Origin of the sequence: Parasaccharibacter sp. TMW 2.1888 (assembly GCF_023167265.1) — a bacterium.
In the GTDB taxonomy this organism is placed as follows: Bacteria; Pseudomonadota; Alphaproteobacteria; order Acetobacterales; family Acetobacteraceae; genus Bombella; species Bombella apis.
Genome location: NZ_CP030979.1, coordinates 1,768,217 through 1,825,887, shown reverse-complemented (window position 1 = coordinate 1,825,887; position 57,671 = coordinate 1,768,217). Strand labels below are relative to the sequence as shown.

At 60.2% G+C, this 57,671-nt stretch carries 45 protein-coding genes and 4 tRNA genes (2 of these 49 running past the window's edge); 17 read left to right on the top strand and 32 right to left on the bottom strand.

Going from position 1 to position 57,671, the window contains the following annotated elements:
* From DTQ13_RS08250 to DTQ13_RS08225, 6 genes are all read right to left on the bottom strand, one after another.
* A protein-coding gene (locus DTQ13_RS08250; RefSeq protein ID WP_248460543.1) for an RsmB/NOP family class I SAM-dependent RNA methyltransferase crosses the window boundary here: on the bottom strand, window positions 1-1,006 show its 5' portion. It extends 308 nt beyond the left edge of the window; 1,006 of the gene's 1,314 nt are visible here — the first part of the coding sequence; the start codon lies at window positions 1,004-1,006; the stop codon falls past the left edge of the window.
* Window positions 1,007-1,066: 60 nt separating this feature from the next.
* A complete protein-coding gene (gene guaB / locus DTQ13_RS08245) occupies window positions 1,067-2,551 on the bottom strand; it encodes an IMP dehydrogenase (protein ID WP_192848089.1) in 1,485 nt (494 codons plus the stop codon).
* A gap of 144 nt (window positions 2,552-2,695) precedes the next feature.
* On the bottom strand, window positions 2,696-4,084 hold the full coding sequence (hemN, locus tag DTQ13_RS08240; RefSeq protein WP_086431037.1) for an oxygen-independent coproporphyrinogen III oxidase: 1,389 nt from the start codon (window positions 4,082-4,084) through the stop codon (window positions 2,696-2,698).
* Between the two features lie 115 nt (window positions 4,085-4,199).
* A tRNA-Gln gene (locus DTQ13_RS08235) sits at window positions 4,200-4,273 on the bottom strand.
* A gap of 41 nt (window positions 4,274-4,314) precedes the next feature.
* Window positions 4,315-4,388 (bottom strand) — tRNA-Gln (locus DTQ13_RS08230).
* 69 nt (window positions 4,389-4,457) lie between these two features.
* Window positions 4,458-5,480 (bottom strand): DUF475 domain-containing protein, encoded by a 1,023-nt coding sequence (locus DTQ13_RS08225; RefSeq protein WP_248460542.1) that lies wholly within the window; start codon window positions 5,478-5,480, stop codon window positions 4,458-4,460.
* 127 nt (window positions 5,481-5,607) lie between these two features.
* On the opposite strand from DTQ13_RS08225, the gene DTQ13_RS08220 reads away from it, so the two are divergent.
* Window positions 5,608-6,399, top strand: coding sequence for an RlmE family RNA methyltransferase (locus DTQ13_RS08220; RefSeq protein ID WP_248460541.1), 792 nt, complete (start codon window positions 5,608-5,610; stop codon window positions 6,397-6,399).
* Window positions 6,389-7,252 (top strand): glycosyltransferase family 32 protein, encoded by an 864-nt coding sequence (locus DTQ13_RS08215; protein WP_248460540.1) that lies wholly within the window; start codon window positions 6,389-6,391, stop codon window positions 7,250-7,252. The genes DTQ13_RS08220 and DTQ13_RS08215 overlap by 11 nt, the downstream gene beginning before the upstream one ends.
* 18 nt (window positions 7,253-7,270) lie before the next feature.
* Here the strand turns inward: DTQ13_RS08215 and DTQ13_RS08210 are convergent, their stop codons facing one another.
* Window positions 7,271-7,735, bottom strand: coding sequence for an Rrf2 family transcriptional regulator (locus DTQ13_RS08210; RefSeq protein WP_081563464.1), 465 nt, complete (start codon window positions 7,733-7,735; stop codon window positions 7,271-7,273).
* 220 nt (window positions 7,736-7,955) lie between these two features.
* Between DTQ13_RS08210 and hmpA the strand changes: the two genes are divergently transcribed.
* Complete coding sequence (hmpA, locus tag DTQ13_RS08205; RefSeq protein ID WP_248460539.1) at window positions 7,956-9,170, top strand: NO-inducible flavohemoprotein; 1,215 nt, start codon at window positions 7,956-7,958, stop codon at window positions 9,168-9,170.
* Between the two features lie 85 nt (window positions 9,171-9,255).
* Here hmpA and mfd read toward each other — a convergent pair whose 3' ends face one another.
* On the bottom strand, window positions 9,256-12,750 hold the full coding sequence (gene mfd, locus DTQ13_RS08200; protein WP_248460538.1) for a transcription-repair coupling factor: 3,495 nt from the start codon (window positions 12,748-12,750) through the stop codon (window positions 9,256-9,258).
* A gap of 106 nt (window positions 12,751-12,856) precedes the next feature.
* Between mfd and recG the strand changes: the two genes are divergently transcribed.
* Window positions 12,857-14,959: an ATP-dependent DNA helicase RecG gene (gene recG, locus DTQ13_RS08195; RefSeq protein ID WP_248460537.1), complete on the top strand. Its 2,103-nt coding sequence runs from the start codon at window positions 12,857-12,859 to the stop codon at window positions 14,957-14,959.
* 279 nt (window positions 14,960-15,238) lie between these two features.
* Window positions 15,239-15,925, top strand: coding sequence for a cold-shock protein (locus tag DTQ13_RS09235; protein WP_081563082.1), 687 nt, complete (start codon window positions 15,239-15,241; stop codon window positions 15,923-15,925).
* 144 nt (window positions 15,926-16,069) lie between these two features.
* On the opposite strand, the gene smpB is transcribed toward DTQ13_RS09235, so the two are convergent.
* From smpB to DTQ13_RS08165, 4 genes are all read right to left on the bottom strand, one after another.
* Complete coding sequence (gene smpB, locus DTQ13_RS08180; protein ID WP_081563081.1) at window positions 16,070-16,573, bottom strand: SsrA-binding protein SmpB; 504 nt, start codon at window positions 16,571-16,573, stop codon at window positions 16,070-16,072.
* 8 nt (window positions 16,574-16,581) lie between these two features.
* Window positions 16,582-17,481, bottom strand: a complete 900-nt coding sequence (dapA, locus tag DTQ13_RS08175; protein WP_043560424.1) for a 4-hydroxy-tetrahydrodipicolinate synthase — start codon at window positions 17,479-17,481, stop codon at window positions 16,582-16,584.
* Window positions 17,482-17,585: 104 nt separating this feature from the next.
* Window positions 17,586-18,425: a prephenate dehydratase gene (locus DTQ13_RS08170; protein WP_103765469.1), complete on the bottom strand. Its 840-nt coding sequence runs from the start codon at window positions 18,423-18,425 to the stop codon at window positions 17,586-17,588.
* Window positions 18,416-19,165 (bottom strand): 3-deoxy-manno-octulosonate cytidylyltransferase, encoded by a 750-nt coding sequence (locus tag DTQ13_RS08165; protein WP_103765468.1) that lies wholly within the window; start codon window positions 19,163-19,165, stop codon window positions 18,416-18,418. Before DTQ13_RS08165 ends, DTQ13_RS08170 begins: the two co-directional genes overlap by 10 nt.
* Before the next feature lie 65 nt (window positions 19,166-19,230).
* Here DTQ13_RS08165 and DTQ13_RS08160 point away from each other — a divergent pair, with 65 nt between their 5' ends.
* The 3 genes from DTQ13_RS08160 to DTQ13_RS08150 all read left to right on the top strand — a co-directional run bounded on the left by DTQ13_RS08160 (window position 19,231) and on the right by DTQ13_RS08150 (window position 22,964).
* Window positions 19,231-20,025 (top strand): inositol monophosphatase family protein, encoded by a 795-nt coding sequence (locus tag DTQ13_RS08160; protein WP_086431044.1) that lies wholly within the window; start codon window positions 19,231-19,233, stop codon window positions 20,023-20,025.
* Window positions 20,026-20,107: 82 nt separating this feature from the next.
* A complete protein-coding gene (serA, locus tag DTQ13_RS08155; protein ID WP_248460536.1) occupies window positions 20,108-21,373 on the top strand; it encodes a phosphoglycerate dehydrogenase in 1,266 nt (421 codons plus the stop codon).
* 94 nt (window positions 21,374-21,467) lie between these two features.
* Window positions 21,468-22,964, top strand: a complete 1,497-nt coding sequence (locus DTQ13_RS08150) for a YifB family Mg chelatase-like AAA ATPase (protein WP_248460535.1) — start codon at window positions 21,468-21,470, stop codon at window positions 22,962-22,964.
* A gap of 3 nt (window positions 22,965-22,967) precedes the next feature.
* Here the strand turns inward: DTQ13_RS08150 and metC are convergent, their stop codons facing one another.
* Entirely contained in the window at window positions 22,968-24,194 is a 1,227-nt protein-coding gene (gene metC / locus DTQ13_RS08145; RefSeq protein WP_086431046.1) for a cystathionine beta-lyase, read from the bottom strand.
* Between the two features lie 196 nt (window positions 24,195-24,390).
* Here metC and DTQ13_RS08140 point away from each other — a divergent pair, with 196 nt between their 5' ends.
* Complete coding sequence (locus DTQ13_RS08140; protein ID WP_248460534.1) at window positions 24,391-25,110, top strand: endonuclease/exonuclease/phosphatase family protein; 720 nt, start codon at window positions 24,391-24,393, stop codon at window positions 25,108-25,110.
* On the opposite strand, the gene DTQ13_RS08135 is transcribed toward DTQ13_RS08140, so the two are convergent.
* The 12 genes from DTQ13_RS08135 to hpnA form a co-directional block, all read right to left on the bottom strand.
* Window positions 25,101-26,522: a phospholipase D-like domain-containing protein gene (locus DTQ13_RS08135; RefSeq protein WP_086431047.1), complete on the bottom strand. Its 1,422-nt coding sequence runs from the start codon at window positions 26,520-26,522 to the stop codon at window positions 25,101-25,103. The genes DTQ13_RS08140 and DTQ13_RS08135 overlap by 10 nt on opposite strands.
* 85 nt (window positions 26,523-26,607) lie before the next feature.
* Window positions 26,608-28,818: a DNA topoisomerase IV subunit A gene (gene parC / locus DTQ13_RS08130; protein WP_103765464.1), complete on the bottom strand. Its 2,211-nt coding sequence runs from the start codon at window positions 28,816-28,818 to the stop codon at window positions 26,608-26,610.
* A gap of 41 nt (window positions 28,819-28,859) precedes the next feature.
* On the bottom strand, window positions 28,860-29,630 hold the full coding sequence (gene recO / locus DTQ13_RS08125; RefSeq protein ID WP_248460532.1) for a DNA repair protein RecO: 771 nt from the start codon (window positions 29,628-29,630) through the stop codon (window positions 28,860-28,862).
* Window positions 29,631-29,709: 79 nt separating this feature from the next.
* Window positions 29,710-30,621 (bottom strand): translation elongation factor Ts, encoded by a 912-nt coding sequence (tsf, locus tag DTQ13_RS08120; protein WP_043560447.1) that lies wholly within the window; start codon window positions 30,619-30,621, stop codon window positions 29,710-29,712.
* A 148-nt stretch (window positions 30,622-30,769) separates the two neighbouring features.
* On the bottom strand, window positions 30,770-31,537 hold the full coding sequence (gene rpsB, locus DTQ13_RS08115; RefSeq protein WP_043560449.1) for a 30S ribosomal protein S2: 768 nt from the start codon (window positions 31,535-31,537) through the stop codon (window positions 30,770-30,772).
* A gap of 179 nt (window positions 31,538-31,716) precedes the next feature.
* Complete coding sequence (locus DTQ13_RS08110) at window positions 31,717-32,355, bottom strand: hypothetical protein (RefSeq protein WP_043560452.1); 639 nt, start codon at window positions 32,353-32,355, stop codon at window positions 31,717-31,719.
* Window positions 32,355-34,283 carry a squalene--hopene cyclase gene (gene shc / locus DTQ13_RS08105; protein ID WP_248461248.1) on the bottom strand — a complete coding sequence of 643 codons (1,929 nt, stop codon included), beginning with the start codon at window positions 34,281-34,283 and terminating at the stop codon, window positions 32,355-32,357. Before shc ends, DTQ13_RS08110 begins: the two co-directional genes overlap by 1 nt.
* Window positions 34,284-34,384: 101 nt before the next feature.
* Entirely contained in the window at window positions 34,385-35,689 is a 1,305-nt protein-coding gene (gene hpnE, locus DTQ13_RS08100; protein WP_043560457.1) for a hydroxysqualene dehydroxylase HpnE, read from the bottom strand.
* Window positions 35,686-36,570 (bottom strand): presqualene diphosphate synthase HpnD, encoded by an 885-nt coding sequence (gene hpnD, locus DTQ13_RS08095; RefSeq protein WP_081563073.1) that lies wholly within the window; start codon window positions 36,568-36,570, stop codon window positions 35,686-35,688. Before hpnD ends, hpnE begins: the two co-directional genes overlap by 4 nt.
* 117 nt (window positions 36,571-36,687) lie before the next feature.
* On the bottom strand, window positions 36,688-37,578 hold the full coding sequence (gene hpnC, locus DTQ13_RS08090; protein WP_248460530.1) for a squalene synthase HpnC: 891 nt from the start codon (window positions 37,576-37,578) through the stop codon (window positions 36,688-36,690).
* Entirely contained in the window at window positions 37,575-38,729 is a 1,155-nt protein-coding gene (locus DTQ13_RS08085; protein WP_248461247.1) for a glycosyltransferase, read from the bottom strand. Before DTQ13_RS08085 ends, hpnC begins: the two co-directional genes overlap by 4 nt.
* Before the next feature lie 25 nt (window positions 38,730-38,754).
* Window positions 38,755-39,762, bottom strand: a complete 1,008-nt coding sequence (gene hpnA, locus DTQ13_RS08080) for a hopanoid-associated sugar epimerase (RefSeq protein WP_248460529.1) — start codon at window positions 39,760-39,762, stop codon at window positions 38,755-38,757.
* 130 nt (window positions 39,763-39,892) lie between these two features.
* Here hpnA and DTQ13_RS08075 point away from each other — a divergent pair, with 130 nt between their 5' ends.
* Together DTQ13_RS08075 and DTQ13_RS08070 are read left to right on the top strand one after the other, a co-directional pair.
* The gene (locus tag DTQ13_RS08075; protein WP_086431051.1) at window positions 39,893-40,903 is read left to right on the top strand and encodes a lysylphosphatidylglycerol synthase domain-containing protein; all 1,011 of its coding nucleotides are present in this window, start codon (window positions 39,893-39,895) and stop codon (window positions 40,901-40,903) included.
* Window positions 40,904-40,951: 48 nt separating this feature from the next.
* Window positions 40,952-41,842 carry a prephenate dehydrogenase/arogenate dehydrogenase family protein gene (locus DTQ13_RS08070; protein ID WP_248460528.1) on the top strand — a complete coding sequence of 297 codons (891 nt, stop codon included), beginning with the start codon at window positions 40,952-40,954 and terminating at the stop codon, window positions 41,840-41,842.
* Window positions 41,843-41,968: 126 nt separating this feature from the next.
* On the opposite strand, the gene pyk is transcribed toward DTQ13_RS08070, so the two are convergent.
* Both pyk and DTQ13_RS08060 read right to left on the bottom strand, forming a co-directional pair.
* Entirely contained in the window at window positions 41,969-43,333 is a 1,365-nt protein-coding gene (gene pyk / locus DTQ13_RS08065) for a pyruvate kinase (protein WP_154981558.1), read from the bottom strand.
* 24 nt (window positions 43,334-43,357) lie between these two features.
* Window positions 43,358-44,077, bottom strand: a complete 720-nt coding sequence (locus DTQ13_RS08060) for an SH3 domain-containing protein (RefSeq protein WP_248460526.1) — start codon at window positions 44,075-44,077, stop codon at window positions 43,358-43,360.
* Between the two features lie 315 nt (window positions 44,078-44,392).
* On the opposite strand from DTQ13_RS08060, the gene DTQ13_RS08055 reads away from it, so the two are divergent.
* Window positions 44,393-44,674 carry a hypothetical protein gene (locus tag DTQ13_RS08055; protein WP_248460524.1) on the top strand — a complete coding sequence of 94 codons (282 nt, stop codon included), beginning with the start codon at window positions 44,393-44,395 and terminating at the stop codon, window positions 44,672-44,674.
* 231 nt (window positions 44,675-44,905) lie between these two features.
* Here the strand turns inward: DTQ13_RS08055 and guaA are convergent, their stop codons facing one another.
* Window positions 44,906-46,501 (bottom strand): glutamine-hydrolyzing GMP synthase, encoded by a 1,596-nt coding sequence (gene guaA, locus DTQ13_RS08050; RefSeq protein WP_086441507.1) that lies wholly within the window; start codon window positions 46,499-46,501, stop codon window positions 44,906-44,908.
* Window positions 46,502-46,666: 165 nt separating this feature from the next.
* Here guaA and DTQ13_RS08045 point away from each other — a divergent pair, with 165 nt between their 5' ends.
* From DTQ13_RS08045 to DTQ13_RS08025, 5 genes are all read left to right on the top strand, one after another.
* Window positions 46,667-47,044: a hypothetical protein gene (locus tag DTQ13_RS08045; protein WP_043560483.1), complete on the top strand. Its 378-nt coding sequence runs from the start codon at window positions 46,667-46,669 to the stop codon at window positions 47,042-47,044.
* Window positions 47,045-47,142: 98 nt separating this feature from the next.
* Window positions 47,143-47,219 (top strand) — tRNA-Arg (locus DTQ13_RS08040).
* Window positions 47,220-47,250: 31 nt separating this feature from the next.
* Window positions 47,251-47,327, top strand: a tRNA-Arg gene (locus tag DTQ13_RS08035).
* Window positions 47,328-47,476: 149 nt separating this feature from the next.
* Complete coding sequence (gene lysA / locus DTQ13_RS08030; protein WP_248460523.1) at window positions 47,477-48,799, top strand: diaminopimelate decarboxylase; 1,323 nt, start codon at window positions 47,477-47,479, stop codon at window positions 48,797-48,799.
* 5 nt (window positions 48,800-48,804) lie between these two features.
* On the top strand, window positions 48,805-51,477 hold the full coding sequence (locus tag DTQ13_RS08025) for a DUF4175 family protein (RefSeq protein WP_248460521.1): 2,673 nt from the start codon (window positions 48,805-48,807) through the stop codon (window positions 51,475-51,477).
* Window positions 51,478-51,993: 516 nt separating this feature from the next.
* On the opposite strand, the gene DTQ13_RS08020 is transcribed toward DTQ13_RS08025, so the two are convergent.
* The 4 genes from DTQ13_RS08020 to DTQ13_RS08005 form a co-directional block, all read right to left on the bottom strand.
* Window positions 51,994-52,587, bottom strand: a complete 594-nt coding sequence (locus tag DTQ13_RS08020; protein WP_154981563.1) for a hypothetical protein — start codon at window positions 52,585-52,587, stop codon at window positions 51,994-51,996.
* 743 nt (window positions 52,588-53,330) lie between these two features.
* Window positions 53,331-54,842: a Ppx/GppA family phosphatase gene (locus DTQ13_RS08015; RefSeq protein ID WP_248460519.1), complete on the bottom strand. Its 1,512-nt coding sequence runs from the start codon at window positions 54,840-54,842 to the stop codon at window positions 53,331-53,333.
* 2 nt (window positions 54,843-54,844) lie between these two features.
* Window positions 54,845-56,962 (bottom strand): RNA degradosome polyphosphate kinase, encoded by a 2,118-nt coding sequence (locus DTQ13_RS08010; protein ID WP_248460517.1) that lies wholly within the window; start codon window positions 56,960-56,962, stop codon window positions 54,845-54,847.
* Window positions 56,963-57,214: 252 nt separating this feature from the next.
* A protein-coding gene (locus DTQ13_RS08005; protein WP_086431070.1) for a DnaA ATPase domain-containing protein crosses the window boundary here: on the bottom strand, window positions 57,215-57,671 show its 3' portion. 254 nt of this gene lie beyond the right edge of the window; 457 of the gene's 711 nt are visible here — the last part of the coding sequence; its start codon lies off the right edge, out of view; it ends in the stop codon at window positions 57,215-57,217.

Genomic DNA, 57,671 nt, shown 5'->3' with positions numbered 1-57,671 from the left:
GCAGGCGGGCATCAGGATTGCGCCGCCATGTCCCGGTACCGGAACAGGGGGCATCCACCAGTACCGTGTCAAACTGGCCTTCCCGCCGTTTCGCCCATTTGTCGCCTTCACTCAGCAGATGCCGTGTCACGTTATGGACATCCGCCCGGCGCAGACGCTTCGTGGCACCATCCAACCGGACCCGGGAGACATCACAGGCCACGATCTGCCCTTTATTCTCCATCGTCATGGCCAGAGCCAGCGTCTTTCCGGCAGCACCGGCGCAGTAATCCAGCAGCCTCTGCCCCGGTCTGGCATCCACGGCTGCTGCGATCAGCTGGCTGCCTTCATCCTGTATCTCTACCAGCCCTTCCCGGAAAAGAGCCGCCGCCGTAACGGGCTGACGCCCTTCAAGCCGGATGCCCCACGGAGAGAGAGCCGTCGGCTCCCCCTGAAAACCTTCCCGCCGGAGACGGCGCAGGGCCTCCTCCCGTGTTCCCTTCAGAAGATTGACCCGCAGGTCCAGGGAGGGTGCCCCCATGAGGGCCCGCATTTCCTCCTCCAGCCTGTCACCAAAATCTTCCACCAGATAAGGGTGCAGCCAGTCGGGATATTCCAGCCGGACCGGCAGTGGCTGCTTCTCGCTGCTGATGTCCTGTCCTTCCAGAGCCTCCAGCATGACCATTTCACGCTCGTTCAGCGGGGCTGGAGCGTAACGCTCCCCGCTGAAAAGGGACTGGATGGATGAAAGGGGTTGCCCGACAAAATGCAGCATGGCCGCACAGAGCAGCCTCGGGGAAACATCCTCATGCCGGTAGCGCAGGTCCGCCCGCAGATGCCAGTGCAGCCGACGCCATGCCCGCAGCACGTCCCACGCAAGGGTGGAAATGGCCCGGCGGTCACCACCACCGATATAGCGGCGTTCACGGAAGAAATTGTTGGCAACGGCATCAGCCGGACGGTGCGGTGCGTTCTGGATCGCACAAAGCAGATCAATCGCACCAGAAAGACGAGCAGCGGGGGTCATGGCCCCCGCCTACTCCGTTTCCTTTCATCAGGAAAGGAAAAAATGACCTTTCAAAGCCAATTAAAGCCGATAGTTGGGAGCTTCCCGGGTAATGGTCACATCATGCACATGGCTTTCCCGCAGACCCGCATTGGTGATCTTGCGGAAGCGGGCACGGGCCTGAAGATCGGCAATCGTGGCGGAGCCGGTATAGCCCATGCCAGCCCGCAGGCCACCGATCAGCTGGTGTACGACAGCCGCCATCGGCCCCTTGTACGGCACCTGCCCTTCAATCCCTTCCGGCACCAGCTTCAGCGTGTCCCTCACCTCACCCTGGAAGTAACGGTCTGCCGAACCACGAGCCATGGCCCCCATGGACCCCATGCCACGATAAGCCTTGTAGGTCCGCCCCTGATACAGGAAGCTCTCGCCGGGGCTTTCCTCACATCCGGCCAGCATGGAGCCGACCATCACGACATCAGCACCGGCCCCGATGGCCTTGACGATGTCACCGGACGTGCGGATGCCACCATCGGCGATGGCAGGAATGTCCAGCTCATGACAGGCGGCTGCCGTTTCCAGCACGGCGGAGAACTGCGGCACACCCACACCGGCCACGACACGGGTCGTGCAGATGGACCCCGGACCGATGCCGACCTTCACACAGTCTGCACCGGATTCGATCAGCGCCCTGGCAGCTTCTGGCGTGGCCACGTTGCCGGCGATCAGCTGCACGTCGGCATATCTGTCACGCAGGCGGGCCACGGTCTCCAGCACGCCACGGGAATGACCGTGGGCCGTGTCGACCACCAGCACATCCACGCCCGCCTCGACAAGAGCCGCCCCACGGCGGAGACCATCCTCCCCAACGCCGATGGCCGCAGCGCAGAGCAGACGCCCCTCCGCATCCTTCACGGCCAGCGGATGGGTCATGGCCTTGTCCATGTCCTTGACGGTGATCAGACCGATGCAGCGTTCCGCATCGTCCACGACCAGCAGTTTCTCGATCCGATGATCATGCAGCAGCTGGCGGGCCTGATCCGGGGATGCCCCGTGCCGGACCGTGACCAGCCCCTCATGCGTCATCAGGTCCCGCACACGGGTATTTTTATCTTCGGTAAAGCGCATGTCACGGTTGGTCAGAATACCAACCAGCCTGCCATCCGTCTCCACGACCGGGAGGCCGGAAATGCCATGGTGGGCCATGATCTCATGAACATCGCTCAGCGTCTGGTCCGGCCCCACCGTAACGGGATTGACCACCATGCCAGCCTCAAAACGCTTCACACGACGGACCTGCTCGGCCTGTCCTTCCAGCGTCAGATTCTTGTGGATGACACCCATGCCGCCCTGCTGCGCCATGGAGATGGCCATTTCCTCTTCCGTCACCGTATCCATGGCGGAAGAAAGCAGCGGAATGTTCAGCTCCAGCTTGCGGGTAAGACGTGTCTTCGTGCTGACCTGACCGGGAAGAACCGATGATTCAACCGGCTCGATCAGCACGTCATCAAAGGCCAGGGCATCACGCACACGGCTGTAAAGTTTGTCATTCTGGAAATTGGTCATGATGCCTACGCCCTCGCTCGTGCGTCCTGTTCAATACAACTAGGTCAGCCTACCACCACTGAAAGGGTAATTAAGCTGTTGGCAGGGTCTCATAACGCACTCTGTAACCATAGGCAAAGGAAAACAGACTGCAGCCTGCTCTCCTCACAGGGAGGAAGAAAAACGGGGGACTGGTTTCCCCTCGCCTGCTGCGGCCAGTTCCTTGCGCCGTGTATCGAATACGGCCGCCAGATGCCGCAGGAAGGGGCCGCCCTTTTCTGTCAGGCTCACCCGGTTGCCCTCCCAGCGGATCAGCCCGTCCTCCTCGAAAGGACGCAGGGCTTCCAGCTCTTCTGCAAAAGCCTGTTCCAGACCCTGTCCTGACGGGATGTAGGGTGTCAGGTCCACGCCCGAAAGGCACATGACGGTCTCGATCACCTTCCCCCGCCAGCGGTCCTCCTCCGTACGGAACACCCCCCGGGCAACGGGAAGGCCATCATGCTCCTTCAATGCCCGGATATAAGCCGCCGTAGACGGAATGTTCTGGTAGAATCCGTCAGGTGTCATGGAAATGGCCGATGCTCCCATCCCCAGCAGGACGGGTGATGAATCGATCGTATAGCCCTGAAAATTGCGATGCAGCGTACCGGCCTCATAGGCATGGGCCATGGCATCTTCAGGATGGGCATAATGGTCCAGCCCGATGGGCTTGTAGCCTTCCTCAACCAGAACACGGTCGATCCTGTCCGCCTGCTGCAACCGCTCTTCCGAAGATGGGAGAGAGTCTTGCGGGATGAGCTGCTGGCGTTTCTGTTTCCACGGGACATGGGCATAGCCGAAAACAGCCAGACGGTCTGGCCTCATTCCAGCAACACGCCGGGCCGTGTCCTGTACGCTCTCGACTGTCTGATAGGGCAGGCCATAGATCAGGTCGATATTCACCCCATTCACCCCTGCCGCACGGGCCTGCTCCACACAGGCCAGCGTCTGCTCGTAAGACTGCACACGCCCACAGGTCTCCTGCACAATACGATCAAGGTCCTGCACACCGAAACTGATGCGGTTGAAGCCCAGCTCGGCCAACAGGGGCAGCATGCCCTCCGGTACATGACGGGGATCCATCTCCATGGCGATTTCAGCATCATCAGCCAGCCGGAACTGTTCCCGCACTGCGGACATTACGTTACGCAGGGCCGTTTCTGGCAGGGTTGTCGGTGTGCCGCCACCAAAATGGAGATGCCGGACCACACGCCCTTGCCCAACCAGTGCAACGATACGGTGCATCTCCTCCAAGAGAAGGTCACCATAGGCTGCCCGTGCCTCTTCCTGCCGCATCACTGCCGTGTTGCAGGCACAGAAGCGGCACAGCTCGTCACAAAACGGGACGTGGAAATACAGGGAGACGGACTGCTCTGGCGGCAGGGCCTTCAGCCAGTCTGCCACCTCCTGCGGCCCGATGGCATCAGAAAAACTGACCGCCGTAGGATAGCTGGTATAGCGTGGCAGGTTGCCGCCATAACGGGCGATCAGGTCAGGAGAAATATTTGCAGCCACAGTCTCACCATAATCCAGTCTCGGTCAGGGAGCTTCTGCTTACAGCGGCGCACCCTGTTACGCAAACCACCCCATGGGCAGAATGTAACGGAACGATTAACCTGTCTGAGAAAAATGGCTGGGAGACCTGGATTCGAACCAGGGCTGACCGGGTCAGAGCCGGTAGTTCTACCGCTAAACTATCTCCCAAGCGGTCGGGGCTTCCCCCTGGAGCAAACACACCACATGACTGGCTGGGAGACCTGGATTCGAACCAGGGCTGACCGGGTCAGAGCCGGTAGTTCTACCGCTAAACTATCTCCCAAGCGGCGTTTGCTGGAGGGGTTCTAGCCCCATTCCCCCCACGACGCAAGGGGGATGGGAAAGTTTTTCCTTATTTTACCGGACGCCGGAGTGCGCTGGCCAGAAATGCTCCACCAATCAGGACAAGCCCGACAAGCCCCGTCACCCACTCCGGCACCTCCACCAGCACGCTGACCAGCATCAGGAGGGAAAGGATGAAAATGGTGTAAAACGCCCCATGCTCCACATAGACATACTCGGCCAGAGCATTCGTTTTCAGCATGGAGAGTGTCATGGAACGGACAAACATCGCCCCCACGCCCAGCCCCAGCGCAATGACAACTGGGTCCGTCGTGATCGCAAAGGCCGAGATGACACCATCAAAGGAAAAACTGGCATCAATGAATTCCAGATACAGAAAGGTCAGCAGCCCCCCGCCAGCCGCCATGCGGGACGCCCCCGGCTCGCCTATCAGCCAGACCAGCGTTTCCTTGCCCAGAATATAGGCCGCAATCCCCCCGCAGCCCCAGAACAGGAAGGCCATCGGGTCATGCCCCTGCCCCATCAGGCGGGTGATGAGCATGAGAACTGCCAGTGTCAGCCCGACCGGCAGGGCTGACACCCCGCCCAGACGGGCTGCCGGACGCTCCAGCCATGAGAGCCAGTGATGCGTCTTGTCATCATCCAGAAAATAGTTCAGCGCAATCAACAGAAGGAACGACCCACCAAAAGCGGAAATCATGTCCTTTGCCCCCAGCATGATGGCGGCATAACGCTGCGGCTCCATGATGGCGAGACGGGCCGCCTGCCATGGTGACAGCCCGGCCACCAGAGCGACCAGAAGCACGGGGAACAGGAACCGCATCCCCAGTACGGAAAGAGGCATCCCCCAGCTGATGTACCGCTTCTGCCAGCGTGGCGACATGGTTTTGAGGATGCCATAATCCACGATGGCATTATCCATGGATTCAGCCGTTTCCATCAGGGCAAGAATGGCCACGCCCTCCACACCCATGAGAGCACCGTACAGGCTGGGCGCATGTCCGTACCCCAGAGCGGCACCAGCACACAGGGCCAGAGCGGCCAGAACAAAAGCGGCGTAAAACTGTCTCAAGAGCTGTACCTGTTTCTCAAGATGATGAGCCTTTCTGCTCATGATCCCTCATCCCTTACAGGCAAAAAGGGGCAGGCAGCAACGGACAGGCTTTGCAGGGCGACAGTAAGAGCCTATCTTTCCCTCCATGAGTCCGAAACACACGCCTCCTTCCTCCCGCCGGCCAAAGGGCGGTGCCACGCCACCCCGCATCCCCGGCAAACCCCTGCGCCACTCCCGCACGCCCGGCACCCGGGATACGGCGGATGACGCCGCCACCTCCCAGACACTGCGAACCCAGACCGTAAAACTCCGCAAGGCACGGGGCCGCACGCCAGCGCAGCAGCGCTGGCTGAACCGCCAGCTGAACGACCCCTACGTGACAGCGGCACGACAGCAGGGCTGGCGCTCCCGTGCCGCCTTCAAGCTGCTGGAAATGGATGACCGCTTCCACTTCATCAGGCCCGGAAGCCGGGTGGTGGACCTCGGAGCTGCCCCGGGAGGCTGGGCACAGATTGCCGTCAAGCGTGGAGCTGCCAAGGTGATCGGCGTGGACCTGCTGCCGGTGGACCCGGTGCCGGGGGCCGAGATCATCGAGGGTGACTTCATGGAGGCCGACATGCCGGAGCGGCTCCAGGCCATGCTGGGCGGGCGGGCTGATCTCGTCATGTCCGACATGGCACCGAACACGACCGGCCATGCCGCAACCGATCATATCCGCATCATGGCCCTGGCCGAAAACGCCCTGGATTTCGCCCTGAAGATATTGGCCGAGGACGGAGCCTTCATCGCCAAGGTCTTTCAGGGAGGGTCCGAGAAAGACATGCTGGACCTGATGAAACGCAATTTTACCGTCGTCAGGCACGTCAAACCCCCTGCCTCCCGCAAGGAATCGAGCGAGCTTTACGTCATTGCCACGGGTTTCCGTGGTGAGCCGTGAGTTCAACGACTATCCGGAACCGATTCGGAACCTCTTCATAGGGGCGCTCTGCGGCCATCAGGACGCCTGCTTTGCCCTTCTGCCGATCGGTCTGGAACAGTCCCTGTTTCCGGTCCTGTCCCGCTGCGTTCCACAGGAATTCCCCCGGAACATTCCGAAGCACATTGCCCAGTTCTGGGACAGCCCTGAACCGCCGGAAGACGTCCAGGCTGCCATGAAAGGCATCCGGAATGACAACCCGGCTTTCTCCTACCATCTGGAATGTGATGCCTCCGCCCGGGCGTTCATCCATGACCACTATGGCGCCAGCATCACCGCCCTCTATGACGTCTGCCTTCACCCGGCCATGCGGTCGGACTTCTGGCGGCTCTGCTACCTGCATGTAAAAGGCGGCGTCTATATTGATGCGGATGTAACAAGCCGTGCCCCTCTGACAGACATAACCAGAGGCACACATTTCAGGACGCTGTTACCTTATTCCGTCGGCGAACCATGGTGCCTCGACAATGACATGCTCATTCAGGAGGCTGGCAACCCTCTCATGCAGCATATCATGGAAACCATGTTCCAACGGGTCCGGCACATTCTGGAAACCGGCTATTTTGAAAATGTCTGGGTCTCGACCGGCCCCGGCGCCATGGTTGTCGGCACGATGAGCTGGATCGCCCACACCCTGAAAAACCAGAAAATTCCATTCCATGAGATCAGCCAGTTCCTGATGGCAGCAGGAATCGCCTTTGTTGCCCATCGTCAGGTCGAGCAGACACTCGATACCTGCTCACACTTTGCCTACCAGAGCACCAATGCCAACTGGCGAAAATTCATGAAGTGGCCTGACAGCAACACCCCCTGATCCTGACAGCAACATCCATCACCGTTCCGCTCCAGTCATCATTTCCTGCACGGCCTGCATCAGGACACTTCGCTCATGAGGGGCCGTGACATCGGCCAGCGTGACTTCATCCAGCACATCCATGAAAGCGAATCGGGCTTTCAGCAGCGTCTGTTTCAGACGGCAGCCACCAACCAGAATGCAGCCAGAGGCTCCCTCCTCCTTGCCCATGCAGCCGACAAGGGCGAGATCATCCTCCGTGCAGCGGACAATGTCTCCCAGATAGATCTCCTCAGCATTCCTGCCCAAACGCAGCCCACCATTGCGGCCACGCAGCGTCTTGATGAAGCCGTGCCGCCCCAGCCTGTGCACGACCTTGACCAGATGATTCTCTGATATGCCGTACACGCGGGCAATCTCGCCAATGGAGACGAGACGCTCCTTCTGTGTCTCCAGATAGATCAGGGACCTGAAGGCATAGTCGGTATAGAGGGTCAGACGCATTCCGGGAGCTTCCTTCCGGTCGTGTTTCAGATGATCCGGCGTCACTCCAAGCCTGCATGCAAAAGAGGAGACGTGGTGGCAGTGGCTCCTTCTCCGAAACTAACAGAAAGATGACATCTGCCAACCTGTTTCCTTGCCTCGTCTCTTCCGGCTTGACAACGGCTGGTATCGACCTATTTTAAAGATGTATTTTATATGCATCTTTTGGAGAGTGTGATCCTTGTCCATTTCCCTCACCCCACAGACCCGTACCATCGTCAAAGCCTGTATTCCTGCCCTGGAGGCTCATGGCGTTGACATCACCAGAGAGATGTATCGCCGCCTTCTGAGTGATGAAAACATCCGAGACCTCTTCAACATCTCCCATCAGAAAAATGGCGACCAACCCAGGGCCCTGGCCTATGCCGTCCTCGCTTATGCCCGCCATATTGACGATCCCACGGCCCTGAAAGACATGATTGAGCGTATTGCCGAGAAACATGTCGGGCTGAACATCCTGCCAGAACATTACCCCCATGTTGGCACAGCGCTGCTTGGGGCCATTGCCCATGTTCTGGGAGAGCAGGCCACACCTGAAATCATGGAGGCATGGAAAGAGGCTTATGGGTTTCTGGCTGACGTATTGATCAACCGGGAACGGCAGATATATGAGGACCACGCCGCCAGAAAAGGCGGCTGGACAGGATGGCGTGCCTTCCGCATCGCCAATAGGCATGAGGAAACGGCTGACACCGTCTCCTTCATTCTTCAGCCGGTGGATGGCCAGCCCGTCATGCAGCACCAGCCGGGCCAGTATCTCAGCTTCCGGCTGGACATCCCTGGCCATGGCCCGGAACGCCGCAATTACAGCATCTCATCAGCCCCGGCAGATGACCATTACCGCATCACTGTCAGGAAACAGGAAGACGGCGTCGTGTCCCGCTGGTTCCATGACGATGTCCGGACAGGTGATACTCTGGATGTCTCTGCTCCAGCCGGTGATTTCTTCCTGCAATCTTCCTCCGAAAGGCCGCTGTGCTTCATCTCTGCCGGTGCAGGCATCACGCCTGTCATGTCCATGATGGAAGCACTGACCACCCGCACTTCACATCCGGCCATCCATTTCATTCATGGCACCCAGACAGCAGACAACGAAATTTTTGCCCGCAAAACCCATGGCCTGGCTGCCTGCGGAGCCATTACGGCAGACCTGTTCTACAGCCAGATGAACAGCCTTCCACAACGGACAGATGGCCTGAACTGCCATACTGGACGCCTCACACCCTCATGGCTGAAAGCGCATAAGGACAGACAGGCTGATTTCTATATCTGTGGCCCGACAGAGTTCATGGTCAGCATGATCCACACCCTGCGGGAGCAGGATATTCCCATGGATCGCATCCATTATGAAATGTTCGGCTCTGCATCCACCCCCTATCTCGTCACACAGGCCTGAACCTGTCCGACACCGCAACAACATGAAAAATGGGGCGGCACCATTATTGCCGCCCCATTCCTGCCTTGCGGGTTGAAAGCAACCTTCAGCCTGCCTCGGCCGGGCGAACCTTCTCCAGCAGCTTGGTCAGAGAAGCCAGAATCTTCCGGGCCATGCTGATACGCACGGCATTGGTCATTTCCCGCACCATGGCCAGCTTGTGGTCAGGCCGTATCTTCACACCGGCCTTCTCATTACGGGCAACCCAGCGGATCAAACCATCAGGGTTGCCGAACCTGTTCCTGCGGAACTGGAGGACCATACCTTTCGGGCCTGCCTCCAGCCGCTCCACGCCCGTCTCACGGCAGAGCTTCTTGATCATCACGACATCCAGAAGGTTCTCCACCTCCTGCGGCAGAGGACCGAAACGGTCCACCAGTTCAACCCGCATGGCGTCCACATCCGCCTCATCCTTCAGGGCGGCAATGCGGCGGTACAGGCCAAGACGGACAGGCAGGTCCTTCACATAGTCCTCCGGCAGCAGCACCGGCAGGCCGAGGATGATGTTCGGCGTCCAGCCCGTATCTTCCTCCTCGCCTTCGTTCCTCATCCGGCGCAGGTCCGTCACGGCGTCCTGAAGCATCTGCTGGTACAGCTCGATTCCCACCTCCTTGATATGGCCGGACTGCTCATCCCCCAACAGATTTCCTGCCCCTCGCAGGTCAAGGTCATGAGATGCCAGCGTGAAGCCCGCCCCAAGGGAATCAAGCGTCTGCATGATCTCCAGCCGCTTGACGGATGAAGCCGACAGGACATGCGTCTGCGGCCAGGTCAGATAGGCATAGCCCCGCTGCTTGGCCCGCCCCACACGGCCCCGCAGCTGGTAAAGCTGCCCAAGGCCGAACATGTCCGCCCGATGAATGATGATCGTGTTGACCCGGGGCATGTCCAGCCCACTCTCCACGATGTTGGTGGAAAGCAGGATGTCGTATTTCCCCTCCGAGAACTCCGTCATCACCGTTTCCAGCTCGGTGGGAGTGAGTCGGCCATGAGCCTCCGTGATGCGGGCATCGGGCACGATCTCCCGCAGCCGGTCGGCCATGTGCCGCATGTCCGTCAGACGGGGCACCACGCAGAAGACCTGCCCTCCCCGGAAGCGTTCCCGCTGGATGGCCTCATGAATCATCACCCTGTCAAAAGGCGTGATGAAGGTGCGTACGGACAGACGGTCCGTCGGCGGGGTGGCGATCAGGCTCATTTCCCGCACGCCGGAAAGGGACAGCTGAAGCGTCCGTGGCAGGGGCGTGGCGGACAGCGTCAGCACATGCACGTCTTCCCGCAGGGCCTTCAGCTTCTCCTTGTGGGACACGCCGAAATGCTGTTCCTCGTCAATGATGAGCATTCCCAGCCGTTCGAACGACACGGCTTTCGAGAGCAGCGCATGGGTGCCGATGACAATGTCCACCGTTCCATCGGCCAGCCCTTCCCGCACCTTCGTGGCTTCCTTGGCCGTGACCATGCGGGAAAGCTGCTCCACCTTCACGGGCAGCCCCTCGAACCGCTTCCTGAAGCCGATGTAATGCTGCCGGGCCAGAAGGGTCGTGGGTACGACCACCGCCACCTGCATCCCGGACATGGCCGCCACGAAAGCTGCCCGCAGGGCCACCTCTGTCTTGCCGAAGCCCACATCACCGCAGACGAGCCGGTCCATCGGCTTGCCACTGCTCAGGTCCTCCAGAACGTCCGCAATGGCCCGTGACTGGTCTTCCGTCTCCATGAAGGGGAAACGGGCGCAGAATTCATCCCACATCCCTTCAGCCGGGGCCATGATGGGAGCTTCCTTCATGGCACGGGCCGCCGCCGTGCGGATCAGCTCTCCGGCCATTTCCCTCAGGCGGGTCTTCATCTTCGCCTTGCGGGCCTGCCACGAGCTGCCGCCCAGACGGTCGAGCTGCACCACCCCCTGCTCGGAGCCGAAACGGCTCAGCAGATCAATATTTTCCACGGGCAGAAGAAGCCGCTGCTCACCATCATACAGGATGGAGAGATAATCATGGGCCACACGCCCTTCCCGCACCGTCTCCAACCCGACATAACGGCCAATGCCGTATTCCTCATGCACGACGAGATCGCCCTCTGAAATCTCGCCGATCTGCGTGATGAAGTCATTGCCCTTGCGCCTGCGCCGGGGCGGACGGGCCAGACGTTCCCCCAGCAGGTCCTGTTCGGACACGAAGGCCAGACGCTCCCCGGTGAAGCCCCGTTCCATGCCCAGCACGACAAGCCCGACAGCCCCACGGGCCATGCCCGCCGCCTGCGCCCAGTCATCGAAACTCTCGCAGGGAATATCATGGTCCCGCAGCAGGCTGCTGATCCGCTCCCGGGAGCCGTTGCTCCAGGCCGTCAGATAGGTCCGCCGTCCCTGCTTCGCCCAGTCCTGCACATGGGTGGAGAACTGGTGGAAGACCCCTTCCCGTCCGGCACCGCCCATGCTGGCAAAGACCGGACCCGGCCTGTACCCGGCATCCACGCCTTCTGCGCCATCGGGCTGGGCGAAAGGTGACAGCAGGACGGTGGGGTGACCCTTCAGCATCCCGTCCCAGCCATGACGGTTCAGATAGAGCCGGTGCGGTGGCAGGGGCCGATAGGGCAGCTCCCCCTCATGCCCGGCGGCACAGCGGGCCTGATAATGGTCGGCGATCATGTCCAGCCGTGCCGTCAGGATTTCCGGCGTGTCCCGTTCGAAACTCAGGGCGGCATCCGGCAGATAATCCAGCAGGGTTTCCATATGCTGGCCGTCGCCGTCATGGAACAGTGGCAGATAATGCTCTGCTCCACTGGCCCTGCGTCCTTCCAGAAGCTGGCGGTAGAGAACATCCTCCATCGCTCCCACGCCGAACACATCCCGCCAGCCCGTCTGGAAGCGGCTCAGGCTGGGCTTGTCCAGCGCATATTCCGAAACCGGCGTCAGGCTGAACTCCGTCCGCTGGTCCGTGGACCGCTGGGTGGCGGCATCAAAACTGCGGATATTGTCCACCTCATCCCCGAAGAGGTCCATCCGGACAGGCTCCCCGGAATCAGCGGGGTAAAGATCGAAAATGCTGCCCCTCATGGCGAACTCGCCACGTTCCATCACCGTATCCACACGGCTGTAGCCGTTGCCCACGAGCCGTTCCGCCAGACTGGTCGCATCCAGCGTATCACCGACCTTCACATGGATGGTCTGCCCCGCAAAGGCCTCACGGGGCGGCACACGCTGGAGCATGGCATGGATGGTCGTCAGCACGATGCGGCCCGTCTTGGGCCGTGGCTCCAGAAGGTGGCTCAGCGTGGCGGCACGCTCGGCCACGATGGAAGGATTGGGGGAAATCCGGTCATAAGGCAGACAGTCCCATGCCGGAAAGCGCAGGACGGTGACTTCCGGCATCAGCCAGCCCAGCATGTCCGCCAGAGACGCCAGGGCAGCGTCATCATGTGCCACATGAACAAGCGTCCCCTCATGTTCCGCCAGACGCTGACGGAGCAGGAATGCCACCGCCCCATCAGGCACCCCCCAGACTGTCGGACCAAAGGACGCAACGGCAGAACGATCAACAGGCATCAGGGCGGGCTCTCCACTAAGGACATTTTTATTATCGGCCGGTTCTGCTACCCTATAGCCCTCCACAGCCCCCCTGTCAGCCCGGAAGCCACCCGCCCCCGATGCCATGCCCCTAGCTCCCCCTTCCGCACGGATTGCGCCACTTCTGGCTCCCATCAGCAGCCTGCCGGGCACAGGCTCCCGCCACGCCACGATGCTGGGCCGGATCAGCGGCGGCAGGCGGATCATCGACCTGCTCTTCACCCTGCCAGAAAAGCTGATCGACCGGCGCAGGCTCATGAGCGTCGCCGAGGGGCGGAAACTGCCAGCGGGCGACATCCTGACAAGCCGTGTCCGTGTGACAGGCATCCGCCGCCCCGTCCGCTCCTCCCAGCCCACCATCCTGACCACCAGAGACAGCACCGGCACGCTGGAGATCACCTTCTTCCAGAAGGGGCGGCTCTTCCTCCCCCCAGAGGGGACAGAAATCCTCGTTTCCGGCAAGGTCGGGCATTACCATGACCGGCTGACCCTCTCCCGCCCGGACCACATCATGGCCTGGGAAAAGAGGGACAGATTCCCGTGGCTGGAACCGGTCTGGCCCCTCACGGCCGGGCTGTTTCCCTCCACCGTGCGGAAAGCCATGCAGGCCGCCCTGGCCCTGATCCCGCCCGACCTCCCGGAATGGCTGGACCCGCCCCTGGTGAAAAAACGGAACTGGCCCAGCTTCGCCACGGCTCTTGGGCTGATGCACTTCCCCGAGACGCTGCCTTCCGACGACGACCCCACCCCCATTCTGGAGCGTGCCCGTGCCCGGCTGGCAGCCGATGAAGTTCTGGCGGACCAGCTCTGCCTGGGGCTGGCCCGGATGCAGGCCCGGACACGCACGGGCCGCCCGCTGGTGGGCGATGGCTCCCTGCGCCGTACCCTGCTTGAGCGTTTCGGCCATGAACCCACACCGGCGCAGCGACGTGTCATGGCCGAAATCGCAGCTGACATGGAGCGTCCCGCCCCCATGATGCGCCTGCTCCAGGGGGATGTCGGCGCCGGAAAAACGCTTGTCGCCCTGACGGCCATGCTCCAGGCCGTCGAGGCCGGAACACAGGCCGCCTTCATGGCCCCGACGGAGATCCTTGCCCAGCAGCATGCCAGCACGTGCGAGGCCCTGTGCCCGGTGCCGTTCGTGTTTCTCAGCGGCTCCGTCAAGGGGAAGGCACGGCGGGTCGCACTGGCGAAACTGGCCGATGGCCATGCGAAGATCGCTATCGGCACCCATGCACTCTTTCAGGATGGCGTCACCTTTGCCGACCTCGGCCTGGCCGTCATCGACGAGCAGCACCGCTTCGGCGTGGAGCAGCGCATGAGGCTGGCCAGCAAGGGGGCAGCCACCGACCTGCTCGTCATGACCGCCACCCCCATCCCCCGCACCCTGCAACTGACGGAATGGGGCGAAATGGGCGTGAGCCGGCTGGACAGCAAGCCAGCCGGCCGCCAGCCCATCCATACGACCGTGCACAACATGGGCAAGCTGGACGACATCTTTGCCGGCATGAAACGGGCCCTGGACCAGGGGAAGCAGATCTTCTGGGTCTGCCCCCTCATCGAGGAGAGTGAAACGCAGAGTGCCGCAGCGGCAGAAGAACGCTGGGCGGAGCTCACAAAACGTTTCGGCCCCATCATCGGGCTGGCTCATGGCAGGCAGGACATCGACACGAGGCAGAACGCCCTGACGGCCTTCCAGAAAGGCCAGACCCGCCTGCTGGTCGCCACCACGGTCATCGAGGTCGGCGTGGACATTCCCAATGCCACCATCATGGTCATCGAACAGGCCGAACGCTTTGGTCTGGCCCAGCTGCATCAGCTGCGTGGCCGTGTCGGCCGGGGGGCACAGAAATCCTTCTGCCTGCTGCTGCACAGTGAAGGCACCAGCTTCACAGCCCAGCGTCGCCTCCACCTCCTGCGGGATACGGAGGATGGCTTCCTGATTGCCGATGAAGATTTCCGCATCCGTGGTGGTGGCGACCTGACAGGCAACCGACAGTCCGGCCTGCCGGGCTTCCGGCTGGCCGACCCGACCCGCCTCTCCCTGCTTCTGACAGCCATGCGGCAGGACAGCCAGCGTGAACTCACCCGCAACCCCGACCTGACAGGGCCAAGGGGAGAGGCCCTCCAGGACCTCCTGCATCTGTTCGACCGGGCCATACCGGACAGACTGCTTGTATCTGGCTGAAATAAAAGACTGTCACAGAAATTGTTAACAATATTTGTTCAGCCATAAACTTACATTATTGTCATCTCTACGAAGGAGTGGCCTACAATTAGACTTCCAGACGACGCAGCATAATAACGGCAGAAAAAATTATCGTAATTTCATCTTTTTCCTTGTGGCTTAATTGAAAAAACATGCTACCGTTAGAAGTGGAACATGCAGGCATGTTTCCAACATAATGACCCTGAGGGAGCGGATCGACCGCTTCCTCCCTGATGACCCCAGTACGGGACGAGACCCTTGAGAAATAATAGATCCGACCGCAGCTCCTTTTCCTCTCGCCGCGGCGGTTTTGACCGCGATTTCATGACCCAGCCTTCCTATTTTGATGATCGCGGCAGTTACGATGCCCCGCGTGGCGGTGGTTTTGGCGGTGGCGCCCGCCGTGGCGGTGGCCGTGGTGGCCCGCAGATCACCCCGACAGGTCCGGAGATCACCGGTACCGTCAAATGGTTCAACACCGAGCGTGGCTTTGGCTTCGTTGGCCTGAGCGATGGCAGTGGCGATGTTTTCCTCCATGCCAACACGATCAGCGCCCTCGGCCATGCTGAGCCTGCACCGGGAACGACCGTTGTTGTCCGTGTCGGCCAGGGGCCGAAAGGCCGCCAGGTGGCTGAGGTGATTTCTGTCGATGCCAGCACGGCCACAGCAGAAGCCCCCCGTCGCCCTGCCCCCATGCGCCAGGAACGTTTCCATCCTGCTCCGGACCTGTCCCAGGCCGAGGAAATGCGTGGAATCGTCAAGTGGTACAACACCACGAAGGGCTTCGGTTTCATTACGCCTGAGACAGGTGGCAAGGATGTGTTCGTCCACGCCTCTGCTCTGGAGCGCTCTGGCCTGCATGGTCTGGCTGATGGCCAGCAGATCGGCATGAAGGTTGTTCAGGGACACAAAGGCCCTGAGGCTGTAGAGATTACAGCCGAATAAGACAGTCTTCCGCATCCGCTGAAGAAAAACCCCACGGCCCGTAAGGAACGTGGGGTTTTCTGTATCCTCTGCCCACAACCAGCAGAAACGGGCATCCCATCCTGCTACTACTGGCCCCGGGGCAACTTTAACGGGGAATTCCCCTCAATAATCTCCACGCCCTTTGTTACGGAGCAGACGGGCCTTGTCTCGCTGCCAGTCACGGTCTGCAATGGCGTGGCGTTTGTCTTCCTTCTTGCGCCCCTTACCAAGACCAAGTGTCACTTTGGCTACACCACGGGCATTGAAGTGAATGTCCAGCGGAACCAGTGAAGCCCCGGCTCTGGTGACCTCTCCAATATATTTGGCCAGCTGTTTGCGGTGCAGCAGCAGCTTGCGAGGAGCCCGTGTATCAAACCGGGACAGCACCCCTCCCTGATATTCCGGAATATAGGAATTGATAAGCCACAGCTCACCATTCCGTTCTACGGCGTAGGCCTCGGTCAGTGTTGCTCGGCCCATGCGAAGGCTCTTGACCTCCGGCCCCTTGAGAACAAGACCCGCTTCAACCGTTTCCAGAATGGTATAGTTGAAACGGCCCTTCCTGTTCTGCGCAGCGATGCCATGGGAAATGAGCCCACCTTTTGTTTTTTTCTTGCTGGCTGCCATGGTCCGTCTTAATCCAGAAGGCCAAGCAAACGCAGAGCCTCGTCCACACGCTTCTTCGTTCCTTCCGTCGGCTCCACCATTGGCAGGCGCAGCGTGGATTCGCACAACCCGAGACGGGACATGGCGTACTTTGCCGGGGCTGGGCTGGTCTCGGCAAACAGGGCATCATGCAGCGGCAGCAGCCTGTCCTGAAGAGCAATGGCCTCCTGCACCTTCCCTTCCCGCCAGAGACGATGGAGCTGGGAGCAGAGATCCGGTACCACGTTGGACGTCACACTGATGCAGCCGTGCCCTCCGGCGGCCAGAAAGGACAGGATGGTCCCATCCTCACCAGAAAGCTGGTTGAAGTCCGCCCCAGCCTCCCGCCGCACGGCCAGCGGACGGGAAAGATTGGCCGTAGCATCCTTCGTACCGACAATGTTCGGGTGCTTGGCCAGACGCCCCAGGGTCTCCGGCGTCAGGTCCACAACGGAACGGCCCGGGATGCAGTACAGCCAGAGCGGCAGCGGCGTGGCGTCAGCCACCGTCATGAAGTGGCGGTACAGCCCTTCCTGCGTCGGCTTGTTGTAATAGGGAACGACCACCAGCAGGGCATCGGCCCCCACCTTGTGAGCATGACGAGCCATACCCACAGCCTCATGTGTGCTGTTGGAGCCTGCTCCGGCCATCACGAGCGCACGGCCAGCAGCCACCTCCACACAATGCTCCACGACACGGCCATGTTCCGCATGGGAGAGCGTCGGGCTTTCCCCCGTTGTCCCGGACGGAATGAGGCCTGTCGTCCCGCCCTGGATCTGACGCTCGATCAGCCTGGTAGCGGCCTGCTCGTCCAGCGTGCCGTCCTTCTTCATGGGGGTGATCAGGGCGGTCAGCGAGCTGTGGTACCGTTCATTGATATTCTGTGCCATCTCTTTACTCTCCACCCTTGTCCCTGCTCATAAAAATCCGTGGGCTGACCTCGCCAGCCGACATTCTGCTGCCATTATAATGAGACCTCTCCGCTGGAGAAAGGTCACATCTCATCCCGAAACGAACTCCGCCGGTAGGTGCCCAGCACGTGATGATCCTGGCTCACCCCTGCCAGCTCCAGAAGAGCCTCCCGAACTCCCCTGTCATCCGGCGCCCCCTCAATGTCCATCAGAAAACGGGATGCCTCAAAAGAGCCTCCCAGCATGTAGCTTTCAATCCGTGTCATGTTGACCCCATGCCGTGCAAAACAGGCCAGAACATCACACAATGCCCCCGGCACATGCCGGACATGAACGATCAGCGTCGTCATCATCGGCTGGCCTGCCACGGATTCCACCACAGCGTCCGGAGGGGCCACACGGTAGAAACGGGTGGTATTGTGGGCAGCATCTTCCACATTGCGCAGAAGAACTTCGAGCCCGTTCAGCTCTCCAGCAAGGGAGGACGCCACCGCCGCCTCTTCCCTGCGCCCCCAGCCTGCCACAAGCTCGGCGGCTCCCGCCGTGTCAAACTCTGTTACCGGCTCCAGATCATACCGTGCCAGAAGACCCCGGACCTGCGCCATCGCCACAGGGTGCGTATGGACACGCTTCACATCTTCAAGCCGTGCCCCCTTCACACACAACAGACAGTGTTCCACCCGCTGGAAATGCTCCCCCACGATCTTCAATCCCGCTTCCGGCAGCAGCGCATGGATCTCTGCCACACGACCGGCAAGGGAATTCTCGCATGGCAGAAGGGCCTCATCCGCCAGACCATCCCGCACGGCCTCGATCGTCTCGGCAAAGCTGCGACAGGGCAGCGTGGCCCAGCCCGGACGTGTGGCCCGGCAGGCCAGATCGGAATAAGCTCCCGGCCGCCCCTGAAACGCAATTACCGGCATGATGGCTGCTCCCCCACTCTGGCCCGGACTCTCGCAAGGTCTTCCGGCGTATCCACCCCCAAGGGAGCCGTGGCAATCCGGGCACAGCCAATCGTCATGCCCGCCTCCAGCGCACGGAGCTGCTCCAGCTTTTCCCGCTCTTCCAGCCCGGAGGGCGGCAGGGTAACGAACCGGGCCAAGGCCTCACGACGCCACGCATAGACACCCACATGATGCCAGTACACGCCCTCACCCCACGGAATCACGGACCGGGAAAAATAGAGTGCCCGGGCCACGTCATCGTCACTCTGGAAACTACAGGCCACCTTCACGACCGACTCGGCGTCACGCTCCTCGGGACCCTGCACCGGGGCAACCAGTGTCCCGATGTCGAACCGCCCTTCTGCCAGTGGGCGCAAGGCCTGCTGGAGGGTCTCCGGTTCCACAAGAGGGAGGTCACCCTGAAGATTGATCACGCAGTCATGCCGCCTCTGCGGGTCGTGAGCTTCAATCGCCGCCTGCACCCTGTCCGATCCGCTTGGCAGGGCCGGGTCTGTCAGAATGGCCTTCACCCCCGCCATGCCTGCCACAGCGTCCCGGATTTCCTCATCTCCGGCCGCCACGAGGACAGGCCCCAACCCGGCCGCCACAGCCCGGCGGGCGACATGAACGATCATGGGCTCGCCATCAATCTCGGCCAGAGCCTTGCGTGGAAGCCTTGTGGAGGCAATTCTGGAGGGAATGACAATAATCGGTTGCATGATCCCTGATTGCCGTGCGGTCCTGTCCACGTCAATCAACCCAGCAGGAAAAAGGCACAATCCTCATGCGTCAGTCTGATCTTTCCTCCCATCTGGCCCTTGCCCAGCGCTGCGCCGATGCTGCCCGACAGGTCATCCTGCCGTATTTCCGCCAGTCCCTCACCATCATCTCCAAGGCCGATGACAGCCCCGTCACCCTGGCCGACCGGGAAGCCGAATCTGCCATGAGGGCCATTCTGGAAAAGCATGTTCCCCATCATGCCATCCTGGGCGAAGAGGCCGGTGCCTCTGGCACTCCGGGGAAAGACTGGCTCTGGGTGCTGGACCCCATTGACGGCACACGCTCCTTCGTAACGGGCCGACCAAGCTTCACGACACTGATCTCACTGTTTCATGAAGGCCGTCCCGTACTGGGCCTGATCGACCAGCCCGTCACCAATGAACGCTGGCTCGGGCTGGATGGTGAATCCAGCCGCTATGTCGCCCCGCACATGCCCGGCACCATCGGCACCCGGCAGACTGTCCGCCTCAAAGAGGCTGAGCTTTCCTGCACGGCACCGGAAATCTTCCGTCCTGCCCAGTTCCGGCAGTTTCAGGCACTTCAGCAAAAAGTCCGCCGGACCTCATGGGGAGGAGATGCCTACGCTTACGGACTGTTGGCTCTGGGACAGATCGACCTCATTGCGGAAGATACGCTCAAACCATGGGACTGGGGACCACTGGCCCCCATCATCAGGGGGGCCGGTGGCAGCCTGACGGACTGGTCCGGCGCCCCGCTGACACTGGAAAGTGACGGCACCGTACTGGCCTGTGCCAGCACACCCCTGCGTGATGAGGCCATGGAAGCCCTTTCCACCTGACGATCTGTCCATTACACATAGATAACGATTCTTCACGAGGTCACGCCTGCTGACCCGGTTCCCACGATGAAGGTTACCCGCCATGCCCCTCTCCCTCGCCAAAGACAGAATCAACATTCTTCTGCTGGAAGGCATCCATGACAGTGCCGTCAACTATCTGGAACAGCAGGGCTACGCCTCTGTCACCCGGCTGAAAGGCGCCCTGGAAGGCGATGCCCTCAAGGAAGCCCTTCAGGGTGTCCATATGGTCGGCATTCGCAGCCGGACGCAGCTGACAGCCGATATCATCAACTCTGCCAACCGCCTCATGGCCATTGGGTGCTTCTGCATCGGCACCAACCAGGTGGACCTCAAGGCTGCCCGGATGGCCGGGATTCCCGTCTTCAATGCGCCTTTCAGCAACACCCGTTCCGTGGCCGAGCTGGTCATGGGCGAGATCGTGATGCTGCTGCGCCGCATTCCGTCCCGCTCGGAGGCCTGCCACAAGGGGGGCTGGGAAAAGTCCGCCAACAATGCGTGGGAAGTCCGCGGCAAGACGGTCGGCATCGTGGGCTACGGCTCCATCGGGTCCCAGCTGTCCGTTCTGGCCGAATCCTTCGGCCTGCGGGTGCTCTTTTACGACATCGCCCCCCGCCTGCCACACGGCAACGCCATTGCCGTCAGCTCTCTGGAAGAGCTGCTGGGCCAGTCCGACATCGTGACGCTGCATGTTCCTGAAACACCGGAAACGCAGAACATGATCGGCGAGGCTGAAATCCGGGCCATGAAGCCGAACTCCATTCTGCTCAACAACGCCCGTGGCACGGTGGTGGATATTGAAGCCCTGGCCCGTGCCCTGAAGGACGGCCACCTGATGGGTGCGGCCATCGACGTCTTCCCCGTGGAACCGAAGAGCAGTCAGGAGCGCTTCACCTCTCCGCTCCAGGAGCTGGAAAACGTACTGCTGACCCCACACATCGGTGGCTCCACCATGGAAGCACAGGAGCGCATCGGTGTCGAAGTCGCCCAGAAGCTGGTGGATTATTCTGATGTCGGCTCCACCATCGGGGCTGTCAACTTCCCACAGGTTCAGCTGGGTGAGCGCCCCGGCGGGATGCGCTTCATGCATGTCCACTCCAACCAGCCGGGCATCCTTGGGCAGATCAACGACATTTTTGCCAAAGCCGCCTGCAACCTGACGGCCCAGTTCCTCCAGACAGATGGTGAGCTTGGCTACGTCGTGACCGAAGCCGAAGCACAGGAAGGCCAGAATGTCGCCGAACTGGAAAAAGAGCTTCTGGAGCAGCTCCGTAGCCTGAAAGGAACCCTGCGGGCCCGCTCCATCCGTCCGGTCCCGGCTGAAGACTGAGCCGTCCTGCTGCCCTGTCCGGTCTGCTTCTGACAATCGCCCGGCAGGTCTACTGTCGGGCGGTTTCATATCCGACCCACAAGGACTTCTGATCATGGCCACCACCCCGCCCGCTCTTGCCCGCATCCAGAGCGTCACCTTCTCTGGAATCGATGCCTTGCCTGTCATGGTGGAAGTTCAGATTTCCAGCGGGCTGCCATCCTTCATCATTGTCGGGATGCCCGCCCGGGCCATTGCCGAATCCCGGGAGCGTGTCCGTGCGGCACTCTCCGCCATGGGGCTGGCCCTCCCTCCGAAACGGATCCTCGTCAATCTCACCCCGGCCGACCTCCCCAAGGAAGGAGCCCATTTCGACCTCCCCATCGCTCTGGGCCTGCTTGCCGCCATGAGTGTCATCCCGGCCGACTCCATCACGGCCCTGACCGCTTTGGGTGAAATCGCCCTTGATGGAACGGTCACCCCTGTAAACGGCATCCTCTGCGCCGCCCTGACAGCATCGACCCAGGGCCAAGGGCTGATCTGCCCAGCATCGCAGGGGGCAGAGGCACGCTGGGGCCATCCGGCCCTTGAGATCATCGCCACGCCATCCCTCACGGCATTGATCGGCCATCTCCGCAAAGAACAGCCCCTGCCGGATGAACCCCCTCCTACCCCCCAGCCTCCCGATTATGGCCTCGACCTCCGGGATGTGAAGGGCATGATGCAGGCCCGTCGTGTGCTGGAAATTGCCGCCGCAGGTCGTCACTCCCTGCTCATGTCTGGCCCGCCCGGGTCTGGAAAATCCATGCTGGCCAGCCGTCTGCCCGGTATCCTGCCTGATCTCTCTGCGACGGAAATCCTGGAGACCAGCCGCATCCACAGCATTGGTGGCCTGTTGCCTGCCGGGCAGCTTGTCAACCGTCCCCCCTATCGGGCGCCACACCACAATACGACACTGCCTGCTCTGGTCGGTGGCGGTCCAAAAGCCATGCCCGGCGAGGTCAGCCTCGCCCATAATGGCGTCCTGTTTCTGGATGAACTCCCTGAATTTCCCCGCAACTGTCTTGAAGGACTGCGCCAGCCTGTCGAATCAGGTGAGGTCACCATCTCCCGTGCCGCACGGCATACACACTATCCGGCCCGTTTCCAGCTTGTTGCCGCCATGAACCCCTGCCGCTGCGGGTATGTCCATGATGCCGAGCGTTCCTGCAACCGGGCACCACGCTGCGCACAGGATTATACGGCCCGCATCTCCGGCCCGATGCTGGACCGCATGGATCTGTGCGTTCATATCCACTCCCTTTCACCTCTGGCCATCAGCCGTGCCCCCACAGGGGAAAGCAGCGCAGAGGTACGGGCCAGAGTGCAAAAGGCCTATGATCGGCAGATGGAACGACAGGGAACCTGCAACAGCACCATGCCCCCCGATGGGTTCCTCTTCGAAGCGGACGCCCTGGCTCTTGCAGAACAGGCAGCCCTGCGGATGAAACTTTCACACCGTGGCATCACACGCATGTTCCGTGTCGCCCGCACGATTGCCGATCTGGACGGCACGGAAACCGTGCAGAAACACCATGCGGCAGAAGCTCTCTCCTACCGCACCCCGCTCTGAAGATCAGGAAGACAGTCCATCAAGCCCACGGGCCAGATCAGCCTTCAAATCCGCCACGTCCTCCAGCCCGACCTGAATACGGAAGGCTGCGCCCTTCGGCAAACCCTCTTCATGATGTCGTGTCAGTCCCCCGGATGTCGGCAGGACAAGACTTTCATACCCCCCCCAACTGGCTCCAATGCTGAAGAGGTTCAGTCCGTTCAGCATGGCGACCATGGCTTCCTGCGTGATCCCTTCAACCAGCTCCACACCGAACAGACCACTGGCATCCGTGAAATCACGCTTCCATATCTCATGCCCCGGACAGCCCGGCAGGGCTGGATGCCGCACATGGGCGACCTCCGGGCGACTCTCCAGCCAGAGGGCCAGCTCATAAGCGGAGCGGGCCTGCTGGGCCAGACGGACAGCCATGGTCTTCAGGCCCCTCAGGGTCAGCCAGCAGTCATCCGGGGCACCGCAGGCTCCCAGCTCGATGGCGGCACGGCGCAGGGCCTGCCAGTGTTCCTGCCGCTGGACCGTGATGGACCCGAGAATCACATCCGCATGGCCGCTGGGATATTTCGTCAGGGCCTGAATGGACACATCCACCCCATGCGTGAAGGGCTGGAACGCCCCGATCCCCCATGTATTGTCCAGCAGCAGCCGTGCCCCGGCTCCGTGTGCCAGACGGGCGATCCGGGGAACGTCCTGCACCTCGAACGTATGACTGCCCGGGCTTTCGGCAAAAACCACGGCCGTGTTGGGCCGGAGATGCGCCCGCAGGGTGGCTTCATCCGCACGGGGCGGATAAAAGCCGGTCTCAACCCCAAAACGGGCCAACATTCCCAACGCAAAACGCCGTGTCGGACCATAGACGGAATCTGGCAGAAGCAGATGGTCCCCGCTCTTCAGGAACGCCAGCAGAGCCACGCTACAGGCTGCCAGACCGGAATTGACAACCTGCGTATGGCTTCCGCCTTCCAGGGCTGCAATCACCTGTTCCAGCCTGTGCTGGACGGGGTTGCCCATGGCGCCATAAACAAGCCTGTGATCGTAGGCATGAACGCCCTGGGCCTCCATGTCCTCAACCGTCGGGAACACGACCGTTGAACCACGCTCAACCGGCATGTTGACAAATCCGCCTTCCCGACCCGGCTGCTGACGCCCGGCGTGGGTCAGAAACGTTGCAAATTTCTGCCAGCCCTCACCAATGACAGACCCTGCCCCTATGGTCCTGCTCCTGCTCTTCATACCTGTCACTCCTGCTATCCATGCGGGTCGGACAGACATTTTCCCTTCTTCACGAAGAGACGCAACCCCCCTTCATGAAGCCCCCTGCCGTACAGCTTTCTCCTGTAAAGAAGGCCGGTATCTGGCATGAAGGTTCCATGATGTTCTTTACCGCCAAAACGGTATAGACTGCCTTCTCCCTTTCAGGCCTGTGCAGATGGGTCTTGTTTCTGTTGATTATCAGGTCATTACAACAATGCAGGACCCGACATTGCCGTTTGCAGTCCCCCATGCCCTCCGGCTGGTGAGCTGGAACCTTTTTCATGAGGATGGTGCCACGCTGGAGGATATCCGCCTCCTGCTGCGGGTTACGAAGCCCGACATACTGCTCATGCAGGAATGCCGCCCCTTCATCAACCGTCTGCCCGACCTCATAGGGGGGCATTTCAGCCGTCTGGCTTCAGAGGGACGGGTCCATGGCACCGCCTGCTGGAGCCGCCATCCCTTTCTCTCCTCCCCACGGCTGCACATGCTGCCGCCCGGTCTGGCTGCCCACCGTTCTGCCCAGCTGCTGGAATTTGATACAGGGTTTGGGCCGTTCGGCCTCGCCAATGTCCATCTCTCCCACGGTCCCATCCTCAACCGGCGTCAGCTGCGGCTCATCCGGGAGGAACTGCCGGAACGGGCCATCATCATCGGAGACTTCAATCAGGTAGGCCCCGCCATGTTGCGGGGTTTCAGGGATGTGGGACCACGGGAGCAGACCCACCGGATGCTCGACAGGGTGCCCCTGCGGCTGGACCGCTGCCTTGTCCGCGGTTTCTCCCTGATGGAACGGCGGGTCTATCCCCGTTTCGGATCAGACCATCGCCCCATTGCCGTCACCCTGCAACCAGAGGCCATAAGCAGCAGCCTCACCCTTCCTGATCAGAGATAAGGCAGGAAGAGACAGCAGGCCGCATTCCGCAGGCGGACCGGCAGGGACCATGAATCAATTTCAGCAAGCGTCAGCTGATGGCTGCAATGGCCAAGGATGAACTCTTCCAGATGACCTGCCGTCTCCGCACCATGCAGGGTCAGATTGCATTCGAAATTGAGACGCAGGGAACGTCGGTCCAGATTGGCACTGCCAACAAGGCTCCAGGCCCGGTCCACTGTCATGAGCTTGGAGTGGTTGAAAGGCGGATCCCCCAGCCAGACCCGGCAACCCGCCAGCACCAGGTTCCTGAGGCGGGCATTGCGGGCATAATCCGTCACCGGATGGTTGCTGTGGCGGGGAACAACAATATCCACCCGCACCCCACGCAGGGCAGCCAGCCCAAGCTCTGTGGCAAACCGGTTATCCGGGATGAAATAAGGGGTCATGAAGCAGACATGGCTGCGGGCCAGAATGACAGCCTGAAGAATGGTATATTCAATCTTCTCAACATCCATGTCCGGCCCTGACGTCACGACACGGGCCGGAATACTGCCACCCGCCACAGGCACCGGAAAATAACGCTCCCCTTCCAGGGTTTCCCCAGTCGTGAAGGCCCAGTCCCTCACGAAGACCTCGGAAAGCTGCTGGACCACGGGACCTTCCAGCTGGAAATGCGTATCCGCCACCGGGATGCGCCGCCCTCTGGGCTGGTTGAGCAGATTTTCCGCTCCAATATTCAACCCACCCATGAAGCCTGTCCGGCCATCCACCACCAATATCTTGCGATGGTCCCGCAGATTGATGAACGGCATCCGCCACGGCCAGAGAGAATGCATGAACCGGGCACAGGGTATGTTCTCCCGCTTCAACCTCTGGATGATCGGGCTGTAGAGATAGCCACTGCCGATACCATCCACCAGTACACGGACCTCGACCCCACGCTGCCGGGCCTCCGCCAGAGCTGCCACGAATTTCCTGCCGATTCCATCATCCCGAAAAATGTAGGAACAGAGCAGAATGGAGTGCTTTGCCCGGGCAATGCTTTCCAGCATCCTCGGATACGCATGGTCGCCATCATGCAGGCAGGTCACGCTGTTCCCCTTGAGCAGGGGCAGGCCAGTCAGTCCATCCAGCATCTTTACCAGAGGTGCCATGAAACTGTCGGCAGCATCATGGGTCCATGTCGCCAGAAAGGCCGTCTCCTCCGGGCTGACATCTTCCCGCAGCTTCTGCGCCCGGCGATGGACACGATTGATCCCCAGGCAGAGATAAAGCAGCGACCCCAGATAGGGCATGACCCAGCAGAAACCTATCCAGCCAGCGGCAGCAGCCGTATCCCGTTTGGTGAGCAGGATATGGCCTGTTACCAGAAGGGAAAGACTGACATGCAGCAGCCCCAGCAGGAAGGTGTATGAAAAAAGCGCTGCCATGTCCTCTCCTCAGCATGGTCCCATAATCAGCCCGACCCCACCTGCAGGCGGAGACGGGCGGCAGGCTGTTTCAGGCTTGTCCCGCCTATCGGCGCAGCATCCATTGTGGTGCTGCCCGCCCGACAGCGCCCCGGCGGCCAACCAGCGGGGCCAGATCAGCCGGGGACCGGACCTTCTGCCCCTCCTGCCAGACGAGGCCCTCTTCCAGAGAGAAGAGACGGATATGACTGATCGCCACGCCATCAGCCAGTTTCTGGAGGCTGACACCCCCTCCCTTCGCCACTTCGGCCACCTGCTCCAGCGGGAAAATGAGCGCACGTCTGGCTGTTGTCAGGCAGAGAACATGCGTCCCCTCAGCGGGCAGGGCAAGCCATACCTGCGCTCCATCCCGCACGTTGAACACCTGCCGCCCTGTTCTCTTCTCTGCTGCAAGATTGCTGGCGGCCACCTGCATCCCCCGGCCATCGGTACTGGCCAGAAAATACCGGGCATCATCCTCACCAAGAACAAACAGGGCCACAGCCTGATCATCCTGCGCCAGATCAGCCAGTGTCCGCACCGGCTGACCAAAGCCACGCCCCCGGGGCAGGTCCGCCACCTTCAGCGTGAAAGCCCGCCCCCCGGCTGCCATCAGACAGAGACGGTCCGTACTCTGACACTCGACATGCCAGGCCAGTCCGTCCCCTTCCTTGAAGCGATGGTTCTCCACATCATGCCCATGCCCCTTGACGGCACGAACCCAGCCCTCCTGTGAAAGAAGCACCGTGACAGGTTCCCGTTCCACCGCCAGAGCGGCAGAGGTATCAATGCTGACCGGGGCCTCACCCATGACCGTGCGACGCTGGCCATAGGGTCCACCTTCAAACAGGGCCTGCATCTTCTGGAGATCTTTCCCGATCCGGCTCCAGCGCCGCTTTTCAGACCCTAGCAGAGCCTCCAGTGACGCCTGCTCTTTGCCCAGACCGTCCCATTCCTTGCGGATTTCCATTTCTTCCAGCCGTCGAAGGGACCGCAGACGCATGTTCAGCACATGATCCGCCTGAAGCTCACTCAAGGAGAACGCTTTCATGAGGGCAGGCTTCGGCTCATCCTCTTCCCGGATGATGCGGATGACCTCATCAAGATTGAGATAGACCTTCAGGAAACCATCCAGAATTTCCAGCCTTTTCAGGACGGCATCCAGACGGTGCTGCGTGCGGCGGACCAGTACATCATGCACATGCTCCAGCCATGCCTTCAGAACATCCTTGAGAGACAGCACGCCGGGGATTTTCCCCTGGCTGAGAACGTTCATGTTCAGGCTGAAGCGGCTTTCCAGCATGGTGTGCCGGAAGAGCGTTTCCATCAGCACATCAGGCTCGCAACTGCGGGTTCTGGGTTCCAGAACCAACCGGATATCCGTTGTGCTTTCATCCCGTACATCAGCCAAGAGAGGAAGTTTCTTCTCTTCCATCTTCCTGGCGATATCTTCGATCAGTTTACCCTTCTGCACCTGATAGGGAATTTCCGAGACGATGATGGTCCATGCGCCACCACGGCCCTTCTCGACCGCCCAGCGTGCCCGGATGCGGAAGCTGCCACGCCCTGTCTCATAGGCCTGGACGAGCGTCTGGCGGTCCTCAACCAGCAGGCCACCGGTGGGGAAATCCGGCCCCGGCACGACATCCAGCAGCTCCTCCGTGCTACAGTCCGGCTTCTCGATCAGTAACCGGGCCGCCTGATAGAGTTCGGCGGCATTATGAGGAGGGATGCTGGTGGCCATACCCACGGCAATCCCGGCCGCTCCATTGGCCAGAAGATTGGGGAAAAGCCCCGGCAGGACGACCGGTTCCTGATCCTCATTGTCGTAGGTCGGACGGAAATCGACCGCATCATCGCTGATTCCTTCCAGCATGATGCGGGCCGTTTCGGTCATGCGGCTTTCGGTGTACCGCATGGCAGCCGCACCATCGCCATCAATGGACCCGAAATTGCCCTGTCCTTCCACCAGCGGATAACGCACGGCAAAATCCTGCGCCAGACGCACCAGCGCATCATAGACGGACGCATCCCCATGGGGATGGAACTTACCGATGACATCACCCACCACACGGGCACATTTCTTGAAGCCGGAACTCGGGTCCAGCTTGAGCTGCTGCATGGCATAGAGCAAACGGCGATGCACCGGTTTGAGCCCATCCCGTACATCCGGCAGAGAGCGTGACGTGATGGTGGACATGGCGTAGGCCAGATAACGCTCACTCAGCGCCTCAGCCAGCCGTGTATCTTCGATATGCCCGGCGAGATCGCCCGTCATAAGGTCTCCTGCTTCATGTTCGCCTCTCTGATGGAGACAGGTTAGACACGCTCTTCTTCCTCCTGTCCAGAGGCCGCATCCTCAGCCAGTCGATACAGGGCTGTCATCAGCCGGTCCCGTGCAGCGGGCAAAGGACGATGGCAGGCAGCAAAAACAGCCCGCTGAAGAAAATGGCCACTCAGCCTTGCCCCAGCAAGCCAGTCTGCCGGCTTTCCTTCCTCTTCATCATCCAGAAGACAGGACGGCAGAGGAAGAAGACGATCCTTCCACTCCCCAGCTCCCTCCCCACTTACGGCACGCCCCGTGCGGGGAGACACATAGGCCAGCCCCTCCCGCACGCCCGTAACGGCACATTGGTCCAACGTCAGGCCATACCCCAGCTGCTCCAGAAGAAGCAGTTCCCAACGCAGATAAAGCGCCACGGGTGGCAGGGCGGCGGACACGCTCATCACCCCCATGAAATGGGCCAGAGACGCAAACAGCGCCTCATGTGGCTCCCTCTCTGGCAGGGCTTCACTACACAGGCCACAGGCACTCCCGAGCAGGGACAGAGATAGAGGATGGTCGAGGAGGAAAGACGCTGTGGGCCGCACAAGCTCCGCTGTCATGTAACCCAACTGTTCTGGCAGGCGGGCCTTCCAGCGGGCCACGACCAGACTGCCCTCCTGCCAGAGCGCCGCCTGCCGCCGGGACTGCCCGCCACGCACCAGAGCATGAAAAACCCCCCGATGCCGGGTCAGTGCACGGACCAGCAGACTGCTTTCCCCATGAGGAGAAAGCCGCAGGATGATGGCCGGGTCTTCCCACTCCATACCGTTACCCTCAAGACAGAAAAAGGGGCCCCGCCATATTGGCGAAGCCCCTTTCTTCTAGCAAGAAACCGTTAAAGGCTTATTTCTTCTGGCCAGAAGCCGCAGCCACCTCGGCAGCAAAGTCCGTCTCAGCCTTCTCGATGCCTTCACCCAGCTTGTAGCGGGCAAAACCAACCAGCTTGGCACCAGCCTTCTTGACGACTTCCTTCACGCGGCTCTCACCGTCATGCACCCAGACCTGCTCCAGCAGAACCACTTCCTCGTAGAACTTGCGGATACGGCCTTCCACCATCTTCTCGATGATGGCTTCCGGCTTGCCGGAGGCACGGGCCTGGTCTTCCAGCACCTTGCGCTCGTGAGCAACGGACGCAGCGTCCACGCCATCCACATCCAGAGCCGTCGGGCTGGTGGCAGCAACGTGCATACCAATCTGGCGGCCCAGTGTCAGCAGAGCTTCACTCTCGGAAGGAGCCTCGACAGCAGCCAGCACACCGATACGGCCTACGCCGGGGCGCAGGGCACCGTGAACGTAGCTGGCCACGACACCAGACGGCACGCTCAGCACGTCCACGCGACGCAGGCTCATGTTCTCACCAATGGTAGCGACCAGATGGGTCAGCTCATCAGCAACGGTGCGGCCAGACGGCATCTTGGCAGCCTTGACGGCCTCCAGATCACCACCAACCTGCAGAGCCACCTTGGCGATGTCTTCCACAGCCTGCTGGAAGGCATCATTGCGAGCCACGAAGTCCGTCTCGGCATTGACCTCAACCATGGCAGCCTTCTTGCCATCAACGGCCACACCCACCAGACCTTCAGCCGCAACGCGGCCAGACTTCTTGGCAGCCTGGGACAGACCCTTCTTGCGCAGCCAGTCGATGGCAGCCTGCATGTCGCCATTGGCTTCCGTCAGGGCCTTTTTACAGTCCATCATGCCTGCGCTTGTTGTATCGCGCAGCTCACGCACCATTGCAGCAGTAACTTCTGCCATATCTCTTCATCCCCGATAAAACACCCATGCAGCCGGAAAGTCTCCACGGCTGCATGAGCTGTTCATGTCACAATATCCACTGTCCGGCCACTCCATGAAAGACGGGCCGGACTGTCCGCATGGCCCTGTGGCCAAAAGCCGGAGAGGCTTATTCAGCCTTCTCTGCCACAACGGTTTCCTCAACCGGCAGCTCTGCGGAAGCGCCAATGTCCTGCCCGGACGCAGCCAGCTCGGCAGAAATGCCATCCAGCACGGCACCGGAGACCAGGTCGCAATATGTGGCGATGGCACGGATGGCATCATCATTGCCCGGGATCGGGAAAGTGACACCCTTCGGGTCGGAGTTGCTGTCCAGCACGGCAATCACGGGGATGCCCAGCTTGTTGGCTTCCTCAACAGCCAGCTTCTCCTTGTTCGTGTCGATCACGAACAGCAGGTCCGGCAGGCCACCCATATCCTTGATGCCGCCGAGGGAGCGTTCCAGCTTTTCGCGGTCACGGGTGATGTCGAGGACTTCCTTCTTGGTCAGGCCGGTCGTGTCGCCAGCCAGCATTTCGTCAATGCCACGCAGACGCTTGATGGAGCCGGTGATGGTCTTCCAGTTCGTCAGCATCCCACCGAGCCAACGGTGATTGACGTAGTACTGGCCGCAACGCTGTGCTGCATCAGCCACCAGATCGGCAGCGGAGCGCTTCGTACCGACGAACAGAACACGTCCACCGGAAGCCACGGTGTCACGCACCTGCTTCAGGGCGCGGTCCAGCAACGGAACGGTCTGCTGAAGGTCGATGATGTGCACCTGGTTGCGGACACCGAACAGGTACGGTGCCATGGCCGGGTTCCAGCGACGTGTGTGATGACCGAAATGAACACCAGCCTCGAGCAGCTGGCGCATCGTGAACTGTGGCATTGCCATAGTCTGAAACTTTCTTTCTCTGGTTTGTCCTCCGCATGGCAACGCCCCTTGATGGCAAGGGACACCAGGCAATCCGGGCCATGCGTGCGAAATATACCTCCCGCCCCACATGGAAGCGGCAAATACGGCCCTTCTCTAGAACAGGCCGGACGGAAACGCAAGTACTCCGACGACGCCTTTCAGACCCGTGCGAGCGGAAGTGTTTCCAGAAAATCAGCCATGGCCTGATGGGCACGGGCAGCATCACGCCCCAGGCCGATCAAGGCGCCAATCTGCACGGGATGCCTCAAGATGGACCCCAGCAAAGCCGGCACGTGGACCCGCCCGTCCTTCAGACCTTCCCGGGCAGCGGGGGGAAGGTCCCTGCCCGCATCGTCACAGATCACCCGCAGAACCGCAAAGGGCAGGCCAGACCGGGCTACGAGACCACTCTCCATATCCACGGCGTGGCACCCCGTCCGGGAAAAAAGGTCTGCTTTCTCCCTGGCCGTGCCAATCATGACCGGACTGTGCAGGATGCCACCCCGGACAGCCGCCTGGGCCGCACCGAAACGGGCACTCAGGGCGGGATCAGCCCTGTAATGCTCACCATCAGCCTGCACATATTCAGCCACCTGCACACTCCCCGGTGGCAGGACGGCATCCAGCGCCCCGGAGCAGCCAAAAGACAGCAATGCCGTCACACCTTCATCCTGAAGAACCTGAAGAGCCTGCCGTGCCCCGGTCTCACAGGCATGGCTCAGGGCGATCTTCGCCCCGGGGAAAAAACGGCGGGCCAGCCGTGCTTCCTGCCTGAGCCCTGCCAGGACCCCCAGCATCAGAAACCGAACTCCACCTGCCCGGAATTGCTATCAGCCAGATTGCGGTACCGGGACAGCGCCATGAGCGGGAAGAACTGCTTGTAGCCATGATAGCGCAGGTAAAAAACCTTGGGGAAACCAACGGCATTATACGGCGCCTCGTGCCATTCACCCTGATCATCCTGCGCCTGCATCAGATAGGCCATGCCACGGCGGACAGCCTCACTATCGTGGCGACCAACAGCCATCAGCCCCAACGTTGCCCAGGCCGTCTGGGTCGGCAGGCTCTCCTTGTAGAGGCCCTGTGGGGCCCCCTCATAGCTGGCGCAGTCCTCACCCCAGCCGCCATCATCATTCTGTACGCTCTCCAGCCAGGCAACGGCCCGACGCACCATCGGGTCATCATGACTGATGCCAGCAATGTTCAGGGCACAGAGAACGGACCACGTGCCGTAAATGTAATTCGTCCCCCAGCGGCCGAACCAGCTGCCGGATTTTTCCTGCTCGGAGCGGATATAATCCAGCCCCTTGCGGATCACCTCACGATCTTCCGGATGACCCAACTGGGAGAGGAACGAAATGCAGCGTGCGGAGACATCCACCGTCGGGGGGTCCAACAACGCACCGTGGTCGGAGAATGGAATGTGGTTCAGCACCTCCATGTTGTTGTCAATGTCGAAGGCACCCCAACCACCATTGCTGCTCTGCATGCCAATGATCCATTCCCGGGCACGCTCAATGGCCGTACGGTTCTCTTCAGGATCGATCCTGTGCAGCAACATGCCGACAACAGCCGTATCATCCACGTCCGGATAATAATCATTCTCGTACTGGAAAGCCCAACCTCCCGGACGCAGGGTCGGCGCATTGATGGCCCAGTCCCCTCTGACATCCAGAATCTGACGCTCCCTGAGCCAGGCAGCGGCCTTCTTCAGGGCAGTCGCCGTCTCGGCCGGCATCACTCCCCTGGCACCGGTCGAAGCCTCCAGCATGGCAAGACCGGAAAGCCCCGTATCCCACACAGGCGACACGCAGGGCTGGCAATAGGCCTCATCATCCTTCACTACCAGCAGGCCCTGTACCGCCTCCCATGCCTGGACAACCCGTGGATCATCATCCGGCACCCCCAGGGTCCGGTACATCATGATCACATTCGCCATGGCAGGATAAATGGCACCCAGTCCACCGCCACTCAGCCGCTTCTCGATGAAGTCGATCGTGACACGGATGGCCTTCTCATGAACGGAACGGGGAATGAATGGAACCAGCGGCCGGATGAGCCTGTCCAGACCAGTAAATACCCGCCCCCAGACCGACCGGTACGGACCGCGTATCCAGTCCCTGATGGTGGCTGGCGTTCTCCTGAACAGCTCCTGCACCCGCACGCCACGGGGATTCAGGGCCAGCGGCCTGTAAGCTGCCAGAATGAGCAGCGGCGCTATGACCGCCCTGGACCAGTAGGACATGTTCCAGACCGAGAAAAACGCCTTGCGGGGCAGCAGCATGAGCTCCACTGGCATGACGGGCACGGCATCCCACGGAACCTCCCCGTACAGGGCCAGCTGGGTGCGGGTGAAGACGTTGCTCCGCTCTGCCCCGCCATGATGCAGGATGGCCGCACGGGCCTTGCGCATGTGGGGGGCCTCCGGATCATCCCCGATCATCTTCAGGGCGAAATAGGCCTTCACGCTGGAAGAAAGATCAAACCGGCCATCCGTATAGAGAGACCAGCCCCCATGCTCACCCTGTGTCCGTCGCAGATAGACTCCGATCTTCTGCTCAAGCTCCACATCGATGCAGTCAAGGAAATGGCGCAGCAGAACATATTCCGACGGGATGGTTGCATCGGCTTCCAGTTCAAAGACCCAATGACCGTCACTCTTCTGACGCTTGCCCAAGGCAGTATGGGAAGCCCTGACAGCCTGCTCCACCACCGTGGCATCCATGTTATGACGGAACAACGTCTTGTTCACTGACCTCTCCTCCAAAATCCTCGCACAGCAGGGCTTGTGCCTGTCCACATGTGCGGAGACCATAAACCAGTTCTTCAGGTACACGCCGCTCCGGCAGACGCCGTGCGAAAACCAAGCGCTCCCACCGCCACCAGCCCGGACTGTATGGCACCCTCGATCGTGGAAGGCAGACCAGTATCCGTCCAGTCCCCGGCAAGAGCAAGATTGGGATGAGCCGTTTTTGCTCCCGGCCGCTTTTTATCCTGTTCCGGTGTGGCTGCAAAGGTGGCCCGCTTCTCCCGGATCAACCGGGCAGCCGGCATGTCCTGCGGCAGCGGGGTCTCAACCAGCGGGTCCAGGGCCTGATGCAGTTCCGCCCATATGTGCGCCAGCATCTCGTCCTGGCGCCAGTCCGCATAGCGGTTGGCCGCACTGACCGTGACGGACAGGACCTCATCATGCAGGAAGACCCACTCCGCCACACCACCAACAAGCCCAAGAAAACCAGCCTGCTTCAGAGCACCACGAGGCCGCAGAGGCTGCTGGAGGCGATAATGGGCATTGGCAATGCTCTCGAACTCATCCGGCCCTTCCAGCCCCGGCAGCAGCCCGACCGCCACCGGTGACGGAACGGCCAGGATGACCGCATCTTCTGCCCCCAGTCTCACAGGGCCACTGGATGTCTCCAGCGCACTCACACGCCCTGATCCATCCTCAAACGCAAGGGCAGAGACGCGCGTACCCGTAAGCACCTGAGCATGAAACTGCTCCAAGTAATGCAGTGCGGGGGTCACAAAACTTTCCGAAAGCCCTCTGGCGGCCATCCACGGGCAACAGGCCTGTCCCCCTTTGGCCAGCGTCCGCCGTACGATGTTACCCAGCAGACGGGCACTTCCCCGGTCTATGCCCGTATTGAGGCCGGAGACAGCCAGCGGCTCCAGCAGGCGCCGGGCAAACTGCCCCGGCAGGAGACAGTCTGCCACGCTGGCCTGATCACCAGCCTTCATCAGGCGGAACAGAGCCCTCACCTCCCCAAGACGCATACCGGGCACACGGCTGCCCCGCCGCAGCAGCCAGAAAGGCAGACGCCCCGGCGAGAGGCGCAACGTCCAGGAAAGGCCCGCCTCCAGATCATGCCACGGGAAAACGGGAGCCCCCGGCCCCTGCAACGTATCCCGGGCACCCAGACGGTCGAGATAGCGGAACGTGGCAGGATTGGCGGAAAGGAGCAGATGATTGCCATTATCGATGACCGTGTCCAGCGCCCTGTCATGAAAGGACCGGGCCCGCCCCCCACAGGCCGGACCAGCTTCATAGACGGTCACCTGCGCCTGGGGTGCCAGCTCCACAGCAGCGGAAAGACCCGCAAGTCCTCCACCAATGACATGAACATGGCTCACAATGACACTCCAGCCGCCGCCAGCAGCATGGCCAGCTTCTTGCGGACGGAACAAACCCGCAGGGGGGCCTCCGGGTTGCGCCAGCCACGGCGGCAGAGAGCGGCCAGCGTGACCCGGTAGGAGGCCGCCATGATCCGGGCCGGGCGCACCGTGGCTGCCGGGCACTGTTTCATCAGGGCCGTAGCCCGGCGGAAATGATCTTTTGCCCGTCCCGCGAGGATACGGCACAGCCCATCCAGCCCAACGGCATAGAGAGCCTCGGCGGGATCAGCCGGCACGCTGTAACGCCGCAGCAGTTCGGCTGGCAGGTACAGCCGCCCACGGGCTGCATCTTCGGCAATGTCACGCAGGATGTTCGTCAGCTGAAGGGCACGGCCCAGATGGTAGGCAAGCCTGTCCCCCTGCTCCTCCGGCGTGCCGAAGATGCGCACGGACAACCTGCCCACAGCAGACGCCACCCGGTCGCAGTACAGGTCCAGCGTAGCCTCATCAGGAGCCACGACCGGTTCACCACAATCCATGAGCATCCCATCAATGATGGCGATGAAATCATCCTGCCTGAGCCCGAACTGCCTGATGGCCTCAAGCAGGACACGCTCCAGCGCCGTATCGGCCTGCCCCTCATACAGGGCGGCAATACGACCTTTCCAGCTCTCCAGGGCGGAAGCAGGGTCATCATGAGGGGTGTCGCCATCGGCGATGTCATCCACGACACGACAGAAGGCATAGATGGCAAACATGCCATCCCGCCGCCCGGGAGGCAGGATTTTCATCCCCCGTCCAAACGACGTCCCTGACCGGTTGACGATCTCTTCCACCTGTCTCAGGTCAGACGGAGCACATGGCAGACCCTGAGACGTATTGTGACGAACAGAGACCATAACCTTCCTCATATCCCTTCAATGGCCGCAGCCAGAACCGTAACCACAGGCCGATCACAGCCTGCCCTCTTCTAGCGGCAAAGTCTGCCGTGGCAAAGGGCCAGCATGAAACCCGCCTCAGCGCAGGTAACGCATGGCCCAGCCCAACGCCCGCAGACCATCAGACTTTGTCAGCGCCACCCGTTCGGCTATCGGGTCCTGCCGGTGCAGACGCTCTGTCAGGCGGCGGCAGAGTGCCACGATCACGGCGGCCTCCAGCCTCATGCGACGGTCTTTCACAAGTGCGGGAAGACGTGCGGCCTCCTCATTCAGGGCATCAACATGAGCCAGCATGCGATCGAACACGCGCCGTACACCCGGCTTGCTGCGGGCAAGGATGAGGTCCTTCAGGCGGACATTCTCTTCCTGCAACCACGGGAGAGGCACATAACAGCGGTTCAGCTGCTTCAGATCACTGCTGACATCCTGCATGTGATTGACAATCTGCAATGCCGTACAGAGCGCATCCGACGGACCGAAGGTCTCTTCCCCTTCACCATGCAGCATCAGCAGGAAGCGCCCTACGGGATTGGCCGAATAGCGGCAGTAATGCAGCAGCTCCGACCAGTGTTCATAGCGTGTCTTTTCCGCATCCATGATGAAGGCCGTTATCAGGTCGCTTCCCAGCTCCAACGGCAGGTTGCGCTCCTGAAGAACCGTCCGGAGGATGACCGCACTCCAGGCATCAGCCCGGCCAGGCGGGGACTTCCGCTCGCCGTGCAGGACCTCACGCAGGGCTTTCAGCCGGACCACCTTCTGAGCGGGAGACAGCCGGGTATTGTCCACCATGTCGTCCGCCACACGGGCAAACCTGTAATAGGCATGGACGGCAGGCCTGTGTCCCGGAGATATCAGGAAAGACCCGACGGGGAAGTTCTCATCCTTCATGCCCTTGCTGGAAGAAACGTCCTGTTTTCCCCAGATATGGGCATCCTCCTGCGCCATGGCCCCACCAGACTGTGGCATCATGATTCTGCTCCTTCATACGACCGCCCGCGCCAGCTGACACCTTTGCCCCGATAATGATTCACTGCGGAGCCGACGGTTGCCATCATGTAGAAGGCAGCCACCAGCGGCAATGAGAGGACGCGCCACCATGACAGGTTGAACCAGCGCAGGGTCGGCATGAACGTAATGCAGCTGAGCGCATATGCACAGCCACCCACCACGCGGTTTTTACCACGGCCGAACAGAAGAAGGCGAACCGGCAGAAACCATATCAGAACCATGCCGGCCAAGGCTTTCAGAAGGTTCCAGGGGGAGAATTCGAGCTGGACATAAGCGTTGCGGGCGATCATGTGCCATATCTCGCCCAAGGTCTGATAGGTGCGGATGGACCATGCCTGTTCGCTACACCCAAGATAAAGCCGCCCTCCGGCCTCCTTGACACGGGCACCGAGCGTACAGTCGTCGATCAAGGCATCCCTGAGGGTCTGTATTCCCCCTATCATCTCCAGCATCTTGCGGCGGATCAGCACCGTCCCCCCGGCAGCTCCAGCCACTGGAGACTGCGGGTCGGCGATCCTTCGAAAAGGATAGAGCATGGCAAAGAAATAGACGAAGGCCGGAACAAAAACCTTTTCCCAGAAACAGGCGCAGTTCAGCTTCACCATCTCGGAAACCATGTCGATATTTTCGCCCTGGGCTCTCTCCACCAGAGAGGAAACATGGTCTTCCTTATGGACAATATCGGCATCTGTCAGAAGGACATAGCCATCAGCAGGAAGGAACTCCAGAGCCTCTTCCTGCCCCTGCCCAACGGCCCAGAGTTTGCCGCTCCACCCCGCCGGGTGGGGCTTCCCATCCAGAACGGTCAGGCGTCCTTGCGGGTCTGGCACACGGCGGGCAATATCCCCCGTACCATCAGTACTTTCATCATCCACAAGGAAAACATGATAGCGCCCCTGATAATCCTGCCCCAGCAGGGAAGACAGGCAGGCACTGATGGAGGCTGCTTCATCACGGGCTGGAACGATGACAGCCACGGCTGGAAGGCCATTCTTCCAACGTCTGGCCTTCAGCCCCCTCCTGAGCCAGGGGCCACCAATCCAGAACTGACCATGAAAAAATGTCAGCCCCAGCCAGGCCAACAAGGAAAACAACGCCATCACAAAAACCATCACCGTGCCAGCCTGCTACTACCTCTCAAGATAAAAAATGTCCCCGCCCATGCTGGCAGAACCAGGCCACGGAATCGGCAACGGCCTGACGGGCCGGACGGGGGCGGTACCCCAGCTCCTGCTCCGCCTTGGCCGAAGAAAAAAACATCAACTTTTTGGACATGTCCAGCATCTCTTTCGTGACACGAGGCTGAATTCCAAAGCCTTTTGCCAACAGTTCGGAAAGATGGGCCACCGGATAAAGCCATGACTGCCTGAGCTGGATACGGGGCGGACGGCGATGGGCGACCTCCGCCACCATGCGAAAAAGATCACCCAGCATGAGATTTTCGCCGCCCAGAATATATTTTTCGCCAATCGTACCATGCTCAAAAGCAAGCACATGGCCTTCTGCCACATCATCAACATGGACAATATTCAGCCCAGTCTCGACATAAGCCGGCATACGGCCTGTCGCACAGTCCAGAATCATCTGCCCGGTCGGTGTCGGCTTGATGTCCCGTGGTCCCACCGGAGTCGATGGATTCACAATGACAGCCGGCAGGCCCTCCTCCCGGACAAGGCGCAGAACTTCCTGCTCCGCCCGATATTTGGACCGCTTGTAAACGCCCACGATCTGATCCTCCGTCACGGGGGAAGACTCCGTGGCCGGAATGCCATCATGGGCCGTGGCCAGTGCCGCAACGGAGGAACAATACACGATACGCTTTACACCCGCCTTCATGGCGGCGAGCATCAGGCGCCGGGTTCCCTCGACATTGGCCTTCATCATCACTTCAGGGTTTGGTACCCAAAGGCGATAATCCGCCGCTACATGGAAAAGATAGGTCACGCCCTCCAGCGCCTCAGCCAGGCTCTGAGGGTCTGCCAGGTCTCCGACAACAAATTCCACGGGCAGGTCGGCCACGTTGCGGCGATCCGATGTCTGCCGGACCAGAAGGCGCAGACGATGACCACGCTCCAGCAAAGCCCGTGCGACGGCCGATCCCACAAAACCGGTTGCCCCGGTCACCAGGGTCACATCTTCTGACATCTCCGCTCCTTCCTCACTTCAGCGCCTTGTTCTGCCGGATATAGGCCCCGTCATCATGGCGGGTAAAGCCCTGCTGATTGGACGTGCGCCACGGAGTGGCCTAGAAGGACATGAACATGAATTTAACACTATGGCGGGCACCTTGAAAAAAATACTTCCCTTTGTTCTTTCCCTTACAGGTGTCGTCCTTTTCTGTTTTCTGACCCTGCGTACTGGCATACACCCGATTTTGGCCTCACTTGCCAAGATCGGCCTCAGCGGGTTCATCCTGCTGATCCTCAGCCAGCTGGCCGTCAACGTTCTCCTCGGCGTCGCCTGGAAAAGCAGCATCGCCAGCATCAGCTTCCTCCGCCTGACCTTTTCCCGGTTTGTCCGGGATGCTGCAGCAGCGTGCCTGCCTTTTTCCCAGCTTGGCGGAATGCTCATCGGCATACGGGCCACCACGGCGGGCCACCCCCGCCATACGACGGATGGACAGCCCATCAGCTGGACAGAGGGAGTTGCCGCCAACATTGTTGACATCACAACGGAAGTTCTGGGGCAGCTCGCTTTCATCATCATCGCCCTGCTCTGCCTTGTCGGCCAGGCCGATGCCGGGCGATTTGTCTGGCCGCTGGCCATTGGCATCGTTCTGCTGAGCATCGGCATGGCGGGTTTCATCTGGACACAGCAGCGCAGCGGCAATGCCCTCCAGGCGCTGGCCCGTTTTCTTTCCAAGCACATCTCTGCCGACTGGCATGATGCGCTGGCTGAAAACAGCGAAAATTTCCAGAGCTATATTGAAAGCCTCTGGGACCAGCCGGTCCGCATCGGCCTGGGGGCAGCGCTGCATCTGCTCTGCTGGATTGGTAGCGCCCTGCTGACATGGCTGTCCCTTATCCTGCTGGGCGCACACTGTTCTTTTCTCAATGCACTGGCCATTGAAGGGGCCGTCTGTGGTATCATGTCCGCCGGTTTTCTGGTGCCCGGTGCCTTGGGGGTGCAGGAAGCAGGTTATGTGGCTCTGGGGCATCTGTTCGGCATCAGTGCCGACATTTCCATCAGCATCTCCCTGCTGCGACGGGGACGGGACATCGTCATCGGCGTGCCTGTCCTGTTGCTCTGGCAGCTCTATGAGTTCCGCCAGCTGCGCCGGTCCTGAACAACACACTGGCCCACATGCGCTTTACAGGATGAAACGGATATCTCCATGGCTGATGCCCCCCTCTTTGACACCCTGACCATCATCGGCCCGGGGCTGATCGGCTCTTCCATCCTCCGCCGTGCCCGACAGACAGGCACCCTTGCCCGCCGCCTCATCACAGCCGACAGCGCCCCGGCTGTTCTCCAGCGGGCAAGAGAGCTGGACCTGGCGGATGAAGTCACAGCCTCCTTGACAGAGGCAGCCGCAAAATCCGATGCTGTCATCCTCTGCATTCCCACGGGGGCCATCCGGCCGGTCGCTGCGGCCATCCTTCCCCACATGAGGCCCGGGAGCATCCTCAGTGACGTCGCCTCCGTCCGCAGCACATTGGGGCCGGACATCAGCGCTCTGCTGCCAGAAGATGTCAGCTATGTTCCGGCTCACCCCATGGCTGGTACGGAATATTCCGGCCCAGATGCCGGGTTCGCCACCCTGTTCGAGAATCGCTGGACCCTGCTCGTCCCCCCTGCGGGAACACCCTCTGAAGCCATCACCACGATGGAAACTTTCTGGCAGCGCTGTGGGGCCCGCACCCGACAGATTACCGACCAGTATCATGACCAGATATGCGCCATGGTCAGCCATCTCCCGCATCTTCTGGCCTTCACCATATGCGATACTGCGGACCGTCTTTCCGCCGACCTCCGGGCCGATGTGCTGGAATATGCCGCTTCGGGCTTTCGGGACTTCACCCGCATCGCTGCGTCCGACCCGACCATGTGGCGAGACATCTTCCTGACAAACAGGGATGTCCTGCTCGCCACGTTCGAGCGTTTCGAGAAGGATGCCCACCTCATGGTCGAGGCCATACGTAATGGCGATTCCGAGGCCATCACGGAGCGCATCAGGCGTGGACGCCGTATCCGGCAGGGCCTGCTGGAAAACCGGCAGGCCTGACCGTCTCTTCTTCAACCCCATGCAAAAGGAGCCCGGCGGGTGATCAGCCTGCCGGGCTCCTTCTTTTCTCCCTGCGTCCCTGAAGGCCGAAGCCTCCAGGGATGCAGACAACGCATCAGCGAAGGATCAGACCTTGACGATGCGCAGGTTCTTGGAGCTGTCGAGCAGGACGACATGCTCACCACCCTTGGCGAACTCGCCAACGGCCTTCACATCATCCTTGCTGGAAACAACCTTCGGGAACACGCCCCAGACCACGCACAGGCGGCGGGAGGTCGTCTCGTTCGTCAGGGCCACGACCGGCTCATGCGGACGCTCCCGGGAAACCAGCACGGCACTGCGGCCATTCTCCGTATGCACGGCCAGAGCGGCTGCACGGGCGTTGCGGGCCACATCAAAGGCTGACTTGGCCTGTGCACCCTGGATCGTGTGCTCGGAGGCCGGGCGCATGCGGTCCATGCGGGCACGCCATTCCGGGTCCTGCTCCACACGGGCAGTGACACGGGCCATCGTGGCCACGGCTTCCGGCCCGAAGGAACCGGCAGCACTCTCAGCGGAGAGCATGACAGCATCAGCACCATCGTAAACAGCATTGGCCACGTCGGAGACTTCCGCACGGGTCGCCACCGGGCTGCTGATCATGCTTTCCATCATCTGCGTTGCCACGATGACCGGACGTCCCTGACGACGGGCCTCGGTGATGGCACGCTTCTGGATGACCGGAACATCCTCGGCCGGCAGCTCGACACCCAGGTCACCACGGGCCACCATCAGCGCATCGGAGAGACGGATGATCTCATCGAGGCACTCAACAGCCTGCGGCTTCTCCAGCTTGGTGACGATCCATGCACGGCCCTTGACGATGTCACGGGCTTCCTGAATGTCTTCCGGACGCTGGACGAAGGACAGGGCGATCAGATCCACACCAATGGAGAGGGCGAACTGGAGATCCTTGTGGTCCTTCTCTGTCAGGGCCGGGATCGGCAGAGCAACGTCAGGAACGTTCACACCTTTGCGCTCGGAGAGCTTGCCCCCCACGAGAACTTCCGTCTCCAGCGCTTCCTTGTGCTTCTTCGTGACGCGCAGAGCCAGCTTGCCGTCATCCAGCAGGAGGCGGTGACCGACATCAACAGCGGCGATGATCTCCGGGTGCGGCAGGTTGACACGGTTGGCATCGCCGGGGGTCTTGTCCAGATCCAGCGTGAATTTCTGGCCGACCTTCAGCTGGACCGGGCCATCCTTGAACACGCCAACACGCAGCTTCGGCCCCTGGAAGTCGGCCAGGACGGCCAGAGGGCGGCCCAGCTTGGCTTCGGCCTCACGCACGGCCTTGTGGCGGGCGGCGTGCTCATCATGGGCACCGTGGGAGAAGTTCAGGCGGAAAACATTCACACCGGTCTTGGCAAGATGGAGAATCTGCTCAGCGGTTTCTGATGCCGGCCCGAGGGTCGCAACAATCCGAGTGCGGCGATGATGGATGTTGGCTGTCATAACATTCCTCGACTTTTCATTTGTTCAGTCAGGCTGAATGATTTCACCGGGTTGCACCCCCCATAACAGGCGGCGTTCGATCCACCCGTCATAGCCCCTGACTGTGACATGACACCATGATGAGCCCTGTGGACAGGCCTTGATCTTTCCGATCGCCCCCGGCTCCAGCAGGGCGACGACGGTCCGGTCCGGCTTGTCCGAACTCATCAGAGGGACGTCATGATTCTGGCCCCGTGCCATCTCCCCCGCCGGCACGTATGCCACAATGCGGGAATCAGCATGACCCGTGGTCGAAACTTTAGACGCATCCCCATCATAGGACACGGAACCGGGTATGATAAAGGAACGGCTGCCATGCAGCGTCACCTGATGTACCCAGCCCTTCTGGCCATCCTGGTCCTCCACGAGACGCCAGACGCCAAATTCCCGTTCAATCAGCACCGGATACCCACGACGGTGATACACCCAGTCGATCGGATACCGTTCACCGGGGCCGCGCCGCATATAGACACGGTCCGCCCGCATGGAGGCATAGCGGGGCAGCGGCAGTTTCGTCTCCGTGCCGACGTTGTCGGGAACAGGAGGCGGAGCTGGCTGCGTCGTCGGAGCCACAGGAGCGACCTTGTGAGGGGTGGTGCGCCCATGGTGGACACGCCCATGAGCTTTTGCCGCATGGGCTGGCTCATGCACGGCGGCGTGGTGCTTTTCATGCCGCTTACCATGATGATGGGAAGCATGAGACATAGCCTGCTCTCCCTCCGCCCCACGGGCGGGACAAGCTGCAAACAGGGCCATCACCATAATCGGTAACGCCCCCTGCACGGGCAGCCTACAGGAAAATGAAACAGGTACTCTCATCCCTTTATCCCTGCCAAGGGACAGCCATTTGGGCAAGCCGTATTCCCCCTCTCATGTCCAAAAAATCCGCTCATGTACAGCAACCCTGCCCTGCCAGAAAAGCGTGGCATGGTCACGCCACGCTTCTGTCCGCCCATGCGAACCAGAACACACTCATACCACAAATCAGGACCGACAATGAGGCATCAGGGAGTCCTGATCATGTCCCAGACCACCAGAGGCCGCCTCATGATCCTGTTTCTGGGGCAGCTGCTTTTCACGGCTTCATTCTCAGTCGATCTGACCCTGACAGGGATTGTCGGCTATCAGCTGACGCCTGACAAGACTCTGGCCACTCTCCCTTACTCCCTCATCACGCTCGTGGCCTGCCTGACAACTTTTGGAGCTTCGATCCTCATGGGCAGACTGGGGCGGAGGGCCGACTTCATACTGGGAGCAATGGCTGGAACATCCTCTTTGTCTCCGGTTCAACTCTGCTTGTGAAAGCCATCCCTTACCCGGACTGCACACCACTCCTCCCAGGAAAGAAAGGAAATGCAATAAAATCCAACCGCCTGGCAGTCTCTATTCACTCATCTTTTCCCTCATAGGACATGCTTTCATATCTCATGACCTTTCTGTACAGACTGACATCTTCCTGACCATCATCAGGGCACAAAAAAGGCCTGCATTCCTGCAGGCCTTCCCCATCATTCCCCATAATGTTCTGCAGTCTCACTCCCACTCGATCGTGCCCGGTGGCTTGGAGGTGATGTCGTAGGTGACACGGTTGATGCCACGCACCTCGTTCACGATGCGGCCGGCAACACGGTTGAGGAACTCGAAAGTGAAGGGATAGACCTCGGCGGTCATGCCGTCCGTGCTGGTGACGGCACGCAGGGCGCAGGCCTGATCGTAGGTACGGTCATCACCCATCACGCCCACTGTGCGGACAGGCAGGAGAACCGCAAAAGCCTGCCAGATCTCATCATACAGGCCAGCCTTGCGGATTTCCTCCAGATAGATGCTGTCCACCTTCCGCAGGAGGTCCAGCTTCTCCCGTGTGATGTCACCGGGGATACGGATGGCCAGTCCCGGCCCCGGGAATGGATGCCGCCCGACAATATGCTCCGGCACGCCGATCTCACGGCCCAGCGCACGGACCTCATCCTTGAAAAGTTCACGCAGCGGCTCGACCAGCTCCATGTTCATCCGTTCTGGCAGACCGCCCACATTGTGATGGGACTTGATGGTCACGGACGGCCCGCCATTGAAACTGACACTCTCGATCACATCCGGATACAGCGTGCCCTGCGCCAGGAATTGCGCCCCGCCCAGCTTGGCGGCTTCCTGCTCAAAGACTTCAATGAAGAGACGACCAATGGTCTTGCGCTTCACCTCCGGGTCCGTCACTCCGGCCAGCTCGCCAAGGAACAGGTCGGAGGCATCACGATGGACCAGACGGATGTTGAAGCGGTCACGGAAGGTCTTCACCACCTCGTCAGCCTCACCGGCACGCAGGATGCCCGGATCGACAAAAATGCAGGTCAGCTGGTCCCCGATGGCATCATGGATCAGCTTGGCCGCCACGGAGCTGTCCACCCCGCCGGAGAGACCACAGATCACCTTGCCATCACCCACCTGCTTGCGGATGCGGGCAATTTCCAGATCACGGAAACCGGCCATCGTCCACGTGCCGGAGCAGCCTGCCACGCCATGCGTGAAGTTGCGGATCAGCTCCGCCCCATGTGGCGTATGCACCACCTCCGGGTGGAACTGCACGCCATAGATGCGGCGTTCTTCATTGGCGATGATGGCAAACGGTGCCCCCTCGGAATAGGCCACAGCCCTGAAGCCCGGCGGCAGGGCCGCCACACGGTCACCGTGGCTCATCCAGACCTGCTCACGCCCACCCTGTGCCCAGAGACCGTGGAACAGCGCACATTCCTCGGCGACATCAATATAGGCACGGCCAAATTCACGGTGGTCATGGGTTTCCACACGCCCGCCCAGCGTATGGCAGAGAACCTGCTGGCCGTAGCAGATACCCAGAATGGGGCGCTTCAGCTCCAGCAGCCCTTCCGGCAGGGTCGGCGCATTGTCGTCATGCACGCTGGCCGGGCTGCCGGACAGGATGATGCCCCGCGGGTTGAACTCACGGATTTTCTCCAGCGGGGAAGTGAACGGCCAGATCTCGCAATACACCCCGCTTTCCCGCACGCGGCGGGCGATCAGCTGGGTCACCTGGCTGCCGAAATCCAGAATCAGGATACGGTCTTCATGGAGGGTTTCATCAAGCTGCTGAAGGGTGTCTGCGTTTTTCTGCGTCAAGTTCCGGGCCTCGCCTGCTGGATATGGCACAATGCTCAATTCGTGCTAGTCTCTATAGGACGATCGACCGCCAACGTCATCCTTATTCTCCACCGGTTTTTACCTTCCGGCAAAGATTTCCGCGGCGGCTCACATTACTCGAACATGCTTTTCAGGAACTGCGCAATGCGTCCCGCTTTTCTCACCTGTCTGGTCAGCCTCTGCACTCTGGGGGCCTGCTCCTCCCTTCCCGACCCGGCTTCCGACCCCTATGGCCTGTGGACGGGCAAGCTCGTTACCGAGCAGGGAATCTGCCCGACCAGGGACATATCCTCCCTTCGCATCCGTGGGCATGAGGTCGTTTTCAACCCCGGCATGAATACATCCACTCTCCGGGGCACCTATGAAAAAGGCCAGCAGCACTACCTGGCCGAACTGACCGACAAGGGAATGAACGATACCCCCTACAGGCAGACATTCAACGGCTATCCGGTTGGTACGGCCATCGGTGGGACCTACACGTCACCACGCTGCCGTGCCCATGTTTCGCTGATTCGCCGCTGAAAAACGCCGGGAACATCCCACTGGAAAATATTTAAAAAAACTTCTCCAGTGGGGTTGCACCACTGCCCCAGACCGGATAGAAGCCTCCTCAACACGGCGCACCCGTAGCTCAATTGGATAGAGCACCAGACTACGAATCTGGGGGTTAGAGGTTCGAGTCCTCTCGGGTGCACCATGTCATCATATACTCGGGTCTTCCGAGGTCTGCACCCGTAGCTCAATTGGATAGAGCACCAGACTACGAATCTGGGGGTTAGAGGTTCGAGTCCTCTCGGGTGCACCACATATCTCCTCATCCAGAATACAGGATTGAAGCGCTTCCATAGCTGCTTGGGAAGAGCGTCAGGGTGTTCCGTACTGTCTGCGGCTGCGCCCCTGTTTCCTGCGGGTTACACCTTCCCATTTTGGCTGCTGGTCTGTAATCATGCGGTCATGACTTCGACACATCCCGACCCGACATTCCAGACCCTCCTGAACAACCACCCCAACCTGTCCTACAAAGGCAGACAGGGGCTGGTCATGGATGGCACCTCTCTCACGGATATTGCCAGAGAGCACGGAACACCCTGCTGGGTCATCAGCGCCGATACGCTACGCCAGCGTGCCCATGCCCTTCAGGATGCATTCAGGGCCCGCAATCTGCCCATCCATTGCCACTTTGCCGTCAAGGCACAGGATCATCAGGCCTGCCTGACCGTTCTGGCACAATGTGGCTTCGGGGCTGATGTCGTCAGCGGTGGAGAACTGCGTCGGGCTCTTGCGGCGGGCATCAGGGCCCGTGACATCGTCTTCTCAGGAATCGGCAAGACGGATGACGAGCTGGAGCTGGCGATTCATCATCAGATCGGTCAGATCAATGTCGAAAGTGTGGAAGAACTGCACCGGCTCAACGCTCTGGCACAAAACATGCAGCAGCGGGCCCGCATCGCCTTCCGGGTCAATCCCGATATTGACGCCCAGACACACAGCAAGATCACGACAGGGCGTGCCGAAGACAAATTCGGCATTGCCCATGACGCCATCCCGGCCCTCTACCGGAAGGCACAGACAGACATGCACGGTGTGGAGCTGGTCGGTCTTGCCGTTCATCTCGGCAGCCAGATGGTGACGGCAGCTCCCTTCCGCAAAGGCTATGAGCGAATTGCCGCACTCGTCCGCACCCTGCGGGAAGATGGGCTGCATGTCAGCGACATTGACTGCGGCGGCGGCCTTGGTATCGCCTACCGGAACGAGCAGGCACCTCCCCCCGCCATGCTGGCTGATGTCATTGCCGAGACGCTGGGAGACCTGGATGTGCAGCTGCATGTCGAGCCCGGCCGCTGGCTGGCGGCACCCGCCGGGGTTCTTCTGGCCCGTGTGATCGACGTGAAGGACGCTGCCCGCCGTTTCGTCATCATTGATGCTGGCATGAATGACCTCGTCCGCCCAGCCATGTATGATTCCTGGCATGGCATCCTCCCCCTGAACGAACCGGACACCACCACCGAAGAGTGCGTAGATGTGGTCGGTCCCATCTGTGAGAGCAGCGACATCTTTGCCCGCCAGCGTTCCCTGCCCCCTTTGAAGAAAGGAGATCTGGTTGCTCTGCTGGATGCCGGAGCCTATGGCACAGTCATGAGCTCCACCTACAATTCACGCCCCCTTGCTGCGCAGGTCATGATTGAAGGCGGCCGGAAAGCCATCATCCACAGACGCCAGACACTTGAAGAGCTGCTGGCACAGGAAGCCGTCCCCGACTGGCTGGCCCGCCCCTGACCCCCGTGAAGCCCACACCCCTCCCTCCCCGGTTTGCCCACATCCAGCGGCAGGCCTACCGCCGACTCCGGCTGGAACAGTGCTGGCATCATGCCCGCTGGCCCCTGCTGCTTGCTGGCCTGTGGGGCTGTGCGGCCCTGCTTCATCTTCCACAATCCCTGCCTGACAGCCTGCACCTCCTGCTGGAAGTCTCCTCCTTCGGAAGTGTGCTGTTCTTGGCAGCCCGGCGCCTCCACCGCCTGCCCCGTCCCTCCGCTGCACAGGTGGATCAGCGTATCGCCAGCGATTCCGGGCTTGCTTTTCCGCCCTTGGCAGCCCTGACAGACCGCCCCGCTCTGCCTGAAGGCCTCTCCGAGGAAGACATACGCCGGGAAGGGCAGCTCTGGACCATCCACCGGCAACGGCTTCTGGACTCGTTCGACTCTCTCCGCCTGCGTCTTCCACGGCTCTTTCCACACTGGGCAGGCAGGCTGACAACCGCTCTTGTCGTACTCTGCCTGTTCGTCCTTGGGGGGCTGGCGGGACCACAGGCCGGGCTGAGACTGAAGGCTGGCTTCATCCCCGGCATGGATGATGACGCCGCACCGTTCCCTGCCATGCAGGCATGGATCGACCAGCCCGCCTATTCACCCGGCCCACCCATTTTCCTGACGGCACACAGTCCCGCCCTCTCACTACCGGAAGGAGCACGGCTCCACGCCGTGCTGGACGCCACATCAGGACGCCCCGCCCTGCATGGTACTGTCGAGCACAGCCAGACATCCCGGGAGAAAGGAAGCTGGCAGATTGAAGGAACCCTGCGAAAGAGCGGCACCATAAGTCTTTCTGTCCGGGGCCGCAGGCTGGGGCGCTGGCAGCTTCATGTCAGTGCCGACACACCGCCAGACATTCAATGGACCGCCAAAGCCGGTGCCATATCGCAGGACTGGTATACCAGCTTTCCATGGTCAGTCAGCCAGCCCCATGGTGTCGCTTCCCTGGAAGCCAGACTGCACCCCATCATTCCACCAGCGCACACACCGGACCCTGCTCATGGTCTGACCATTCCCCTGCCGCTGGAAAAACAGCCGACCAAAGCCACGGGCACCACCCGGCTCGACCTCTCCGACAGCCCCTTCGCCGGGCTGGAAGTTGCCGGGCAGCTCTGCGCCCGCAGCAGCTCTGGCAAAGAACGCTGCTCCAAACTCCAGACCTTCCGCCTGGGGCACCGTTCCTTTTACGATCCACTGAGCCGCGCACTGCTGGACCTGCGATTGGCTCTTGTTCTCGAGCGCACAACAGAAGCACAGGCAGCCCACCTGCTGGCCCTTCTGACAGACCTGCCTCTTCCGGCTGATCTCAGCCTGCCACTCGCCCTGCTACAGCGGCAGGCAACGACAGGCCTGCCCCTCCAGACCCTGACTGAACAGCTCTGGTTCACAGCCCTTTATGCGGAAGACCGTTCACAATCCGGGCAGGCCATTGCGGCCTCCATGCTTCATGTACGGGCCTTGCAGAACGGGATACGCCTGCATCTTCTCGCTCTCGGGCAGCATCCCGCTCCCCCGCCTCCAGCTGAACAGCAGGCGCTGCATGACGAACTGGAAAGCCTGAAAACTGCTCTGGACGGCCACATGGCCTTCATTTTCCAGAAGGCCAGCCAAAGCGGCCTCGTCATGCCCATGCCCGGTGGCCGGGGAATGCCCTGGATCCGCCTTGCCGGGCAGGTCCAGTCTGATGCGTTGGCCGGACGGACAGAACAGGCTTTGGAGCACCTGCGCAATATGGTGGAACCTGCCGAACAGCTCCGGCAGGCGACCCTGCCAGACATGCAGTCGCTGGCCGCCTCCATGCAGGCGCAGGCTGAAGCCCGTACCCAGCGCCTCGCCCTGCGGGATCTGATACGGCAGGAAACCGACCTTCTGAACCACGCCCAGAAACGTCTTACCTCAGAGCGCCCCAAAACGGATGCTCAGGACACCCAGCACAAGGATGTCTCCCAGATGTCCACAGCCGAACTGCTCAGCCAGCTTGGCATGGTTTCCGCCTCAACAGACAGTTCTTCCACAACATCACAGTTGGATCAGGAGGCCGTTCTCCTCCATGCTGATGAACGGCAAAAGGACCATGCAACCCAATATGCCCTGCGCCTTCTGGCCAGCACGCTCAACCATCGTGGGGAAACCCTGACAAAGAAAAAAATGTCCAATCTGCTAAAAGCGGAAAAAGATATGGGAGCTGTCCTGAAGAGCCTCGCCAACCGTCAGGACGAAGAAAGCGTGAAGAACATCCAGACCGTCCTGAATGATCTGTCACAGTCCCGTCATGAGATGAGCCGGAACCAGTCTGCATCCAGTCAGGAAAGCAAGGGGCATCTTGGCTTCATTCCTCCTCCTTCTGCCTCCTCATCGCCAGATGAGCAGAACGGCACCCCCTCTGCCTCCCCCGATGACGACCCGAACAGCGGGCAGGATGAGGACACACATGATGATGAGGAAAAACAGCCGGAGAATCAGGACCCGCTGGGCCGGAAACTGGATGACAGTCCGGACTCTGATGCCCACATCCCGGACCATGAACGCAACCGTGCCCATGACATCGAGCGTGAACTGCAACGTCGTGCCTCTGACCGCACCCGCCCCCAGAGTGAGCTGGATTATCTCAACCGGCTTCTTGCCCCCCTCCGTCAGTCGCACTGACCCTGTCAGATGGCGGGAGCCAGCCGGCAGAAACCCGTCATATCGGGTGGAATGGAGAAAAAGCTGAACCGTCTGACATGCCCCCTGAAGGACGACAAAACGTCTGGGAATAGGACCAGGCCCGCAAGATCATGTCAGATTAAAAAAAGAGCCAGCCATCCTATCGGGGATGCTGGCTATCAGGACTCAGACCTTTCCCCCGAAACAAAAAAGAAAGGGCAAAAATCCTATCTCAAACTACCTTAAACGCCTTTTTACGGGCCCTGAAAAACGCATTGAGAACAGTGAAAGCTGACGTTCATCGACAATCCGTCTGCTGAATGAAAGGGCCGCTCCGATCTTGTAGAGCTCACTATAAATCTGAGGGCGGGAAACACCAACCTGCACCACGATATCGTTATGGGACAGGCCCATCATGACCAGTTTTCTGATTTGCCAACTTATCAGTATGGGCACAGCATAATGCTCGCCGCCACATCTATCGGACAGACACTGTGACAAAGTGCAAAGAAAAATTCAGAAACTGTGATGCGGAATATCTTTTACCGGCAGAAAGTGAACACGGTCCGGCCATTTGCGAACATAGCCCTGCAACAGGCCATGACTCAGGCGGATACCGCATATCCACATTTCCAGTGGCGAATGCATATAAATGCCGGGGTGGCCATCTCCTGATATCCCCAAGCCAACATGGCCGCTCCATTGCGGGTCTTTCATCCCTTGCGGAAAGGACAGCTGGCTGTCTTCAGCAAGGTCAATATCAAACTCGATATGGGCTGGTGTACCCTCCCAACCTTCGGGATAATACGACACAGATGGCGCCTCACCATGCGTGGCATATTGAGCAATGCGCGGGCATGCCCTCAACACAGATACAGCAGCCTGCCTCACAATTTCCTTCTTGCTGTCAGGCACATCAAGAAACCGGAGATGCCCCATCAGATCCTGTGACAGAGATGGAGCTGTGTCAGATAGTACGTCTTGTGTGTGTGCAGGGACAGGTGGATCATTCGAACAAAACCCCAAAAATAACAGGACGAAAAAACCGCCCAGTAGCAATCCGACAATGATGCTAAGCAGTGTGGATTTTTTCTTCTTGGCATCTTTCATGACATGTACCCCCCTGTCAGCGAAATCAGGGTAGGAACGCTACCACAAAAAAGGCCGGTCTGGCCCCGTTCAGTTTCTTTAATGATCCTACCCCAAACACTTTGAACATTTTACGCCCTTCAGCATAATCCGATGGCGGCTTTTCTGCCACCTGTCCAAGCCTCTTAGGCGTCAAGCGTCCCATTAGAAGGGCCTGCACTTCATCAGGCGACAGGCAGAATTATCTTGCGATGTCTTAAAAAGTCATCTTGTTTTTCCACAGATGCATGCTGACTTGATTCCATACCATTGAAGTCTGCCTGTCCACGCCGCCGGGCTCACTTTTGCGGAAACCACGGCGTGTAAGCTCAATGCATATCCGCCAATAATGATCATCAGAGACAAACATCCCCAAACTTTTTAAACGTCTTGCAAAAGAAAAAGCTGAAATATTCCACCGTTTCTTGCTATGCAGAAGCAGAGGTACTCTACAACACCCTCTACATGCACACGAACATCCATTTCAGGCATCAGGAAAGATGAGGCGAAACGATCTGCCTCCGCCTCCCGCACCTTATCAGAATGGACGACACCCTTCCTGTGCTATTCTTTCTGTCCCCTAACAGCTGAACCGTCTGACATGCCCCCTGAAGGACGACAAAACGTCTGGGAATAGGACCAGGCCCGCAAGATCATGTCAGATTAAAAAAAGAGCCAGCATCCCATCGGGGATGCTGGCTCTTTGTACAGAAAACAGCCGCCTGTCAGCGCAGGGACGGTTTCATCCCCAGTGCCTCGGCCAGGCGTTCCAGCTGACGGGAAATGGCGCTGCCACCAGAACGCAGTCGACTGCCATGCAGGCTGAGCACCAGCTTGTCATCCTTCATGGCCAGGTGTGTTCTTTCCAGAAGAACCTCTGTCCCAGCACATAATGTATAGACCAGACGCAGCACCAGCCCGAGCTGCACGGCCGCCTCGTAGCGTCCCTTGCTCAGCAGACGGCGGGACGGCTCCAGAACGGGATCATCCCTGTTGATCTCGTACCGCACGGCCAGCACGAGGGCCAGAAAGGCCCGCGATTCATGGGAAAAACCAACACCATGACAGTACAGGACCCGTCGATAGGTCTGCTCTGCCCGATATTGCGGATGGTCATATGACCCGATATCGGAGATGGTACAGGCCAGCCGGAGCTGTGCTGCCAGAAAAGAATCTTCTACCCAGTCCAGTCCGGTCAGGAAGACAGGAGACACCCATGTGATAAGAGGCTCGGCCAAGGAGGCATTACGGCCAAGCCGCCCTGCCATCTCCCGAGCCAGAGCCTCCATAGGGTCTTCCTCAGCGACAGAGGAGGCAACCTCACGCATGTACCAGCCTTCCCGCAGACCCTCCGCACTGAAAACGACCTCCTGCGCATCCGTCTGGGCCAGCAGGGCGAGCAGAACCTGGGCTGCAAATGGCGCATCCACCATCCGCTTGCGTGGGACATTGCCGATCTTTTCCATCTGCTTGCGGCTGGCCCCGATGACCCAGCCTGCCATTTCCTCTGCCTCTGACCGGCTGAGCCGGAAGAGATGGACCATGTTCAGAGGATACTCCATACGGGCCACATGCAGGCGGGCCAGCGCCCGGAAAGCCCCACCCACCAGATAAAGCGGCTTGCCGGCCGCCGTTTCCAGCCATGAGACATCTGCCAGCGTCTTTCTGGCAATCTTGCTGGCCTCTCCCAGGTCCTCCTGCGAACGCTCCCGCAACCGGATCACTCCAAGCGGTGTCGTCCCAGCCTCGAAATAGGCCCCGTTCCTGACACGGATCAGCTCCAGCGAGCCCCCTCCAATATCGGCCACCACACCATCAGCATCCGGCAGGGCACACAGCACCCCTGCGGCGGAATAATCCGCTTCTTCCTCTCCATTCAGCACACGGAAGCGGGCTTCCGGCATGCGGGCTTTGGCCGCTTTCACAAAGTCAGCCCCATTATGGGCATCCCTCACGGCAGCCGTGGCGAGAACATCGAACGGTTCCACCTTCATGGCCTGACCAATGGCCTGATAACGGGCAAGGACCTCCAACGCGCGGTTGATGCCTTCCTCGCTCAGCATCCCTGTGGTCTCCAGCCCTGCGCCAAGACGCAGAGTGGCCTTTTCGTTGAAGATGGGAACGGGATTGCGGGCAACCCCCTCATAGACCACCATCCGCACGGAGTTGGAGCCCAGGTCCACGATTGCAGCCCGGCGGGACTCCCGTCCCCCCCACTGCGCTGCCGTATACACCATTCTTACGCCTCCTTCGCAGGCCCTTCCCCATCCTCGGAGTCCAGCCGGGGATTCGCTGGAGTGTCTGCTTCTTTAGCCGACGCAGAGGCTTTTTCCATAAAATACTCATGCGCGGAAAGGGGAGATTCGCCGGGTTCGACACGTTTCCAGCGGCCATCAGGCAGCATTACCCAGCTCTGCAACGTATCATGAACATTCACCACCATGATCTCGCCTAGGATGCGGTCATGAGACTCCGTATCCGTAATGGGCACCATGGCCTCAATGCGGCGGTCCATGTTCCGTTTCATCCAGTCAGCCGATGCAATGTACAGCTTTGCCTGGCGGGAAGGCAGCTCACACCCGTTGCCAAAGGCAAAGACACGGGCATGCTCCAGATACCGCCCCACGATGGACCGTACCTCAATCCCTTCAGAAAGACCCGGCACACCCGGCCGCAGGCTGCACATCCCCCTCACCACAATGGTGATCTTCACACCGGCCTGTGATGCCTCGTAGAGAAGCTCGATCAGCTTCCTGTCCACAAGGCTGTTCATCTTCAGCCATATCTGCCCGGGCCGTCCGGCGCTGACATGCTCCATCTCTTCCCGCACCAGCTTTTCCAGCGTCGGGCGAATGGTAAGAGGCGAAAAAGCCACCGCATGAAGCTCCGGCACCGCAGCGCCGGTAATACAGTTGAAGAGCCGGGCACAGTCATCAACCAGGACGGGATTACAGGTAAAATAGGAAATGTCCGTATAGATCTTAGCTGTATTGGGATGATAGTTGCCCGTCCCGTAATGGGCATAGGACTGGAGGTGGTCGCCTTCACGCCGTACCACCAGGATCATCTTGGCATGGGTCTTGTAAGCCGCCAGACCATACACGACCTGCACGCCTCTGGTCTCCAGTGCCCGGGCAAGACGGATATTGGCTTCTTCGTCAAACCTGGCCCGCAGCTCCACCTCTACCGTAACGGATTTACCCGCCTCAACAGCCTCGATCAGCGCATCCACGATCGGGCTGTCATGCGATGTCCGGTAGATGGACTGCTTGATGGACAGGACATCCGGATCCCGTGCTGCCTGCTGGAGGAAATGAACAACCGTATCAAAACTCTCATACGGATGATGGACGACAAGGTCAGCCTCCCGGATCGTGGCAAAATAATCGCCGTCATGCTTCAGGACACGCTGCGGAATACTGGGATGATACGGTCTGAAAAGAAGCTCCGGCCGGTCGGACACGATGAGCTGCTTGACATCGCCCACACCGACCATGGTCGGCAGATGGACAACATCATCCTTGGCCACGCCCAGCTTGCGGATAAGATGCCCGGGCAGGCGACCATCCACCTCCAGATGGATGCAGGCCCCACGCCGCCGTTCCTTCACAGCCTTCTCGAAGCTGTTCAGCAGGTCTTCAGCATCTTCTTCCAGCTCCACATCCAGGTCACGCACAAGGCGCAACATGCCTGAACGGCTGGCATGAAGCCCCGGATACAGACGTTTGGCAAAGCGGGAGATCACATCCTCCAGCAATACGAAGCGGATCGTTTCATCCTGGTCCGGCAGACGGATGAAACGAGGCAGCTGTTCTGGCAGGACAACCATGCCATCCATCATGTGATGATCCGTCTTCGGGTCCTTGAGACAGAGCACCAGCGCCTGCCCGCCACTGAAGATGAACGGCAGGGGATGGGTGGGATTCAGGGTCAGCGGCGTCAGTACAGGAAAAAGCTGGCTGTCAAAATATTTGGAAAGCCACTCCTGATCGTGATGATGGAGCTTCTCAACATTCCTGATGAGAATATTCTCGTCCCGCAGCTCCTTCAGCATGTCACCCCAGATGCGCTGCTGCTCTCCCTGGAGATGCCATGCCTGGTGCCGTACCGTTTCAAGCTGCTGGGCCAGGGTCAGCCCGTCGGGGCTTTTCTTGCCGGAACCATCCTTCAGCTGGTGCACCAGCCCAGCGACACGGACGGCGTAGAATTCATCCATGTTGCCCGCACTGATGGAGAGAAAGCGCAGCCGCTCCAGCAGGGGCGCTGCCGGATTTTCAGCTTCATCCAGAACACGCTGGTTGAAATCCAGCCAGCCAAGCTCACGATTGATGAAACGGGTCTGATGTTTCTTTGTCATGGCTTCACTCGCCATGTTTGTCTCAACAAACGCCATATTCCCTATGTTGGACATGACAGTCTCCTCACCTGGCTGGTCAGCAGGCACAATCCCGCTTCTTTATTGCTTCAATAAGACAGAGGTTCCGTCAATATGACAATTATTAAGATAGTATTTCAGCCTTGCAGGTAACAAATGCAATTGGGGCTGGACAGTTCCTGATCTGGCAGAAAATCGCCTCTTATTTCTTCCCCCGGACCAGGCAAGGCTCCATCAGTCTTCTTCTTTGAGAAGATCGACCAGCACCTCCATGGCCAGAGCACGGCTGATGGCGCTGCCCCGTTTCATGGCGGCATCATCCAGTCTGTTCACCGCCCGGACCAGTGCCTCCCCTGTCCGGGGCAGCTGACGCCAGAGCCAGTCCGTGACGGACTGTGGCACGACAAGCTGCCGCTCAGCCATGAGAGACAGCAGCAGGGTTGCCCGCAACTCATCCTCTGGCTCTTCCAGCCCCGCTGTCATGGTCGCCCTGAGCCGACTCGCAAGGTCTGGCAGATGGAAAAAACGGCGTGCCGGTGGGTGCCGGGATGCCATGAGCACCCGCCTGCCCGCCGCATGAGCACGGTTGAGCAGATGCAGCAGCGCCACTTCCTGTTTCTGCTCCAGCCCTTCCAGATGGTCGATCACGAACGGGGTCACGCCCGGCTCCAGCTTCTGCCCCGCCACCAGC

Coding starts and splice junctions, on each gene's coding strand:
- guaB (WP_192848089.1), bottom strand. CDS start 2,551: ATGACCAATTTCCAGAATGACAAACTTTACAGCCGTGTGCGTGATGCC.
- DTQ13_RS08220 (WP_248460541.1), top strand. CDS start 5,608: ATGAGTCCGAAACACACGCCTCCTTCCTCCCGCCGGCCAAAGGGCGGT.
- DTQ13_RS08210 (WP_081563464.1), bottom strand. CDS start 7,735: ATGCGTCTGACCCTCTATACCGACTATGCCTTCAGGTCCCTGATCTAT.
- mfd (WP_248460538.1), bottom strand. CDS start 12,750: ATGCCTGTTGATCGTTCTGCCGTTGCGTCCTTTGGTCCGACAGTCTGG.
- recG (WP_248460537.1), top strand. CDS start 12,857: ATGCCCCTAGCTCCCCCTTCCGCACGGATTGCGCCACTTCTGGCTCCC.
- smpB (WP_081563081.1), bottom strand. CDS start 16,573: ATGGCAGCCAGCAAGAAAAAAACAAAAGGTGGGCTCATTTCCCATGGC.
- dapA (WP_043560424.1), bottom strand. CDS start 17,481: ATGGCACAGAATATCAATGAACGGTACCACAGCTCGCTGACCGCCCTG.
- DTQ13_RS08170 (WP_103765469.1), bottom strand. CDS start 18,425: ATGCCGGTAATTGCGTTTCAGGGGCGGCCGGGAGCTTATTCCGATCTG.
- DTQ13_RS08165 (WP_103765468.1), bottom strand. CDS start 19,165: ATGCAACCGATTATTGTCATTCCCTCCAGAATTGCCTCCACAAGGCTT.
- DTQ13_RS08160 (WP_086431044.1), top strand. CDS start 19,231: ATGCGTCAGTCTGATCTTTCCTCCCATCTGGCCCTTGCCCAGCGCTGC.
- serA (WP_248460536.1), top strand. CDS start 20,108: ATGCCCCTCTCCCTCGCCAAAGACAGAATCAACATTCTTCTGCTGGAA.
- DTQ13_RS08150 (WP_248460535.1), top strand. CDS start 21,468: ATGGCCACCACCCCGCCCGCTCTTGCCCGCATCCAGAGCGTCACCTTC.
- metC (WP_086431046.1), bottom strand. CDS start 24,194: ATGAAGAGCAGGAGCAGGACCATAGGGGCAGGGTCTGTCATTGGTGAG.
- DTQ13_RS08140 (WP_248460534.1), top strand. CDS start 24,391: ATGGGTCTTGTTTCTGTTGATTATCAGGTCATTACAACAATGCAGGAC.
- DTQ13_RS08135 (WP_086431047.1), bottom strand. CDS start 26,522: ATGGCAGCGCTTTTTTCATACACCTTCCTGCTGGGGCTGCTGCATGTC.
- parC (WP_103765464.1), bottom strand. CDS start 28,818: ATGACGGGCGATCTCGCCGGGCATATCGAAGATACACGGCTGGCTGAG.
- recO (WP_248460532.1), bottom strand. CDS start 29,630: ATGGAGTGGGAAGACCCGGCCATCATCCTGCGGCTTTCTCCTCATGGG.
- tsf (WP_043560447.1), bottom strand. CDS start 30,621: ATGGCAGAAGTTACTGCTGCAATGGTGCGTGAGCTGCGCGATACAACA.
- rpsB (WP_043560449.1), bottom strand. CDS start 31,537: ATGGCAATGCCACAGTTCACGATGCGCCAGCTGCTCGAGGCTGGTGTT.
- DTQ13_RS08110 (WP_043560452.1), bottom strand. CDS start 32,355: ATGCTGGGGGTCCTGGCAGGGCTCAGGCAGGAAGCACGGCTGGCCCGC.
- shc (WP_248461248.1), bottom strand. CDS start 34,283: ATGGATGCCACGGTGGTGGAGCAGGCTGTCAGGGCTTCCCATACTGCC.
- hpnD (WP_081563073.1), bottom strand. CDS start 36,570: ATGGTCTCTGTTCGTCACAATACGTCTCAGGGTCTGCCATGTGCTCCG.
- hpnC (WP_248460530.1), bottom strand. CDS start 37,578: ATGATGCCACAGTCTGGTGGGGCCATGGCGCAGGAGGATGCCCATATC.
- DTQ13_RS08085 (WP_248461247.1), bottom strand. CDS start 38,729: ATGGTTTTTGTGATGGCGTTGTTTTCCTTGTTGGCCTGGCTGGGGCTG.
- hpnA (WP_248460529.1), bottom strand. CDS start 39,762: ATGTCAGAAGATGTGACCCTGGTGACCGGGGCAACCGGTTTTGTGGGA.
- DTQ13_RS08075 (WP_086431051.1), top strand. CDS start 39,893: ATGGCGGGCACCTTGAAAAAAATACTTCCCTTTGTTCTTTCCCTTACA.
- DTQ13_RS08070 (WP_248460528.1), top strand. CDS start 40,952: ATGGCTGATGCCCCCCTCTTTGACACCCTGACCATCATCGGCCCGGGG.
- pyk (WP_154981558.1), bottom strand. CDS start 43,333: ATGACAGCCAACATCCATCATCGCCGCACTCGGATTGTTGCGACCCTC.
- DTQ13_RS08060 (WP_248460526.1), bottom strand. CDS start 44,077: ATGTCTCATGCTTCCCATCATCATGGTAAGCGGCATGAAAAGCACCAC.
- DTQ13_RS08055 (WP_248460524.1), top strand. CDS start 44,393: ATGTCCCAGACCACCAGAGGCCGCCTCATGATCCTGTTTCTGGGGCAG.
- DTQ13_RS08045 (WP_043560483.1), top strand. CDS start 46,667: ATGCGTCCCGCTTTTCTCACCTGTCTGGTCAGCCTCTGCACTCTGGGG.
- lysA (WP_248460523.1), top strand. CDS start 47,477: ATGACTTCGACACATCCCGACCCGACATTCCAGACCCTCCTGAACAAC.
- DTQ13_RS08020 (WP_154981563.1), bottom strand. CDS start 52,587: ATGAAAGATGCCAAGAAGAAAAAATCCACACTGCTTAGCATCATTGTC.
- DTQ13_RS08015 (WP_248460519.1), bottom strand. CDS start 54,842: ATGGTGTATACGGCAGCGCAGTGGGGGGGACGGGAGTCCCGCCGGGCT.
- DTQ13_RS08010 (WP_248460517.1), bottom strand. CDS start 56,962: ATGACAAAGAAACATCAGACCCGTTTCATCAATCGTGAGCTTGGCTGG.